The organism is Pseudomonas sp. zfem004, assembly GCF_032621715.1.
GTDB classification, from domain to species: domain Bacteria; phylum Pseudomonadota; class Gammaproteobacteria; order Pseudomonadales; family Pseudomonadaceae; genus Aquipseudomonas; species Aquipseudomonas sichuanensis.
In genome coordinates this window covers 1-54,975 of sequence record NZ_JAVYJF010000014.1, presented here as the reverse complement: position 1 = coordinate 54,975, position 54,975 = coordinate 1, and the positions used below count along the sequence as shown (strand labels likewise).

General features: G+C 63.4%; 55 protein-coding genes and 1 pseudogene. 1 reads left to right on the top strand and 55 read right to left on the bottom strand.

Annotation, left to right across the window (positions count from 1 at the left end):
* Window positions 1-156: 156 nt before the first annotated feature.
* From RTH46_RS16280 to RTH46_RS16165, 24 genes are all read right to left on the bottom strand, one after another.
* Window positions 157-564, bottom strand: a complete 408-nt coding sequence (locus tag RTH46_RS16280) for a hypothetical protein (RefSeq protein ID WP_316906102.1) — start codon at window positions 562-564, stop codon at window positions 157-159.
* A gap of 9 nt (window positions 565-573) precedes the next feature.
* Window positions 574-5,250: an RHS repeat-associated core domain-containing protein gene (locus RTH46_RS16275; RefSeq protein WP_316906101.1), complete on the bottom strand. Its 4,677-nt coding sequence runs from the start codon at window positions 5,248-5,250 to the stop codon at window positions 574-576.
* Window positions 5,247-8,258 carry a type VI secretion system tip protein VgrG gene (locus tag RTH46_RS16270; protein WP_316906100.1) on the bottom strand — a complete coding sequence of 1,004 codons (3,012 nt, stop codon included), beginning with the start codon at window positions 8,256-8,258 and terminating at the stop codon, window positions 5,247-5,249. The genes RTH46_RS16275 and RTH46_RS16270 overlap by 4 nt, the downstream gene beginning before the upstream one ends.
* A 51-nt stretch (window positions 8,259-8,309) precedes the next feature.
* Entirely contained in the window at window positions 8,310-9,356 is a 1,047-nt protein-coding gene (locus RTH46_RS16265; RefSeq protein WP_316906099.1) for a serine/threonine-protein kinase, read from the bottom strand.
* Window positions 9,353-10,081 (bottom strand): PP2C family protein-serine/threonine phosphatase, encoded by a 729-nt coding sequence (locus tag RTH46_RS16260; RefSeq protein ID WP_279847115.1) that lies wholly within the window; start codon window positions 10,079-10,081, stop codon window positions 9,353-9,355. The genes RTH46_RS16265 and RTH46_RS16260 overlap by 4 nt, the downstream gene beginning before the upstream one ends.
* Window positions 10,081-13,608 carry a type VI secretion system membrane subunit TssM gene (tssM, locus tag RTH46_RS16255; protein ID WP_316906098.1) on the bottom strand — a complete coding sequence of 1,176 codons (3,528 nt, stop codon included), beginning with the start codon at window positions 13,606-13,608 and terminating at the stop codon, window positions 10,081-10,083. Before tssM ends, RTH46_RS16260 begins: the two co-directional genes overlap by 1 nt.
* Before the next feature lie 14 nt (window positions 13,609-13,622).
* On the bottom strand, window positions 13,623-14,492 hold the full coding sequence (gene icmH, locus RTH46_RS16250) for a type IVB secretion system protein IcmH/DotU (protein WP_110996302.1): 870 nt from the start codon (window positions 14,490-14,492) through the stop codon (window positions 13,623-13,625).
* 2 nt (window positions 14,493-14,494) lie between these two features.
* On the bottom strand, window positions 14,495-15,826 hold the full coding sequence (gene tssK / locus RTH46_RS16245; protein WP_110996301.1) for a type VI secretion system baseplate subunit TssK: 1,332 nt from the start codon (window positions 15,824-15,826) through the stop codon (window positions 14,495-14,497).
* Complete coding sequence (gene tssJ, locus RTH46_RS16240; protein ID WP_153788714.1) at window positions 15,823-16,329, bottom strand: type VI secretion system lipoprotein TssJ; 507 nt, start codon at window positions 16,327-16,329, stop codon at window positions 15,823-15,825. Before tssJ ends, tssK begins: the two co-directional genes overlap by 4 nt.
* A 5-nt stretch (window positions 16,330-16,334) precedes the next feature.
* Entirely contained in the window at window positions 16,335-17,516 is a 1,182-nt protein-coding gene (tagH, locus tag RTH46_RS16235; RefSeq protein WP_316906097.1) for a type VI secretion system-associated FHA domain protein TagH, read from the bottom strand.
* A gap of 18 nt (window positions 17,517-17,534) precedes the next feature.
* Complete coding sequence (locus tag RTH46_RS16230; protein WP_153788712.1) at window positions 17,535-17,675, bottom strand: type VI secretion protein; 141 nt, start codon at window positions 17,673-17,675, stop codon at window positions 17,535-17,537.
* Window positions 17,676-17,758: 83 nt separating this feature from the next.
* A complete protein-coding gene (locus tag RTH46_RS16225; protein WP_153788711.1) occupies window positions 17,759-19,279 on the bottom strand; it encodes a sigma 54-interacting transcriptional regulator in 1,521 nt (506 codons plus the stop codon).
* A gap of 10 nt (window positions 19,280-19,289) precedes the next feature.
* Window positions 19,290-21,914, bottom strand: a complete 2,625-nt coding sequence (tssH, locus tag RTH46_RS16220; RefSeq protein WP_316906096.1) for a type VI secretion system ATPase TssH — start codon at window positions 21,912-21,914, stop codon at window positions 19,290-19,292.
* 6 nt (window positions 21,915-21,920) lie between these two features.
* Window positions 21,921-22,928 carry a type VI secretion system baseplate subunit TssG gene (gene tssG / locus RTH46_RS16215; RefSeq protein ID WP_153788709.1) on the bottom strand — a complete coding sequence of 336 codons (1,008 nt, stop codon included), beginning with the start codon at window positions 22,926-22,928 and terminating at the stop codon, window positions 21,921-21,923.
* On the bottom strand, window positions 22,892-24,679 hold the full coding sequence (gene tssF, locus RTH46_RS16210) for a type VI secretion system baseplate subunit TssF (protein WP_110996294.1): 1,788 nt from the start codon (window positions 24,677-24,679) through the stop codon (window positions 22,892-22,894). Before tssF ends, tssG begins: the two co-directional genes overlap by 37 nt.
* Window positions 24,680-24,811: 132 nt before the next feature.
* Window positions 24,812-25,234 carry a type VI secretion system baseplate subunit TssE gene (tssE, locus tag RTH46_RS16205; protein WP_110996293.1) on the bottom strand — a complete coding sequence of 141 codons (423 nt, stop codon included), beginning with the start codon at window positions 25,232-25,234 and terminating at the stop codon, window positions 24,812-24,814.
* Between the two features lie 6 nt (window positions 25,235-25,240).
* Window positions 25,241-26,713, bottom strand: a complete 1,473-nt coding sequence (gene tssC, locus RTH46_RS16200) for a type VI secretion system contractile sheath large subunit (RefSeq protein ID WP_153788708.1) — start codon at window positions 26,711-26,713, stop codon at window positions 25,241-25,243.
* Window positions 26,714-26,741: 28 nt separating this feature from the next.
* Complete coding sequence (gene tssB / locus RTH46_RS16195) at window positions 26,742-27,242, bottom strand: type VI secretion system contractile sheath small subunit (protein ID WP_110996291.1); 501 nt, start codon at window positions 27,240-27,242, stop codon at window positions 26,742-26,744.
* Between the two features lie 33 nt (window positions 27,243-27,275).
* The gene (gene tssA / locus RTH46_RS16190) at window positions 27,276-28,832 is read right to left on the bottom strand and encodes a type VI secretion system protein TssA (protein WP_153788707.1); all 1,557 of its coding nucleotides are present in this window, start codon (window positions 28,830-28,832) and stop codon (window positions 27,276-27,278) included.
* Between the two features lie 443 nt (window positions 28,833-29,275).
* Complete coding sequence (locus RTH46_RS16185) at window positions 29,276-29,932, bottom strand: DUF1266 domain-containing protein (RefSeq protein WP_153788706.1); 657 nt, start codon at window positions 29,930-29,932, stop codon at window positions 29,276-29,278.
* Between the two features lie 10 nt (window positions 29,933-29,942).
* Window positions 29,943-31,145 (bottom strand): hypothetical protein, encoded by a 1,203-nt coding sequence (locus RTH46_RS16180; protein WP_316906095.1) that lies wholly within the window; start codon window positions 31,143-31,145, stop codon window positions 29,943-29,945.
* The gene (locus RTH46_RS16175; protein WP_316906094.1) at window positions 31,142-33,475 is read right to left on the bottom strand and encodes a hypothetical protein; all 2,334 of its coding nucleotides are present in this window, start codon (window positions 33,473-33,475) and stop codon (window positions 31,142-31,144) included. The genes RTH46_RS16180 and RTH46_RS16175 overlap by 4 nt, the downstream gene beginning before the upstream one ends.
* 196 nt (window positions 33,476-33,671) lie before the next feature.
* The gene (locus RTH46_RS16170) at window positions 33,672-34,244 is read right to left on the bottom strand and encodes a single-stranded DNA-binding protein (protein WP_153788703.1); all 573 of its coding nucleotides are present in this window, start codon (window positions 34,242-34,244) and stop codon (window positions 33,672-33,674) included.
* A gap of 9 nt (window positions 34,245-34,253) precedes the next feature.
* Entirely contained in the window at window positions 34,254-35,648 is a 1,395-nt protein-coding gene (locus tag RTH46_RS16165) for an MFS transporter (protein WP_125462386.1), read from the bottom strand.
* Between the two features lie 129 nt (window positions 35,649-35,777).
* Here RTH46_RS16165 and uvrA point away from each other — a divergent pair, with 129 nt between their 5' ends.
* A complete protein-coding gene (gene uvrA, locus RTH46_RS16160; protein ID WP_178125880.1) occupies window positions 35,778-38,612 on the top strand; it encodes an excinuclease ABC subunit UvrA in 2,835 nt (944 codons plus the stop codon).
* Window positions 38,613-38,678: 66 nt separating this feature from the next.
* Here uvrA and bfr read toward each other — a convergent pair whose 3' ends face one another.
* The 31 genes and pseudogenes from bfr to RTH46_RS16005 form a co-directional block, all read right to left on the bottom strand.
* The gene (bfr, locus tag RTH46_RS16155; RefSeq protein WP_110996353.1) at window positions 38,679-39,143 is read right to left on the bottom strand and encodes a bacterioferritin; all 465 of its coding nucleotides are present in this window, start codon (window positions 39,141-39,143) and stop codon (window positions 38,679-38,681) included.
* Between the two features lie 163 nt (window positions 39,144-39,306).
* Window positions 39,307-40,746, bottom strand: a complete 1,440-nt coding sequence (locus tag RTH46_RS16150) for a catalase (protein ID WP_153788702.1) — start codon at window positions 40,744-40,746, stop codon at window positions 39,307-39,309.
* 171 nt (window positions 40,747-40,917) lie between these two features.
* Window positions 40,918-41,304 carry a 50S ribosomal protein L17 gene (gene rplQ, locus RTH46_RS16145; RefSeq protein WP_003255451.1) on the bottom strand — a complete coding sequence of 129 codons (387 nt, stop codon included), beginning with the start codon at window positions 41,302-41,304 and terminating at the stop codon, window positions 40,918-40,920.
* 42 nt (window positions 41,305-41,346) lie between these two features.
* Complete coding sequence (locus RTH46_RS16140) at window positions 41,347-42,348, bottom strand: DNA-directed RNA polymerase subunit alpha (RefSeq protein WP_003255452.1); 1,002 nt, start codon at window positions 42,346-42,348, stop codon at window positions 41,347-41,349.
* Between the two features lie 22 nt (window positions 42,349-42,370).
* Window positions 42,371-42,991, bottom strand: a complete 621-nt coding sequence (gene rpsD, locus RTH46_RS16135; RefSeq protein ID WP_110996351.1) for a 30S ribosomal protein S4 — start codon at window positions 42,989-42,991, stop codon at window positions 42,371-42,373.
* A gap of 15 nt (window positions 42,992-43,006) precedes the next feature.
* Entirely contained in the window at window positions 43,007-43,396 is a 390-nt protein-coding gene (gene rpsK / locus RTH46_RS16130; RefSeq protein WP_003255454.1) for a 30S ribosomal protein S11, read from the bottom strand.
* Window positions 43,397-43,414: 18 nt separating this feature from the next.
* Window positions 43,415-43,771, bottom strand: a complete 357-nt coding sequence (gene rpsM, locus RTH46_RS16125) for a 30S ribosomal protein S13 (protein WP_003255457.1) — start codon at window positions 43,769-43,771, stop codon at window positions 43,415-43,417.
* Window positions 43,772-43,900: 129 nt separating this feature from the next.
* Window positions 43,901-44,017 (bottom strand): 50S ribosomal protein L36, encoded by a 117-nt coding sequence (rpmJ, locus tag RTH46_RS16120; RefSeq protein WP_032116397.1) that lies wholly within the window; start codon window positions 44,015-44,017, stop codon window positions 43,901-43,903.
* Window positions 44,018-44,047: 30 nt separating this feature from the next.
* Window positions 44,048-45,379 (bottom strand): preprotein translocase subunit SecY, encoded by a 1,332-nt coding sequence (gene secY / locus RTH46_RS16115; protein ID WP_003257108.1) that lies wholly within the window; start codon window positions 45,377-45,379, stop codon window positions 44,048-44,050.
* Window positions 45,380-45,814 carry a 50S ribosomal protein L15 gene (rplO, locus tag RTH46_RS16110; protein WP_110996350.1) on the bottom strand — a complete coding sequence of 145 codons (435 nt, stop codon included), beginning with the start codon at window positions 45,812-45,814 and terminating at the stop codon, window positions 45,380-45,382.
* Window positions 45,815-45,817: 3 nt separating this feature from the next.
* Window positions 45,818-45,994 (bottom strand): 50S ribosomal protein L30, encoded by a 177-nt coding sequence (rpmD, locus tag RTH46_RS16105; RefSeq protein WP_011531895.1) that lies wholly within the window; start codon window positions 45,992-45,994, stop codon window positions 45,818-45,820.
* A gap of 2 nt (window positions 45,995-45,996) precedes the next feature.
* Window positions 45,997-46,497, bottom strand: coding sequence for a 30S ribosomal protein S5 (gene rpsE, locus RTH46_RS16100; RefSeq protein WP_046857343.1), 501 nt, complete (start codon window positions 46,495-46,497; stop codon window positions 45,997-45,999).
* A 3-nt stretch (window positions 46,498-46,500) separates the two neighbouring features.
* Complete coding sequence (rplR, locus tag RTH46_RS16095; RefSeq protein WP_011531893.1) at window positions 46,501-46,851, bottom strand: 50S ribosomal protein L18; 351 nt, start codon at window positions 46,849-46,851, stop codon at window positions 46,501-46,503.
* Between the two features lie 10 nt (window positions 46,852-46,861).
* The gene (gene rplF, locus RTH46_RS16090) at window positions 46,862-47,395 is read right to left on the bottom strand and encodes a 50S ribosomal protein L6 (RefSeq protein WP_110996349.1); all 534 of its coding nucleotides are present in this window, start codon (window positions 47,393-47,395) and stop codon (window positions 46,862-46,864) included.
* A gap of 12 nt (window positions 47,396-47,407) precedes the next feature.
* The gene (gene rpsH / locus RTH46_RS16085) at window positions 47,408-47,800 is read right to left on the bottom strand and encodes a 30S ribosomal protein S8 (protein WP_110996348.1); all 393 of its coding nucleotides are present in this window, start codon (window positions 47,798-47,800) and stop codon (window positions 47,408-47,410) included.
* Between the two features lie 210 nt (window positions 47,801-48,010).
* Window positions 48,011-48,316 (bottom strand): 30S ribosomal protein S14, encoded by a 306-nt coding sequence (gene rpsN, locus RTH46_RS16080; RefSeq protein WP_023629181.1) that lies wholly within the window; start codon window positions 48,314-48,316, stop codon window positions 48,011-48,013.
* 13 nt (window positions 48,317-48,329) lie between these two features.
* On the bottom strand, window positions 48,330-48,869 hold the full coding sequence (rplE, locus tag RTH46_RS16075) for a 50S ribosomal protein L5 (protein WP_003255474.1): 540 nt from the start codon (window positions 48,867-48,869) through the stop codon (window positions 48,330-48,332).
* Between the two features lie 20 nt (window positions 48,870-48,889).
* Window positions 48,890-49,204 (bottom strand): 50S ribosomal protein L24, encoded by a 315-nt coding sequence (gene rplX, locus RTH46_RS16070; RefSeq protein ID WP_023629180.1) that lies wholly within the window; start codon window positions 49,202-49,204, stop codon window positions 48,890-48,892.
* Window positions 49,205-49,215: 11 nt separating this feature from the next.
* Complete coding sequence (gene rplN, locus RTH46_RS16065) at window positions 49,216-49,584, bottom strand: 50S ribosomal protein L14 (protein WP_008089810.1); 369 nt, start codon at window positions 49,582-49,584, stop codon at window positions 49,216-49,218.
* A gap of 23 nt (window positions 49,585-49,607) precedes the next feature.
* The gene (gene rpsQ, locus RTH46_RS16060) at window positions 49,608-49,874 is read right to left on the bottom strand and encodes a 30S ribosomal protein S17 (protein WP_003255478.1); all 267 of its coding nucleotides are present in this window, start codon (window positions 49,872-49,874) and stop codon (window positions 49,608-49,610) included.
* A gap of 2 nt (window positions 49,875-49,876) precedes the next feature.
* A complete protein-coding gene (gene rpmC / locus RTH46_RS16055; RefSeq protein ID WP_002555481.1) occupies window positions 49,877-50,068 on the bottom strand; it encodes a 50S ribosomal protein L29 in 192 nt (63 codons plus the stop codon).
* Entirely contained in the window at window positions 50,068-50,481 is a 414-nt protein-coding gene (gene rplP / locus RTH46_RS16050) for a 50S ribosomal protein L16 (protein WP_009397508.1), read from the bottom strand. Before rplP ends, rpmC begins: the two co-directional genes overlap by 1 nt.
* A gap of 12 nt (window positions 50,482-50,493) precedes the next feature.
* Complete coding sequence (gene rpsC / locus RTH46_RS16045) at window positions 50,494-51,180, bottom strand: 30S ribosomal protein S3 (RefSeq protein WP_011531889.1); 687 nt, start codon at window positions 51,178-51,180, stop codon at window positions 50,494-50,496.
* Between the two features lie 13 nt (window positions 51,181-51,193).
* Complete coding sequence (gene rplV, locus RTH46_RS16040; protein WP_003103908.1) at window positions 51,194-51,526, bottom strand: 50S ribosomal protein L22; 333 nt, start codon at window positions 51,524-51,526, stop codon at window positions 51,194-51,196.
* 11 nt (window positions 51,527-51,537) lie between these two features.
* A complete protein-coding gene (rpsS, locus tag RTH46_RS16035; RefSeq protein WP_003255482.1) occupies window positions 51,538-51,813 on the bottom strand; it encodes a 30S ribosomal protein S19 in 276 nt (91 codons plus the stop codon).
* Window positions 51,814-51,829: 16 nt separating this feature from the next.
* Window positions 51,830-52,654: a 50S ribosomal protein L2 gene (gene rplB, locus RTH46_RS16030; RefSeq protein ID WP_003255483.1), complete on the bottom strand. Its 825-nt coding sequence runs from the start codon at window positions 52,652-52,654 to the stop codon at window positions 51,830-51,832.
* Window positions 52,655-52,668: 14 nt separating this feature from the next.
* Window positions 52,669-52,968 (bottom strand): 50S ribosomal protein L23, encoded by a 300-nt coding sequence (gene rplW / locus RTH46_RS16025; protein WP_003255484.1) that lies wholly within the window; start codon window positions 52,966-52,968, stop codon window positions 52,669-52,671.
* Window positions 52,965-53,567 (bottom strand): 50S ribosomal protein L4, encoded by a 603-nt coding sequence (rplD, locus tag RTH46_RS16020; RefSeq protein ID WP_003255485.1) that lies wholly within the window; start codon window positions 53,565-53,567, stop codon window positions 52,965-52,967. Before rplD ends, rplW begins: the two co-directional genes overlap by 4 nt.
* A gap of 12 nt (window positions 53,568-53,579) precedes the next feature.
* Window positions 53,580-54,215, bottom strand: coding sequence for a 50S ribosomal protein L3 (rplC, locus tag RTH46_RS16015; RefSeq protein ID WP_011531887.1), 636 nt, complete (start codon window positions 54,213-54,215; stop codon window positions 53,580-53,582).
* Window positions 54,216-54,295: 80 nt separating this feature from the next.
* Window positions 54,296-54,607 (bottom strand): 30S ribosomal protein S10, encoded by a 312-nt coding sequence (gene rpsJ, locus RTH46_RS16010; protein WP_003186070.1) that lies wholly within the window; start codon window positions 54,605-54,607, stop codon window positions 54,296-54,298.
* Between the two features lie 141 nt (window positions 54,608-54,748).
* Window positions 54,749-54,975: pseudogene (locus tag RTH46_RS16005) on the bottom strand (elongation factor Tu); the annotation flags it as partial.

Genomic DNA, 54,975 nt, shown 5'->3' with positions numbered 1-54,975 from the left:
GATTGCGGTTCTAGTGTAGCCCAGCCTCAGAGTCGTGATACGGCCCTGAAAGCGGATTGGATTGTTTAGGTCAATCTGCTCAACTTGCCTGCCAATAAGTGCCGCCTCTGGGAGCAATTAATCACGCTCCCCCTCGGCGACTTATATAATTCTGCCCTAGACTTTGAGCTCCAACCTGGCCTTCTCAACGATTTTTTTAAGTATGGAATATTCCTCCCCTGTTATCTTCAAGCTCTTTATCTCCTTCATCATGTCCACCGAGCGCGTTAATGCATCAAGCACCAAGCCAATCTGCTCAGCGCTACCTGCCTCTTTAAACTCATAAAAAGGCAGTTGCACACGAAGCTCAATAACTTGCCTCGCCTTGTGGTAACGCTTAACTTCCGGATAATCACCAACCCGCTCGTCGGGCATAACTATAGTTATGACACTCCATTTTTTTGCACCACATGAGAGCTCGACACCTTCGAGCAACTCAGAGATAACAGGCTCAACTGCATTACGCGCAACTCTCTCTGAATCACCTACTAGAATGTGCTTTTCGCTCGACATCCAAAAATCCATCAGTGACTCCTAGTAATCACTTTTATTTAATGGAGGCCTCTTGCCACCATTTGCGGCCTTATACTCAAGGATTTTTTTATGCTGCCAAGAGTGCATCTCCTTCTTGCTCCCAGATGCTTCCTCTTGCATTTCCACACCATTATCGTCGAGGTATTTTTGCGTGTACCGCTTTTTACCCATTGTAGTTTCGCCATACTTCATAACCTCACCCGACTTTCGATCTCTCAGTGTGTAGCCAATCGCAGGTTTGGTCGAATTGTGGCTATTCCCATGGGTACCATCCGATTCACACGGGCATGGCTTGGATGGATCTTTCCCCGCCGCAAACTTACCACCCGCCTGACGCGGTTGCCCTTTCCACAACCCTAACGGGTCAACCCACTCAACAGGGTTCGGCGCATACGCAAACAGGTTCAAGCCACCGGTGTAACTGATCGGGTCCTGGTTGATGAACCGTCCAGCCCTCGGATCATAGTACCGATAGCGGTTGTAGTGCAGCCCCGTCTCATGGTCGTGGTACTGCCCCTGGAAGCGGATCGGGTTGCTCAACCCAATCTGCTTGGCCCACTCCGAACGGGTTTCCTTGATCTCACCCCAGGCCTTGTACTGCGCCGTCCACGCCACTTCTCCAGTGTGGTCGGTCAGCTCCATCGGCGTGCCCAGGTGGTCGCATTGGTACCAGAGGATCGCATCGATCGGTTGCGGTTTGATCTCTTGTTGCCACAACGGATCCTGATCGAAGTCGTACTCGCGATCGCTCCAGTTGGGCTCGCGCAGCAAACGGATCGGGCTGTTGCGTAGTGCCTGGGCGACCGGCACGAAACTCCCCGGCTCATACAGGTAATGCACCGTGCGCCCGGTCTCGCCTTCGTCCTGCGGGGGCGAGCTTTCCCACGCCAAGTTGTCGCCATCCCAACCGTACAGGGTGTAGCCACAGCCCAGTTCACGCTGGCGCTTGGCGCGCTGCATCTGGTTCCAGCCACTGCCGGCACGCGGATCATCCTGATGATGCGCGGTGGAGTGCTTGTGCAGACGGCGACCCAGGGCGTCGTAGCTGTACACCACACTGAGCTTGCTGTCTTCGAAGCGGCTCAGGCGGTCGAACAGGTCCCAACCGAGTCGGGCGTGTTCGCCGTTGTGCAGCCGATGGACCAGGTTGCCGCGTTCGTCGTACTGGTAATGGGTCCCAGCGTATTCACGCAGCAGGTTGTCCATCAGCTTGTTACGGCGCGGATCGCTTTCCAGCGGACGATGGAGCTCCTGGGTCTTGTCGTCCAGCACGTTGCCGGCCGGGTCGAAGGCGAAGGTCTCGACACCGAGGCGGCTGGTGGCTTGCAGCAGGCGCCCGACCGGGTCGTACCGATAGGCCAGGTGACCACGACGGGTATCGTGGATATCGGTCAGTTGACCCACGGCATCGTACTGATACTGACGCTTGAGCAAGGTGGCCTTGCCGTCATGGCTGCCCAGCAACTGCTCCTGCAGACGCCCCACTGGATCCCACGCCTGGGTTTGCATCAGTTGGTTACCCTGATGGCGGACCACTTCACGGTGCAGGTCATCACGCTCGTAGGCCAGCAGTTCATGCTGGTCGAGGGTCATGCCCAGCACGTGACCGCTGCCATAGGTGAGCACGCTGACCTTGTGCCCGTCCGGGCGGATGGTCGCGACGCGGTTGTTGAGCACGTCGTACTCGTGCTGCCACACCGCGACCATCGGTACCTCTGTACCGAGGTAATACTGATGCTCGCGGGTCAGGTTGCCCGCCTCGTCGTGGAACCACTGCAGTTTGCTGGCCGCGTTGATCGCCTGGATCAGGTTGCCATTGCGGTCGTAGGCGAAGGTCTCTTCCTGACGCTGGTCGCCCTGGCTGGCGACTCGAGACGTGATACGGCCCACGGCATCGTAGGTGATCTCGATCCGACGCTGGCCGACCTGGGTGCTGGTCAGGCGACCACTGTCCGGATCGTACTGGTAGCGAGTAGTCAGGCCATCGAAGCCCTTCTCTTCCAGCAAGCGGTCCAAGGGGTCATAGAGGAAACTGATCTTGCTGTCGTTCTGGTTTTCCAGCCCGATCAAGCGCCCGAGCTTGTCCCAGCGATAGCGCAAGGTGCGCTCATCAGCATCCACCCGCTCAGCCAGCATGCCAGCGGCGTTGTAGGCCCAGGTGGTGCAGCGGTCCAACGCATCGACATGGGCCAGCAGACGGCCTTCGGCATCGCGCTCGAAACGCTCTTCGGTGTTGTCCGGATGGGTGACCTTCACCAGCTGGCCGGCCTTGTGCTCGAAAGCCGTCTTGTTGCCGGCAGCATCGATGAACGACACCAAGTGACCCAGGTCGTCGTATACCCACTCACTGGTCTTGCCCGAACAGTCGGTGTACTCGGTCAGTTGATCCGCCGCGTTGTACGCCAGTTTTTTCTCATTGCCGTTGGCGTCCTTGATCGCCTTCACCAGCCCGGAAGGCGTGTAGGCGAACTCGGTCTTGTTGCCCAGCGGGTCGGTGGTCTCGACCAGGTTACCCTTCTGGTCGTAGTCCCGCAGCCACAGGCCGCCCTCGGCGTCGCAGATCTTGATCAGGTTGCGGCGGCCATCGTAGGCAAAGTGCGTCTGGCTATGGTCAGGGCGAATATGGCGAATGACGCTGCCTTGCTCGTCGTAGTCATAGCGGTCTTCGCTGCCATCCGGGTGGACGTGGCGCAGCAGCTTCTTGCGCTCATCGCGGAACAGCCATTCCGAACGCTCATCCGGATAACGGATGCGATATAGATAGCCAAGGATGTCGTAGTAGTACCAAGTCTCCTGGCCGTGGGCGTCGGTGACGTAAGTGAGGCGGATGTTCTCATCCCACTCCAGCTTCGTGTCGAAGCTGCCATCGTCGGCCCATTCGCGAATGGCCTTGGCGTCGAAGGCACTGCCATCCCATTGCAGGTTCATACCGCGACCGGTGCGGTCGGTGTACCGGGTCACCAGGTGATTCTGGTACTGGTAGTGCCAGGCCGCGCCGTTCTCGTCCTGGGCGGCAGTCAGATCGCCCTGGTCATCGTAGTGGTAGGCGCACAGCTGACGCAGTGGCTGGCCGTCGCGCATTTCCCACAGGCCGGTGATATGGCCGTGGTCGTCGATCAGCGTACCGAGGTGGCACAGTACATCCTTCACGTCACCCTGGAAGGTGATGATGTCCGACAGCACCGGGCGCCCTTCGTGGCGGTGCTCGTAGTGCAACATGCAACCGGCACCGTTGTTGAGCGTGATCTTCTGCAGGTAATACCGATCACCGACGCGCAAGTAGTATTCCTTACGGTCGAAGCCACGGCAGATCACCAGCTCGTTTTCACGGCTGCGGATCAGCAGCAGGTCTTCGATGGCGTTGAACTGTGACTGCTCCACTTTGGGCAGCTCGAAGGCATGGCTGCGACCATCGAAGTCGTGGAACAGGATGCCCTTGTCGACTACATCGATGCGCGTGGTGAACTCGGTGATCCAACGCGCGCCAAGGTTGCCCTGGTCGTACTCGGCCAGGCGCGAGTGATAGATGCGCTGCCATTCGATCGGGAATGGGCCTGGCAGGCTGAAGTCGGTATGAACGATGAATTCGGAACCGAGCGCGAAACTGATGCTGCGCGGCGTGAATGCCATCGTTTCTTCCGGACAGCCTCTTTTCACCGGGCTGGAGGCCCCTTGGGCCTTCGCTTGCGACCCACTGACCGCCAACTCGCCCTTGCCCTTCTCCCGCTCCACCTGCGTGGTGGTCCCCGGCTTGCTAACCCCCGGCTGGCCGTTCTTGTTGCGCTTGCGGAACCCCTTCACCGCCCCGCCCAGCACGTTGAGCATCCAGCCGATGCTCATCTGCGTACCTGGGTCAGCCAGCTTGTTCAGCTGCCGGGCCATCTCCGGGCCCAGGGCGCGCAGCTGGCCGGTGTTGGCCAGCACCTTGGTCTTGATTTCGTCCGGCAGCAGCTTGCTCGTCGCGCTGTTGGCCAGGCCCTTGCCGGCGGCCTTGTAGGCGCTGTGCACCGCGCCGAAGAAGTTGCTGAACGCCGCCTTCGGGTCGTTGAGCAGCTTGTCGGCGGCAGCCGACGCCTGCTTGCTCGCCTTCGACATGTCGCCCTTGGCGTCCAGCTGGCCCAGGGTGACCTTTTCCAGCCCCGTGGCGATCTCGCCGGTCATCTTGGTGCCGAACGCACCGGCGTCGGCGAGGATCTCGGCAATTTTCGGCTGGGCCTGTTTGACGAAGTCGTCGATGGTCCCGGCGATGGTGGCGTTGAGGTGACCGATCAACACCGTGATCAGCGAATCGCCCAGCAGCATCTTGGCGCTGTTGCGCAGCTCCTGCCGCACCAGGAACAGGGTCGGGCGCAGGCTCATGCGCGCCGCGGCCATGGTCGGTGGCGCTGGCAGCACGCCGATCAGGTTGATGCCCAGGCTCACCCAGTCGAGCACCTGGCGGTTCTTGCTCTTGACCAGGGTCACCACGTCGCCCAGGGCATCGACCAGGGCCATGATATTGCCCACCACCGGCAATGCGCCGGCCACGGTCTTGATCCGTTCGAGGGTGACGTAGCCGCCGCTGACCGATTGCAGCCAGGCGTCGAAGGCGGCGGCGCCGCGGCCGACGTCCTTGGCATCGATGGTGTTGAGCGGGGCGACGGCGACCTGCGGTTCGCGCTGCTTGGCGTCGGTCATGCCAGCACCTCACTGCTCAGGCTTTTCGCCGGGTTGAGCGGTGGGGTGAGCGTGGGCAGGCTCGGCAACTGACGGGCCGCGTTGGCGGCCTTGAGCGCCGGCGCCGCGCCGGGCACCACATTGCTGGCCAGCTGGGCCATGGCGCCGGTGTCGCCGCCGACGGCGGCCTTGACCTGCTGCACCTTCTGCAGCGCGGCCTGGCCGCTTTTCGCCAGTTGCATGCCAGTGCCGGCCAGGGCCTTGCCCTGCTCCAGCATCCCTGAGCCACCGGGGCCGATCATCGCTTTACCTTGTGCCATCGCGTTCTGTACCAATCCCTTGCCTTTGTCCATGCCTTGCTGGGCCAGCGCTAGGCCCTTGCCCAGCAGGCCGTCGGCGCCCTTGCCGGCGCTCAGCACCTCGCCGACCACGGCCTGCTGACCGGGGGCGATGTCGTTGAAGTCGGTCTTCGCCGGCCAGACGCCAGCACCAAAGTGGCTGCCGTCGGCCCAGGTGTCGGCCGGGTCCAGGCCGAAGTCGACCCACAGCGGGCCGGCGGCGGCGCCGCTGGCCATGTTGAAACCCTGGCCGTCGAGCTTGCCCTTGATCGATTTGCCCAGGGCATCGATCACGTCGTAGTCGCCGGTCTTCACGCCCTTGCTGTTGGCGTACTGGTACAACAGCTCGAGGTTGCCCTTGCCCGGTTTGGGCGGCTCGGGGAAGGTGCCGGCCTTGCTCGCCGCGCCGATATGGGCGAACTGCGCGGCCTTGGCGGTGTAGTTGGCGCTGGTGACGTGGGTGATGCCGCCGGCGTTGTAGGTCGTGCCGCTGCCGCCGCCCTGCAGCACCAGTTCGGTCTTGGCGGTGAGCACGATGCGGTCGGCGTTGGCGGTGACGTCGAGCTTGGCCAGCAGGTTGATGTTGTCCTTCAGGGCGCGGATGTCGATGTCGCCGGAGGCCGACACCAGCTTCCAACCCAGGCTCTGCACGAACAGGCGCATGCCTTGGCTGGCGCTGGCCAACAGGCGCTTGCCGGCGGTCAGGCTGGTGTGCCCGGTGCTGCTCAGGGCCAGGTGCTCGCCGGTGGTGATGTGGTTGGGGCCCGGGGTGGTCAGGGCGATACCGGCGGGGCTGGAGAGCACCAGGTGCGGCTGGGCGAACTCGGGGAATTCGTTGGCGCTCTGGTTGACCGGGCCGCTGCCGAGGATGCCCTGGTGCTGCTCGTGCAAGCGCTTGGCGACGTCGTCCTGGTCGCCCGGCTCCTGGGCCTGCATCTGCTTGGCCAGTTCCGCCAGGCTGTCCTGCTGRTCGCTGGCGGTGGCCAGGCGTTCGGCGGTYTCGGGCAGGTCYTTGTGGTGCTTGGCTTCGTTRGCGCGGGGCTCGGTGGTGAGCARCARRCCGCCGGCWGCGCGGATGGCGCCGTGGCGGTCGGTGCGCAGTTCGAAACCTTCACCACGTGGCGCGCCGCCGGTGGGGCGCGGGTGGGTGAGGTAACCGAGGTTCAGCGCACTGGCGCCATGGTCGCTGCGCAGGGCGATGCTGATTTCGCTGGTGGTGTCGTCGATGCGCAGTTCGTTGCCGCGGCTGCCCTTGTATTCCTTGCTCTTGATGGTGGCCAGGGTCTTGAGGTCGGGCAGCTTGTAGTGCGGCATGTTCACGCCGTGGTACAGGCAGCCGGTCACCAGCGGCTGGTCGGGGTCGCCTTCGAGGAAGCTGACCAGCACCTCCATGCCGATGCGCGGCAATTGCAGCCCGGCGATGCCCTGCCCGGCCCAGCTCGACGCCACGCGCATCCATACGCTGGACTTGTCGTCGGCCTGGCCTTCGCGGTCCCAGAAGAACTGCACCTTGATGCGGCCGAATTCGTCGCAGTAGATCTCTTCGCCAGCCGGGCCGCTGACCACGGCGCGCTGGGTGCCGAGCACCTTGGGCTTGGGGTGYTTCAGYGGCGGGCGGTAMGGCTGCTGCCACGGGGTAACCACGAAGAAGTTGCGATAGCCCTGCTGGAAACCGTCGTACTTGGCGTCGACGTCGCTGGTGATGGCCTCTTCCAGTACCTGCGGCTGGCGGCCCTGGTGGCGCACGTCGGTGAGCAGCCACAGGTCGTTCCACTCGGCGTTGGGGTGGCTGCCCAGGGTCAGGAAGTGCCCGCTGGCGAGCAGGGGCTGGTCGCTGTCSCCGCTGGCCTGCTGGTAGTCGCTGCGGTGGCGTTCCAGGGCGCGGGTGGCCAGGTGCTTGCCGCGTGGGCGGTCAAGGAAGCGGCCGGGGTAGTCGTAGTCTTCCAGAGCCGGTTCGTCGAGGCTGTCGGCGGCGCCTTCGAGCTGGATCAGCGGTTTCTTGAAGTCGTAGTCGCGGCGGGTGACGCTGCTGGTGCGGGTTTCCACGCGCAGGCCGAAGCGCTTGATCATCGGCGTGTCGGCGACAAGCCCCGCATCCTGCTGGTAGGCCACCGGGGCCAGTTTGGGGAACACGGTCTGGTCGTCGCCGAACACCAGTTGGTGGCCCTCGGCGCTGTGGCGGAAGTGGTAGTGGATGCCTTCTTCTTCACACAACCGCTGGATGAACTGCAGGTTGGACTCGTCGTACTGCACGCAGTATTCGCGCTGCGGATACGTCGCGCCCAACTGGAATTGGTAGGCGTTGGCGAGGATGCCATGCTCCTCGAGCACCTGGGCGATGATTTCCTGCACGGTCTTGTGCTGGAACATGCGCTGGTTGATGCGGTGGGCCAGGTACGCCAGCTGCGGGCGCAGGGTSACCTGGTAGCGGGTCAGGCGCTTGCCYGCCTCGCCTTGCGCGGCGCGGTAGATCAGGCCGTGCAGGCCMCGGCCATCGTCGCCGAGCTGAAGGAACGCGGGCTTGTGCAGCAGGTTTTCCAGGTCCAGCGAAGGGCGCTCGCTGACCAGCTCCAGGTCGATGGCGTAGGGCTGGCTGATGGCTTCCGCGCCATCGAAGGCAAGCACTTGGAAGTCATGCTCCAACCCGTCGATGTGCAGGCTGAAATGGGTCTGGTTCGCGGCGGCAAACATCCTTGTCCCTCTCTGTGCGTAAATTCGTGGTAATGCGTCCGTGGTCTGGCGTCAGCGCCGGAGCCTGGCCCAGAAACCTTGTGCGGCAAAGGCGTCGCGCAGTTGCCCGGCATCGACGCGGCGCTGCTCGGGGTCGAAGGCCAGCGCCCGGCGCAGCGCGGCCCAGGCCTTGCCTGGCATGCCGGGCGGGGCCTTGGCCGCCAGCTGCATGCCCTGGTCACGGGCCTTGAGCGACGGCACGCGCTCGAAGGGGTGGCGGCCGGTAATCAGCTCGTACAGCACGCACGCCACCGCATACAGGTCGCTGGCGGTACTCGGCGTGCCGCCCTCGAACAATTCGGGGGCGGCGTAGGCCGGGGTCCAGGCTTCGAAGCGGCCATGGCTCAGGTGCGGCAGGCCGGCCAGCGGGCCGTCCAGGGCCAGGCCCAGGCCGAAGTCGAACAGGCGCAGGCCATCGTCGCCGAGCATCACGTTGCTGGGCTTGAGGTCGCCGTGCACCACGCCCTGCGCATGCACGCAGGCCAGGGCGTCGAGCAGCGGCACGGCGATCTCGCGCACTTGCGCCCAGGCCAGGCCCAGCGGCTGGTCACACAGCAGGCGGTCCAGCGAGGTGCCGCGCATCAGCTCCATGGTGATGAAGCCGCGTTCGCTCTGCGGGTCGATGGCGAAGCCTTGCAGGCGCACCAGGTTGGGGTGGCGCAGGCGGCTGGTGAGGGCGTACTCGTTGAACAGCAGGGCGTTGGCGTCGGGCGCCGTGGCCAGCTGGTCGCTCATCAGCTTCACCGCCAGCAATGGCTGTGGGTCACCGAAGCCCTCCTGCAACAGGTCGCGGGCGCGGTACACCAGGCCCATGCCGCCGGCGCCGAGCAGGCGCTCCAGGCGGTAGCGCCCGGCGAGCACGTCGGGGATCGGCGCCAGCGCCCGTGCGGCCGGGGCCGGCGCGGGTTGCGCGCGGCCCTTGCCACGCCGCTTGCGCCGCGCCTTGCCGGTGCGGGCGGGCTCGGGCTCGCTGGCCTGGGTGAATGCGAAGTATGTCGACTCGCTGCCCTGCTCGAGGGCGTCGAGCACGTCGAGCGCGTCGCCGCTGCCAAGGTTCATCGGTGGATCACCACTGCGGTCAGGTTGTCTTTCGCCGCGCCGCCCAGGGCGGTGTCGAACAGGCGTTGCAGGGCCTCGCCGGGCGAGGCCAGGTCCAGGGCGTGGCCCAGGCCGCCGCTCTCCAGGCCGTCGTAGAGGCCGTCGCTGCACAGCAGGAACACATCGCCCGGCTGCGCATCGAACTCCAGCACTTCCAGGGTGAGGCTGGCGCTGGCACCGACGGCGCGGGTCAGGGCCCGGGCCGAGGGATGCTCGCGGGCCTGCTCGGCGCTCATGCGTTCCTGGTCCATCAGCTGCTGTTGCAGCGAGTGGTCGCGGGTCAGCTGGTACAGGCGCTGGCCGCGCCACAGGTAGCAGCGGCTGTCGCCGGCCCACACGCAGGCACCGCGGCGGCCGTCGAGCAGCAGCGTCACCACGGTGCTGCCGATCACCCGCGCCTGGCCGGCGACGCTCACCGTCAGCTCCTGGCCCAGGCGCCGGTTGATCCAGTGCAGGCACTGGCGCACGGCGAGCACGCGCTCGTCGAAGCTGCTGGCGGCCGGCAGGTCGGCCAGGCTCTCGACGATCATCTGGCTGGCGACATCGCCGGCCTCGTGGCCGCCCATGCCGTCGGCGACCGCCCACAACCCGTGCTGCGGGCAGTCGAGAAAGGCGTCCTCGTTGCGCGCACGGACCTTGCCGGGGTCGGTGCGCGCCGCGCTGCGCCAAGGGCTGGCTGCGCGCATCACAGCTCCCCTGGCAGGCGGAAGCCGCGCAGCACGCTGAGGTCGAACGGGTTCGGCGTGCGCTGGCTGGTCAGCAGGTAGTTGGCGCGCATGCCGCCGACATTGGCCTTGAGCACCATGGTGTCGCGGCCCTTGAGGTACTCGGTCTGCATCAGGTCGAGCAGGCGGAACAGCGACCACGGGCCACCGTTCTTCTCCAGCGCCATGGGGCGGCCGTTGAGCTGCTCCAGGGTCAGGCTGGTGTTGCCGTCCTGGGCTTCGGTCGGCCACTTCAGGCTGGTGGAGACGATCGGGCCGTGGCGGTAGTCGATCACCGTGTCGCCGAAGCGGAACTCGGCGCGGCTCACCGCCGGGTCGAGGGTGTACGGCTCGAGCTTGAACTGCACCTGCGGCTCTTCGGGGTTCTGCGCGAAGAAGCTCTGGCGGATGGTCTGGGCGGCGCTCATCTGTTCGAGGTAGGCCTTGGTCATCGGCAGGCTCTGGCCGTCGAGGCTGCGCAGGCGGTAGGCGCCTGGCTCACCGCTGACGAACGGGCGCATGTAGGTGTCGAAGAAGCGGTCCGCCACGCCCTGGGCCTTGAAGAAGTCGCGGAAGTCGCTGATCGCCACGTCGCTGGTGCCATGGGCGTTGAACGGGTAGCGCGACTCGATGGTGCGGCCGTAGTGGCTGTACAGCTCGCTCTGGTAGCGCTGGTTGAGGTAGGTGTAGGTGTCGTTGAGCACCATGCGCCAGATGTCGTCGGACAGCAGGTTGAACCAGCCGGCCACCGGACGCGGCAGGCGCACGGTGCCGTTGCGCAGGCTGCTCAGGGCGTCACGCTGCCCCGACATGCGTGCCTTGGCCATCTGGTACGAGGCTTCTTCGGCCTGGTTGGAGCGGGCCAGGCCGGCCAGCTGCTGCTGCAGGTCGTTGAGCGCTTGCATGGTCGGTGCCAGGTCGGGGCCCGGGCCGTTGTTGTCGTCGAGCAGCCGGTGCAGCGGCTCGAAGCGCCGTTGCAGGGCCATGCGCGCGGTGTCCGGCAGCGGCTTCTTGGCCAGCGCGTCGCGGGCCTTGTCGGCCACGGCACCGGCCACGGCCGCGCCGCCCTTGCCGAGCTTCTTGGCAACGGCCTTGTTGGCGGCGGCTTCGGCGGCGGGGTTGCCTTCGTCGGTGGATTCGGCCAGCACCGGGAAGCGGGTGTTCTCGCGCACCTCGGTGAGCAACAGCAGCAGCGGCGAGTTGGCGGCGGTCAGCGCCGACAGCTGATCGGCGCCTTCGCCGGCGTCGCTGAACGGGATCAGGCCGACCTGGTTGACCGCCTCGCCCCAGTAGTTGGCGTAGTCGCGGAAGTACAGCTGCTCCAGCTCCACCATCAGGCGGCGCATGTCCATGTCGCTGATGCCGCTGCCCTCGCCCAGCACCCAGTTGTCGCGCAGGATGTCGTTGACCAGGTTGGCGCCCTGCACCGAGAAGTACTGCTGGTAACCCTGGGAGGTGTAGAAGCCGGGGATCGGGTAGTCGATGCCGACGAACTGCGCGGCCTGCGGCCCGAGCTGCTGGCTGAGGCGGTATTCGGGCAGGCTGCGGGCCTGCTCGCGCAGCACGCGGTACACCACGCTGGCCAGGGATTCGGCGCGCAGCACCTGACGGGCCTGGGCCACCAGGGCGTCGTTGAGCGGATAGGCGAAGGATTGCTCGAGCAGGCGCCCGAAGTGGGTGTTCAGGCTGTCCTGGGCGGCGGTGTTGCCGTTGTAGCGCTGCGACCAGCCAGCCGCCACCCAGTCCTTGAGCCAGGCCTGGTCACGGCGCTCGGGCAGGCCGAGCATCAGGTAGGCGCGCAGGCTGTTGAGCAGGCGCTCGCGGTTCTTCAGGTTGCTGCGGATCTGCCCTTCGACCATCTGCGCCACGCGGGGCAGCAGCACGGTTTCCAGCTCGCGCTGGTAGGCCGGTTGCAGCACCTCGTTGGCCGGCACGCCCTGGTACAGGCCGCCGCGTTGCAGCAGCGAGACATCGCCGGGCACGGGGAACACGCGGGAGGCCTGCCAGGCGGTGTCCAGTGGCTTTAGCGCGGCCAGGGCATCATCGCGGGCATCCAGGGCGAGGTGCTGGCGCTGCCACTGGCGGCCCAGCTCACGCACCTGCTCCAGGCGCTCGTGGTTGCCGGAGAAACTGCCGGCCCACAGCGCGCCGAACACTGCCAACGCGCCCAGTGCACCGAGGTACACGGCGCGCTGGCCCCAGTGGATGCGTCGGCGTTCGCGCTGGTCGAGGCCGGCCAGGTCGTACTCGGGGAAGATCACCCGGCTGAACAGTTGCAGGGTGAAACGCGAGCGGCCCTGCACCGCGCCACGGCCGGGCTGGCCGGGGTGGAAGCCGTTGTCGCTGTCGACCCGCGGCGCCTGGTGCGGCGCGCTGGTCAGGTAGAAGCCGCGCAGCTGGCTGGCGCGCTGGTAGCGGTTGCCGGTAAAGGCGGCGTCGACGAACAGGCACAGCTGGTCGCCGATGCGCCCAAGCTGGTGCGGGAAGTCGAGGATGCGCGCGCGGCGCTGGGTATTGCGCTCGTGGTGCATGCGCTGGGTGACCTGGTCGCCCAGGCGTTGCAGCAGGCCCTGGAATTCCTTGGCCAGCAGCTCGGTGTCGGCGCCGTTCTGGCCCTTGCCGAAGGTGATGCCGAACACTTGCTCGTTCTCTTCGCGCGACTGCTGGTCGAAGAAGGCGTCGAAGCCTTGCAGGCGGTCGGTCTTGCTCAGCACCAGGTACACCGGCACTTCGACGTGCAGGCGCTGGCGCAGCTCCTGCAAGCGCGAGCGGACTTTCTGCGCCAGGTCGTTGACCGCCGCCTCGCCGCCCAGCAGGGTGTCCAGCGGCACGGTGACCACCACGCCGTTGAGCGGACGGTTGCGGCGGCGCAGGCGCAGCTGGTCGAGCAGCACGCGCCAGGCGCTGCCGTCGATCTCGCTGTCGGACTGGTTGAGGAAGCGCCCGGCGGTGTCCACCAGCACGGCCTGTTCGGCGAAGTAGAAATCGCAGAAGTCGCCGCTGGACGGGTCACGGGCGAGCTTGCGCTCCAGCGCGTTGATCGGGAATTCCAGGCCCGAATGGTCGATCAGGCTGGTCTTGCCCGCACCCTGGGGCCCGAGCACCAGGTACCAGGGCAGGTCGCGGCGCCAGCGTTCGCTGCGCCCGCCATACAGGCTCGAATTCTTGAGGGTGGCCAAGGCATGCTTGAAGCGGGCCTTGATCTCCTTGGCCTCCTCGTCCTTGCGCTCTTCGCGTTCCAGGCGCTCGCGGCCGTCCTCGCTCTCAAGCTCTTCCTGCTTGCGGTTGTTGGCGCGCCAGCTGGCGAACACCATCCACAGGCCCCACACCAGAAACAGCACGCTGATGGTCAGCAAGCGCGCGGCGGCGTCTTCCCAGAACTTGTTGTCGGCCACGGCCAGCAAGGGGCCGGCGAACCACACCAGCAGCGCCAGGGCCAGCACCAGCAGCAGGCTCCAGACCCAGGTCTTGGCGAGGAAGGCGCCTACTTTCTTGAAAAAATTCTTCATCACAGGTCCTTGTGTCACTGCCGCGGTTGGGCCGCTGGCTGCTCGAGCGTCTGGAAGGGTTGCAGGACGGTCGCGCGCTGTTCGCCCAGTACCCAGGCGAAACCGGAATACATCACCACCAGGCACACCAGGGTGAACAACGCCACGCTCCACCACGGCACGATGCGCACCGGGCTGTTGCGCTGCTGGTCGAGCCCTTCCCAACGCGGCGACAGCTCACGCGGCACGTCGCCGCGCAGCTGGCGGATCTGCCGGAACAGGGCGTCGCGGATGCCTTCGAGCTCGGACATGCCGCGGTCGATGACCCGGTACTTGCCCTCGAAGCCGAGCGACAGGCACAGGTACATCAGTTCGAGCATCGCCAGGTGCTTGACCGGGTTCTTTGACATGCGGTCGAGCAGCGAGAAGAACTTCTCGCCGCCGAAGGTCTCGTTGTGGAAGGCACTGAGCAGGCTCATCTGCGACCACTGGCTCTCGTTGCCCCAGGGGGTGGTGACCACCGCCTCGTCGACCACGGTGCACAGCAGGTAGCGGGCCACGGTGACCTGGCCGTTCTCCACGCCCTCGTAATGGATGCGTGCCTCGAAGGCGCGCACGCAGGCGCTCAGGCGCTCCTTGAGGTTGTTCAGGTCTTCGGCGGTGTCGCTGTGCTTGAGCCGCACCACTTCCGAGAGCAGCTCGCCGGCGGCGGCCACCAACGGGTTGAGGCCGACGCTGAAGCTGCCGCTGGAGGGCAGGCGCGCCGAGTAGACCATGCGCTGCTCCAGCGGCTCGGCCCGCGCCGAGCTGCCCAGGGCGGTCAGGGCCTGCCCTTGCGGTGCCGAGCCATCCTGGTTGAACAGGACGGTCTTGTCGTCCTGAGGGGTATCCATGTCCTTGCTCATGCTCAGTTCCTGATGGCCCAGAATTTCAGTTCGAGATCGGAGAACTCACTGGTGACGTGGAAGGCGAAGCCACCGGAACCGTCCATCTTCTTGCGATCTTCGGCGTCGAGTTCGACGATGAAATAGGTCTTGTTGGCGTGGAACGGGATCTGCCGCGGCGCCACCGGCAGCGGTTTGACCTTGAGCCCGGGCAGGTGCAGGTTGACCAGCTGGCGGATGCGCTCCACCGGGCCGACCTTGAGGTGCGACGGCAGGCGCTGGCGCAGCTCCTCGGACTCGCAGTTGGCGCTGGCGGCCAGCACGAACGAGGCGGTGGTGAGCAGGCCCGGGTCGTGCAGCGGCGACACCAGGATGCCGTACTGGCGCTGTTGCAGTTCCAGCTCGATGGCGTGCTGTTCGAGCACCATCGACAGCACCTGGCGGATCGACTCCATCAGCTTGCGGAAGCTCGCGCCCTGGTCGCTGTGCTGGTAGCGGGCGTCCAGGCGCGGGCGCTTGGTGTCGCTGGAGAAGGTCGACAGGTCGCCGAGCATGATCAGGAAGGTGCGGTACAGCTCTTCGGGGTGCACCTGCTCCAGGCTCAGGTAGTGACGCAGGAGCATTTCGGTGCGGTTGATCAGCTGCAGCATCATGAAGTCGCCGACCTCGGCGCCACCGACCTTGCCGTTGGAGCGGATGCGCTCGGCCAGGGTGTCGCCACGCAGCGCCAGCATGCTGATCACCTCTTTGAGGCACGACAGCAGGTACACCGAGGCGTGGGTGCGGATGTAGGTGGGCACGAAGTTCGGGTCGAGGCTGATGACACCGTCGGGCGAGGTGTCGAGGATCTCGCAGACCTTGAGCTTGACGTAGGCCTGGTCGGTTTGCTGCTCGCCGAGCAGCAGGCGGAAGTCCGGGCGCGCGCAGTTGATCTGGCTGCTGTTGTCGTCGCCGGCGTTGGAGTCGGACACCTCCACCTCGTAGGTGGTGTAGCGGGTCAGCACGTCGGACTGCTCGGGACGGCGCGCCTCGATGTGGTTGCCGGTGACCAGCGGCAGGGCCATGAAGATCGGCGTGGCACCGGTGTTCGGCGGCACGTCGAGGGCCAGCGGCTCGCTGCTGCCGTCGAGCTCGAACAGGCTGCCGTCGGGCAGGATGCCGGCGGCGCGGCTGATCACCAGCTTGCCCATGTTGAGGAACTGCAGGTCGATTTCCAGGTTGATGAAGCCGTAGGTGTAGGTGCCCAGCAACTGGGTGCGGGTCTTCATCTGGCTGTCGTAGTAACGGTCGTTGTGCTGGAAATGCTGGGGACGCAGCAGCATCCCCTCCTGCCAGACTACCTTGTGCACGTTCATCGCTGATCACCCGCTTGGGCCACGGCCGGCACTCCGTTGTGGATGCCGGCCTGGTCGAGGTAGAGGTTGGCGGTGACCCGCTCGCCGGCACGAATGGCCTGCACCCGGCGCCACTGCGCCTGGTCGAGGTCGCGGTAGGCGGCCATGACGCCGACGAAGCGGCTGTCGGGGTTGATGCTGAGCTTCAGGCTCAGGGTTTCGCCGGGACGCAGTTCGTGCTCCTCGGTGGCCACCATGTCCTGGGACAGGGCTTCTTTCGGGCTCTGGTAGAGGGTGAAGAAATCGGTGCTCTCGAAGGCCACCGGGTGCTTGAGCTCGTACAGGCGCACCACCACCGGCGACGGCCGGCCGTTGATGTCCAGGTTGAGCTGGTCGGTGGCGGTCAGGGTGAGGTCGAGCTTGGTCATGTGCGAGTACGGCGACAGGGCGCTGCAGCCGGCCAGCCAGGACAGGGTGGCCAGGGCCCACGTCGCCCTGAGCATCGTGCGGGTGATGCGAGTCATGGGGGTTATCCTTGCGGGTCGTGATTGAGCGAAGCGATCAGGCGGACCTGCTCTTCGTAAGTGCGGGCGAAGTCCTTGGTCAGCAGGCGCTCGCTCCAGTCTTCGTTGCCCACCAGGGCCTGGTGGTAGCGCACGTAGGCCTTCCAGCGGCTACCGAACAGCCCGCGGCGGCCCTGACGCTCGAATTGCAGCGCCAGCTGCTCCGGGGCGAAGTGCTCCAGGGTGCTGCGCAGGGCCTGGCGGCTGGCGCCGAGCATGGCCACCTGGTGCGCCTGGAGGTCGCGGAAGGCCTGGGCCACCGCCTGCTCGGCAGACAGCTGGCCGCCACGGCGCGGCTTGAGCAGGTCGCCGAGCACCTGGTCGGCTTCCAGCGGCGCCTTGATCGGGTTGCGGCTGGCGCTTTGCGGGGTGGTCAGCGACAGGCGCAGTTCGTTTTTCAGCTCGCTGCGGGTGCGCAGGCTCTGTTGCAGCCCGGCGACGCTATGGCGCAGCAGCCCGGCGGCCTGCACCGCGAGGTCTTCGCGGGCCTGCTCGTCGAGGTTGTCCAGGTCGACGCCCAGGGCCGCGCCGAAGCGCTTCCAGAAGGCGTCGTCGCGGCGTTCGCGCGGGGCCGGCACAGGTGCAGGCTCTGGCACCACCGCCGGTACCAGGGTCGGCACGATCAAGCTTTCCTGGTCGATCTGCGCGTAGTCGGCACGCTGGCGCGCCGGCGGCTCGGGCATGGCCAGGGCGGCCAGCTCGTCCATCGGTTGCAGGCGCGTTTCTTCATGGTCCATGGCGCTGATGGGGTCGAGTTCGAGGAAGGCGTCGTCGGGGATGATATTGCCGCCCGGCATGCCCAGGCCGACGTCGTAGCCGGCCTCGCTGTCGATCAGGCGCGCGCGCACTTCGATGTCACCCATGCGGTAAATCGCGCCTTGCTCGATGCGGTACAGCTCGCCCTTGCGCAGCTGGGCACCGCTGCTGGCCAGGCGGATGCCATTGCTGCTGGTGTCGGTGAGGAAGAACGCGCCGTTCTGGTAGGTGACCTGGGCGTGATGGCTGGACAGGTGACGTTTGTCGTCCTCGATGCACCAGTGGCAATCCTTGGCCCGGCCGATCTCGCCACCGGCGCGGCCGAAGGTCTTGTTCGGCGAGTCGGTGCGGCCGTGCTGGCGTTTGTCGAGCAGTTCGAAAACCAGTTCCATGGTCAGGGCTCCTTGCGCTCAGTTGTCACGGTTGAGGGCCTGGGGGTCTCCCAGGGGGCGGTAGCTGTCGTCGTCGAACTTGTAGTTGCCGGCGCAACCGGCCAGGGCGAACGCGGTGAGCAGGGCCAGCAAGGTGGCCCGGCAGTAACGGTGAAGCATGGGGGCGGCTCCATGTGCGGATGAGGCAGGCACCGTTACGGGTGCGCCTGGGGTAAAGGGAGTGAGTGTCGGGGTCATGCCGGTCAGCCCTCGCAATCGCCGATCTGGATGTTCAGGCGCCCCAGCCGGTACAGCAGGGTGCGCCGCGGCAGCCCGAGTTCGCGGGCGGCCAGGGTCTGGTTGCCGTCGTGCTTGCGCAGGCAGTCGAGCAGCAGGCTGCGCTCGACCTTCTCGAGGCGCTCGCGCAGGTTCAGCTCGTTGTCTTCGGGTGGCGGTTCGGCCAGGTTCAGCGAGAAGTGGCCGACCTCCAGCGCGTCGCCTTCGCACAAGAGCACCGCGCGCTCCACCAGGCCCTTGAGCTCGCGTACGTTGCCGGGGAAGGCGTAGCTTTCGAGGTGATCGAGGGCGGCCTGGGTCCAGCCCACCGGGCTGCGCTGCAGGAAAGTGCAGGCCTTGTCGCAGAAGTGCCGGGCCAGGGTGATGACATCGCCGACGCGCTGGCGCAGCGGCGGCAGCTCGATGGGGAACTGCGCCAGGCGGTAGTAGAGGTCTTCGCGGAACAGGCCGTCGGCGACCATCTGCGCCAGGTCGCGGTGGGTGGCGGCGATGATGCGCACGTCGATCTTGTGGGTGGCGTTGGCGCCCAGCGGGCGGATCTCGCCCTCTTGCAGCACGCGCAGCAGCTTGGCCTGCAGGGCCAGGGGCATGTCGCCGATCTCGTCGAGCAGCAGGGTGCCGCCGTTGGCGGCATCGAACAGCCCCGGGCGGTCGCGGTCGGCGCCGGTGAAGGCGCCTTTGCGGTAGCCGAACAGTTCGCTCTCCAGCAGGCTCTCGGGGAAGGCAGCGCAGTTCTGTACCACCAGCGCGCCGGAGCGGCGCGGGCCGTAGTCGTGGATGGCGCGGGCCACCAGTTCCTTGCCGGTGCCGGTCTCGCCGCGCAGCAGCACGGTGTAGGGGCTGTGCAGGACCTTGCTGATCATCTGGCAGGTCTGGCGCATGGCCGGGCTCTGCCCGATCAGGCCGTAGCTGCTGGCAGCCACCGGGGCGCGGCCGCTCGCCTGGGGCTGTGGCCCGGGCTGGTGCAGACGACGCAGCAGTTGCAGCTGGCCCATGGTGAAGCTGCCGAGCTGGCCGAGGGAGTCGGCGAAGGCTTCAAGCCCGCCACGCACGCGGTTCACGCACAACAGCACCCCGGCCACCCGCTGTTGCGCGGTCAGCAGGGGCACCGCCAGCAGTGCCTGCCAGGGCGTGGCCTGGCTGGGCAGGAAGCTGGTGTCGAAGAGGCTCGCGGAAAGGTCGCTGATGTTCACCACGCGGTTCTGGCACAGGGCGAACTGCAACAGCTGCTCGCCGTTGTAGTCGGCCGGCAGGCTGGAGCAGTCGCGCGCCAGCAGCCGCCCGTCGAGCCAGGCGGCTGCGAGCCCGAGCCGGGTGTGGGTCGGGTCGAGCAGGTAGACCTGCACCAGCGGGCAGCCGCTGAGCTCGGCCACCGCCGGCACCAGCGCCTGCAGCAGGCCTTGTTCGTCCGTTGCCCGCGCCAGCTCGGTGAAGGTGCCCAGCAGCGCCTCGGCGTAGGCCAGCGGTTGTGGCACGTGCGTGAACATCACCCCCACCTCAGGCGAACTCGCAGGTCACGCCGGCATCCCCGTCGAGGGTGGCGTGCACGCGGCTGATCGCCTCGCCGCTGGCCATGGCGTCGAGCAGGCGGTCGGCGACCTTGGGCAGCACATGGGTGTCGATCAGGTGGTCGATCAGGCGCGCGCCGGCTTCGCTCTGGCTGCAGCGCTCGGCCAGGTGGTCGACCAGCGCCTGGCAATGGCTGAACCCCAGTTGCCGACGCTGCAAACGCTCGCCCAGACGGCCCAGCTTGATCTCGATCAGCTCGCGCAGCACCGGGCCGCCCACCGGGTAGTAGGGCACCACGCGCATGCGCGCCAGCAGCGCCGGCTTGAAGTGGCGGCTGAGCGCCGGGCGGATGTGCTGTTCGAGCAGCTCGGCGTCGGGGCGCTCGCCGTTTTCGCACAGGGCGCTGATCTGGTCGCTGGCCAGGTTGGAGGTCATCAGGATCAGCGTGTTGCGGAAGTCGATCTGGCGGCCTTCACCGTCGTTGGCCACGCCCTTGTCGAAGATCTGGTAGAACAGGTTGAGCACGTCCGGGTCGGCCTTCTCCACCTCGTCCAGCAGCACCACCGAATACGGCTTCTGGCGCACCGCCTCGGTGAGCATGCCGCCCTCGCCGTAACCGACGTAGCCGGGCGGCGCGCCGATCAGGCGCGAGACGGTGTGCTTCTCCTGGAACTCGGACATGTTGATGGTGGTGATGAAGCGGTCGCCGCCGTACAGCAGGTCGGCCAGCGCCAGCGCGGTCTCGGTCTTGCCGACGCCGCTGGGGCCGACCAGCAGGAACACGCCCACCGGTGCGTCGGGCTTGTTCAGGCCGGCGGCGGTGGCGCGCATGGAGCGGTTGAGCGCATGCACGGCCTGCTCCTGGCCACGGATGCGGGCGCGCAGGTCGTCGGCGAAGGTGATCACCTTGGCGTTGTGCTCGCGGGCCAGCTGGCTCAGCGGCACGCCGGTCCAGGCGCTGATCACTTCGGCCACCAGGCGCGGGCACACTTCGGCGCTGACCAGGCGCTCTTCGGCCTGGGCGTCGAGCAGGGCCTGATGGGTCTCGGCCAGGCGTTGTTGCAGTTGTTCGCGGCTTTCACCTTCGACGACGGGCTCGCCCTCCTCGCCTTCGGCTGGCGCGGCCGGTGCGACGGCGGCGTTGGCCACCTGCTGGCGCAGCTCCAGGACCTGCTCGGCCAGCTCGCGCTGACGGGCCCAGCGGGCGGCCAGTTCGATCTCTTGGTCGTGGGCCTCGTCCAGGCGCTGCTCGAGGGCGGCGAAGGCCTCGTGGTCGATGGCCAGGCCCGCCTCGGCGTCGCGGCGCAGGGCGTTGCGCTGGCGCTCGCCCTCGGCCAGTTCGGCGCGCAGGCGCTCGAGGCTGTCGGGGGCGGCAGCCAGGCTGATGCGCACCCGGGCGCAGGCGGTGTCGAGCACATCGACGGCCTTGTCCGGCAACTGCCGGCCGGTCAGGTAGCGCGCCGACAGTTCGGCGGCGGCGACCACGGCGTCGTCGCGCAGGTAGATGCCGTGGCTCTTCTCGTACAGCTGGGCCAGGCCACGCAGGATGGTCACCGCTTCGCCCACGGTGGGCTCGAGCAGTTGCACCGGCTGGAAGCGACGGGCCAGGGCCGGGTCTTTCTCGAAGTACTTCTTGTACTCGGCCCAGGTGGTGGCGGCGATGGTGCGCAGCTCACCACGCGCCAGCGCCGGCTTGAGCAGGTTGGCGGCGTCGGAGCCACCGGCGTTACCGCCGGCGCCGATCAGGGTGTGGGCTTCGTCGATGAACAGGATCACTGGGCGCGGCGCGGCCTTGACCTCGTCGATCACGCCCTTGAGGCGGCGCTCGAACTCGCCCTTGACGCTGGCGCCAGCCTGCAACAGGCCCATGTCCAGCGCCAGCAGGTCGACCCCTTGCAGGGCCGGCGGCACTTCGCCGGCGACGATGCGCGCGGCCAGGCCTTCGACCACGGCGGTCTTGCCCACGCCGGCTTCGCCGACCACGATCGGGTTGTTCTTACGCCGGCGAGCGAGGATATCGATCATCTGGCGGATCGACGCGTCGCGGCACAGTACCGGGTCGAGCTTGCCGTCACGGGCCTGCTGGGTGAGGTTGTGGGTGAAACGCTGCAGCATCGATTCGCCCTGGGGCGCGCCGGGGGCCTTGGGAGCGGCCGGTTGCTGGGCCAGGGCGTAGCCCTTGAGGCGTTCGATATCCAGGCCGCCGAGCAGCTTGTGGTAGCGGCTGCCGGCGTAACGCAGCGGGTTGCGCAGCAGGCCGAGGATCAGCGCGGCCTGGTCGACCTGGCTCTGGCCCAGCTCGAGGTTGGAGACCAACAATGCGTCCTGCAACCACTGCACCAGCTCCGGGGCGAACACCGGGTTGCGGGTGGCGCTGTGCTCGACATTGGGTTGCAGCGCGGCGCTGAACGCGCCGGTATCGATCGCGGCGTCCTGCAGCGCACGCTGCAACAGGCTGTCGGGGCGCTCGAGCAGGCCCAGCAGCAGGTCCTCGATGAGGATCTTGCTGCCGCCACGGGCGACGCAGCGCTCGGCGGAACGCTCAAGGTCGCGGCGGCTGTCGGCGTCCAGGGCCTGGACGAGTTGTTGCAGGTCTACGTTGATCATGGCCATTGGTCCTTAATGAATTTTGCTTCCCAGGGTCACCACGCCATCGGCGCGTTCGCGACCCAGCCAGCTGGTCCAGCCCAGGTGGCAGACGTTCTGTTCGCCGATGCGCAGCTCGCGGATCTCTTCACGGCGCAACTCCAGGCGGATGTCGTAGTCCAGCGGGTCGCGCAGGGTGAAGCGAGTCAGCGCGCACAGCGGCTGGTAGCCGAAACCGATCGGCAGGAATTCGTGAAAGCGCTGCCAGTCCAGCTGGGTGATGTGGATGCGGAACTTGCCGCTGCGATCCCGCACGCGCTCGCCCAGCACGGCGTCCTCGCCCAGCAGGCTGTTGGCCAGCCCCAGGCGGTTGCACTGCTCTTCGAGGATGTCGACGCGCCGTTCCAGGCATTGCTCGATCACCAGGTCGGCGTGCTTGAAGTAGTAACGCAGCACGGCCTCGATCAGCGCCGCCGAGTGGGCGCGCAGGCTGAGCACGCCCAGGTACGGCAGCAGGCGTTTCCAGTTCAGCTCCTTGGCCTGGCGGATCTGGTCGCCGCCCAGGCCGATCAGGGCGAACAGGTGCGACGAGAAGCCGTCCAGCGCGCCGCTCTCGAAGCTGGCGCGGTAGCGGTACTTGCGCCAGATCGGCAGCATCAGGCGGTGCAGGCGGTGGTGGAACAGGTCGAGGAACATCCGCGTGGGGTTTCCGTCCTCGTTGTCGCCCAGCGCCTGTTCGCCATAGAACGCCGGCAGCGGCGAGCTGGAGCCGACCAGGCCGATCAGGTTGAAGCGCATGCGCGCGCGCAGCTGGCCGTGCTCGCGGAAGAACTCGATGCGGTCGACGTCGCTGCCGGGGAAACCGAGGCTGGGGTTGGCCTGGAACTCGACCAGGTCGTAGAGCTCTTCGTCTTCCAGGTACGGGTACGCCTCGCGCAGCTGTTCCATCACCAGCAGCACGGCCTGGAACAGCGAGTACTCGCGGATGCTCCGGCTCAGCCGGCTTACAGCAGCGGTTGCAGGCCCATGCGTGGTGTCCATTGGTACACCTCCCCCTGTGTGCTTTTCACCCGCAGCTCGTGGTACGAGTTGAGGCTGGCGTAGAGTGCGAAGAATTCATTGAGCACCGAGGCGAAGACGAACAGATCGCCCTCGCCGATGTAGCCCTCCGGGTCGATTGTCAGTTCGGTGCGCAGGCCGCGCAGCGGCAGGCCCCGGTGCAGGCGGTCGACGTGCTGGTGGCGGATCGCCTTGAGCCCGCCGAGCAGGCGGCGGCTGACCTTTTCCGCGTGCTGGTCGTAGTAGCGCGGCAGGTCGTAGGTTTCGAGGATCACCTTGAGTGCATCCACGTCGGCCAGCGACAGGTAGTTCAGCGACATGTTGCTGATCAGCTTCCACAGGAAGTCGCGGTTCAGCGGCGGCGCGTAGCTGGCGGTGACCGGGGTGATGTTGCGGAAGGTGAGGAACTCGGGGGTCTCTTCGCTGAGCATGCAGATGTCGCCGAGCTTCAGACGCCGCGGCAGGTTCTGGTTGGTGCAGGTGAGCTCGATCGACAGCGTTTCGTGGGATTCGGCCTGGTGCACGCCGAAGCTCAGGTAGGTGTCGAGGCCGTCATGCAGCAGTGAGGAGCGCTGGCGGATGCTGTAGTGCGAGCGGTTCTCCGGCACGTCGAAGCTGGCGTCGTGCTCGAACGATTCGAAGGGCACGTAGCTCTGGTAGCCGAGGCCGCCGGGGCTCCAGCCGGTCACGCCGTCGACCGAGAACACCCCGCAGTGCTCGGGGTCGAGCTCGGCCGGCAGCAGCAGGTATTCATCCTGCTTGCCATCCAGACGGATAGGCAGGGCATCGTGCTTGAACAGGTTGGCGATCGGCGTGCAGTACAGCTTGACGTTGTCCAGGGTCGGGCGCAGGCGCTGGGCCTCGCCCTGGCGGATGTCGAAGCGCAGCTCGATGCCATGCACCTGCTTGAGGGTTTCCTCGGGCAGGCTCTGCAGTACGTCCAGGCCAGTCACGTCGACGAACAGGAACTTGTCCTGGAAGGCGAAGTACTCCTGCAGGAAGCGGTAGCCGCGGAAGGTGTTCAGCGGGTAGGGAATCAGCGCCTCTTCCTCGGCGAAGCCCACCGGGTGCACCTTGGCCGCCGGTGCGCGCAGTAGCAGCGGCTCGCCCTTGGCGTTGACCATCGGTTTGCCGTGGCTGTCCAGCGGCATCAGCTCGATGCCGGCCAGGCCGCGCAGCAGGCTCAGGTAGAGCATCTGGCTGATGTAGCGCTCGCCGGCCAGGTGCAGGCGCAGCTTGCTGAGCTTGACGTCGCCCAGGTTGCCGTCGCAGTTCATGTCCAGGCGCAGGCTGAGCAGCGCGCCCTGGCCGTTGAGCGAGTAGTTCAGCGCGCTCAGGCGCAGGGGCAGGACTTCGGTGGGGTAGCAGGTACGAAAGCGGCAACTGACGCCCTCGATCGGCCGGCCTTCCACCGGGGTGTCACGCTCGACCCGCAGCGCCGGGCCGGCCTGGCGCAGGGGGTCGAACTGCAGGATGCTGAAGGCCGGCAGCGGGCGCATGTAGTTCGGCCACAGCAGGTGCATCAGCGAGTGGGTCAGCTCGGGCAGTTCGTCGTCGAGCTTCTGCCGCAGGCGGCCGGTGAGGAAGGCAAAACCTTCAAGCAGGCGCTCGACGTCCGGGTCGCGCCCGGCCTGGCCGAGGTACGGCGCCAGCGCCGGGCTGCGTTCGGCAAAACGCCGCCCCAGCTGGCGCAGTGCCGTCAGCTCGCTTTGGTAGTAGTAATTGAAGGACATCCGTCGTTCCGCCTGAATTCAGCTCTCGGGTACCGCCAGTGGCCGGTACTGCGCAGGCGCGGGGCCGGGCCACAGGGCCGACCGTTTGCCGCGCAAGGGTTGGGGAAAACTCAGGCTATGGGAGGCGCAACATCACTCGTCTCCTTGACTGACTCTGACTTGCCCGCTGCCATCCAGGCGCGCGGCAAAACTGACCTGGCGCTTGATTCCGTCCACCTCAAGCTGGCCTTCGATGCTGAAAGCCAGCTTGAGCTGATCGTGATCACGCGGGCGGGACACCACCCGGACATCGGACATGCGTGGTTCGTAGGCTTCGATGAAGTACTCGATGGCCCGGCGTGCCTGGCTGAGCGCGTCGTGCAGGCTCAGGCGCATGTCGTTGAGGTCGGGCAGCCCGTAGTCGGCGAGCGTCTGCACGCTGCCGGCCCGGGTGCTGAGCATCTTCGCCAGATGAGCGGCCACGGAAGCCATGGCGGCGTCTTCACGCCGCCAGCTGGCGCGCTGGTCGGCTTCGCCGCTCAGGCGCTCGAACAGGCTTCCGTAACCATTGCCCATCGACGCTTACTCCTTGTCCAGCTTGCCGACCAGCGACAGGGTGAAGTCGGCGCCCATGTACTTGAAGTGCGGACGCACGTTCAGGCTGACGCGGTACCAGCCCGGCTCACCTTCCACGTCGCTGACGATCACCTGGGCGGCGCGCAGCGGACGACGGCCACGCACTTCGGCGCTCGGGTTTTCCTGGTCGGCCACGTACTGGCGGATCCACTTGTTCAGTTCCAGCTCCAGGTCGGTGCGTTCCTTCCAGGAGCCCAGCTGCTCGCGCTGCAGGACCTTGATGTAGTGGGCCAGGCGGTTGACGATCATCATGTACGGCAGCTGGGTGCCCAGCTTGTAGTTCAGCTCGGCAGTCTTGCCTTCGGCGCTGATGCCGAAGAACTTCGGTTTCTGTGCCGAGTTGGCCGAGAAGAACGCCGCGTTGTCGCTGCCCTTGCGCATGGTCAGGGCGATGAAGCCCTCTTCGGCCAGCTCGTATTCACGACGGTCGGAGACCAGCACTTCGGTCGGGATCTTGGTCTCGATCTCGCCCATGCTCTCGAAGTGGTGCAGCGGCAGGTCTTCCACCGCGCCACCGCTCTGCGGGCCGATGATGTTCGGGCACCAGCGGAACTTGGCGAAGCTGTCGGTCAGCTTGGTGCCGAAGGCGTAGGCGGTGTTGCCCCACAGGTAGTGCTCGTGGCTGTTGGCCACGGTTTCCTTGTAGACGAACGACTTGACCGGGTTCTCTTCCGGGTCGTACGGGTTGCGCAGCAGGAAACGCGGCACGGTCAGGCCGATGTAGCGCGCGTCCTCGGACTCGCGGAAGCTCTGCCACTTGGTGAACTGCGGGCCTTCGAAGTGATCTTTCAGGTCCTTCAGGTCCGGCAGGCCGGTGAAGCTTTCGAGGCCGAAGAATTTCGGGCCGGCCGCGGCGATGAACGGCGCGTGGGACATGCAGGCGACGCTGGAGACGTACTGCATCAGCTTGACGTCGGGCGAGCTCGGCGACAGGTAGTAGTTGGCGATGACCGCGCCGACCGGCTGGCCACCGAACTGGCCGTATTCAGCGGTGTAGATGTGCTTGTACAGGCCAGCCTGCATGACTTCCGGCGAATCTTCGAAGTCGTCCAGCAGGTCCTGCTTGGAGACGTTGAGGATCTCGATCTTGATGTTTTCGCGGAAGTTGGTGCGGTCGACCAGCAACTGCAGGCCGCGCCAGGCGGACTCCATGGACTGGAAGTCCGGGTGGTGCAGGATCTCGTCCATCTGGCGGCTGAGTTTGGCATCGATCTCGGCGATCATGCGGTCGACCAGCGCTTTCTTGACCGGCTCGCCGTCGTTCTGCGGCTTGAGCAGTTCTTCGATGAAGGCCGACACGCCGCGCTTGGCGATGTCGTAGGCTTCGTCATCCGGGGTCAGGCGGGTTTCGGCGATGATGCTGTCGAGAATGCTGAATTCGCTGTTCTCGGCGCTCTGTTGCTCTGCTGCGGTGCTCATGGCAATTAGGCTTCCTTGACTAGGGGGATCAGGCGTCCGGCTGAGCGTTCAGGCCCAGCTCGCCGAGCACGCGCTCGCGGGACTCGTTGTCGGCCAGCACGCCCTCGATGGCCTTGCGGAAGGCCGGGGCGTTGCCCAGCGGGCCTTTCAGGGCAACCAGGGCTTCACGCAGTTCCATCAGCTTCTTCAGCTCAGGGACTTGCTCGACCAGGCTGGCCGGGTTGAAGTCCTTCATGGTGTTGACCCGCAGGCTCACCGCCAGCTCGTCGCCTTCGGCGCCTTCCTGCAGGCGGTTCGGCACAGCCAGGGTCATGCTCAGTTCCTGCTTGGCCAGCACTTCGTCGAAGTTCATCTTGTCGATGCTGATCGGCTTGCGGTCTTCGATCTTGCGATCGTCGGCACGCAGGGTGTAGTCACCGATCGCCAGCAGTTTCAACGGCAGTTCGATCTCTTCCTGAGCACCGCCGGTGGCGGGTTTGAAGGTAACGTTGATGCGTTCCTTGGGGGCTACCGAGCCTTCTTTGGCCATTGGTTTTCTCCTTGAGGGTTATGGCCCTTGGGCCTATTCGAGTACGACTTCGAGATCGAGGTGGCACAGCCTGCGGTAGATCTCGTCCTTGCGTTCGCGCACCACATGGTTCTGCGGCAGCAGCTCGCAGCAGGTGTGCAACAGATGCAGTACCTGCAACGACAGGTCTGGCTCCCAGGCATCCAGGCCGGATTGGCGCAGTTGCTCGTCGAGGGCTTCCAGTTGGGTCTTGGCCAGTTCGTATTTCTTGGCCGTGTAGCAGAGGCGCGCCTGGCTCAGTTGCCAGAAAAAGCGCTCGCGCCCGCCGTGGGCGCCCTGCATCTGCTGCTTGAGGTGTTGCACCGCGCTCTTGAGGCCGTCCTTGCGCAGGATCGGCAGGCTCGCCTCCAGGGCCTCGTCCCAGGGGGCCTGGCGCACGCCGGGCTCGACCACTGGCTGGGCCGCGGCGGTTTGCAGGTGGGGGGTGACCTGGGCGGCGACCCAGGCGCGGGTCTCGGGGTCGGCGAACGGGGTGCCGTCGTGGAACTTGAGCTCGATGACGCTGGGCAGGCGCTGCAGCAGCGAGGCGAAGTTCATCTCAACTTCGCGCATGCCGGCTTCGACGTTGAGGGCCTGGCAGCACTCCCACACCAGGCGCTGGCCATCGAACCAGAACGGGGCCTTGGCCACGCTGTTTTCCAGCTCTACCAAGAGGTCGGCGTAGTTGCCCTGCTCGAAGCGGTCCTTGTAACTCTTGAGCTTGTCGGCGGGCAGGCCGCGCAGGGCGGTGACGTTCTCGGCGTTGCGCTCGGGCATCGCTTCGATGGGCAACCACAGCAGCGTGCGGTTCAGGCGCAGGGCGCGCAGGTCGGTGGCTTTCTGGCGCTGCCACCAGACGCACAGCTGCCGGCCCTGCTCTTGCTGGGCGCGCAGGGCCTTGTTGGCGTCCTTTTCGTTTTCCACCGGCTCGCCGGGGGTGAACAGCTGGGTGGCGGCCTGCTTGACCTGGGCGACGATGGCGCCGACTGCGCCGGGTTGCGGTTCGTTGTCGGCGGAGCGCTGGACCTGGCCCTTGAGTGCGCGGCAGATCGGCAGCAGCAGCGGCGCGTCGTCCCCCAGCCGGGCGGACAGCGCCGCTTCCAGGCCGCTTAGCTGCTCGACCATCTGCTGGAACAGCGGCAACTGCTCCTTGATGGCGATGTCGGCACCCAGCGCCTGTTCGAGGCGCGGCACCAGCCAGCCGATGGCGGCGGAACGGGTACGGGGTTTGGCGGGGTGGACGTCGTCCCAATGCTGCTCGCACAGCTCGCGCAGCACGCTGATGCCGGCCAGCAAGCCGGCGTAGGACTCGCGCTGGAACAGGGCCCAGGTGAACCAGGAAGCCACGCGCAGATCCTTGGACTGGTCGCGCAATAGCGCTTCGCTGTTCTCGAGGATTTTCAGCCAGTCCACCTGGCCGCTGGCGTGGATCGACTGGGCGCGCGTCAGCTCGTTTTCGAGGGCTTCGAACTCGCTGGAAAAACGCACGTCTTCACCGCCGAAAGAGCCGGGGGAGACAGCATTCTTGCCAAGTTCAAGATAGCGCGCGGCCAGCTTCGAAGAGTAGGACATCCATTTCTCACAGTTAGAACCTCGCCCTCGATCCTGGAACTGACGTTCAGGATTTGTCGATCTGGAAGTTCTATTCATTCAGCCCACAATCCGGCGGGCAGTCGATCAAACGGTTGAATAGCCTAATGCTATCAATAGCACTTTGCAACCACTCAAATGGATAGCAAAGGCAGGAACATCGGGCCTCTAGGGGTTTCCCTGATGGCGATCATATATACCCTGACCCACACGGGAAAGTTGTAAGCTGATTATTCGAAACAACACTCAATTGTTTAACTTATTTTTCACACATATAAGCAACAACACATGTTAGAGCCAAAACCAGACATCATTGAAGGGCCGTCACAGTAATCAGTGACGCACTCGAAATTCAATTACTTGTATGGGGTTACAGAGCTTTCCCACATCGAAAATTCCAATATCTTGCAACAAAATGTATACGCTCACGCCGGCTGAAGTTCCGGACTCAACGCTGGCACTTCGCGCCACGGCAGCCCGGCCCAACGCCCCTCGGGCGCCAGCAATGCCTGTAGCCGCTGCTCGTCAAAAAGACCCAGCGAATCGGCGCGAAAGGCCCCGACCCATTGCCGACGTCCGGCAAGGTAGGCCGCGCCGAAATCCGCCCAGCCATCGAAACAGTCCTGGGCGCGCTGGGCGTTGAGCAGCAGCACACGCCAGCCAATGTCGGGCGCCAGCCATCCCAGCAACAGGGCGCAGCGCACGAGAAAGGCGCAGCGCAGGCAGGCGAAGGCCAGCGAGGCACGCGGGTCGTCGGTCGGTTGCAGGTTGAGCAGGTCGAGGCGGAACCACTGGCGCTCGAAGTCCGTGGCGAAGTAGCGCTGGATCTCTTCGTCGCTGGCGCTGCCTTGCAGGCCGGCGATATGCAGCAAGGGTATGCGCAGGAAGTCCTGGGCACTTTGGGTGAAGCTCGTGCAGTGCTTGTCGTAGAAGCCGTCCACCTGCATGGCCTCTGCCATGGGGCTCGCCAGCGCCAGCGCAAGGTGCCTGCGGGGGCTGAACAGTTCGAAATCCGGCGCGCGCGGGCGCAGCCAGCGTGCAAGGAGCCAGGTGGCGACCAGCATGCCCAGGAAGATCAACATCGCAATAGCCTCAGCGGTGGGTGGATAGCCAATCGGCGATGCCGGCGGCCATGGCCGCGGTCATGCCGGGCCAGGTCACGGCCTCGGTGGCGTAGACCGGGCCGTCGTGTGCAGGCTGGCCAAGCAGGTGGCGCAGGGCGTAGCGCAACGTGGCGGTACGCGGTGGCGTTGCCCGCAACTGTTCGGGCTGACGCGCCGCCACCAGCCATTCCACCAGCGCCGAGGGTGCGGCGAAACGGTCGAACAACTGTGGGTGCTGGGCGATCAGCCGCGCCTGGGTGGCGGGGTCGGTCACCGCTTCCAGCCGGCACCAGCCCGCGTCACAGCGCACCACACCGATGGCCAGGCAATCCGCCGGCGTTTGCCGGTCGGTGCCCAGGGCATCCAGGCACCTGAGCACGTCGTCCAGGTAGCGGGCGACCGGCGGGCGGTTCTGTTTGCCCTTGAGCTGGTCGAGGCGCAGGCTGCCGTCGGCCATCACCAGCAGGCTGATGGTGATGTGCGGCTGGCCCTGGCCATCGCGCAGGCTGAAGATGCGCATGCGCCCGGCTTCCACGGCCTCGGCGTAGCTTTCGCCGTAGCCACCGTGCAGGGCGCGACGGTCGGCGAACTGGCCGAGGCAGTGGCGCATCACGTAGCTTTCGAAGGCCATTTCTTCACGCAGGTGCGGGCCGTCCGGCAGCAGCTCGACCAGCGTGTGCTCGGCGCATTCGACCACCTGGCGCACGGCCTCCGGCCGGCTCTGGCGCCAGCCTTGGGCCTGGCGCGCGGCCATGCGGGCGTGCTCCTGGTGCCACAGCGCCAGGGCCTGCGGGCAGTTGATGCGTTCGAGCTTGCCGTCCAGCGCCGTGCCTTTGCGCGCGGCGAGGAACTCCACCAGCATCGCTTCCTGCTCCAGCACCGCAGGGTGTTCCGGGTCGAGCCAGGCGAGTGTCACGGCGTCGTCCGCCTTGGCCGCCTGTTCCAGGTGGCGGCCGACCCAGGCCGGTACCGCCTGGCCTTGCAGCAGGGTCGCAGCCTGCTCGAGGCTGAGCACCCTTTGCACCGGTTCGAAGTTGCCGACCAGATGGCGGTAGAAATGGTTGAGCAGCCAGCTGCGCACCGGCGCTTCGTCGCCCCTGGCCTGGCTGCGTTGCTCGATGCGGCGCTTGAGCGCTTCGGCGTTGAGCAGGTTGCGTGGCGCATAGGCGCCGGCGCGTGGGGTGGCGATCATTTCCACACTTGCCACCAGCGCTTGGCCGCAGGCGCCTGCACCGGCACCTGCTGCATCTCGTCGATGATCTCGCGCAGGGTGGCGGCGTTGGCCACGTCGTGGGGCGCCTCGCTGCCGGCACACAGGGCCAGCGCCGCGGTGTAGCGGGCGATGGCTTCATCCTTGCGGCCGAGGTTCTTGAACAGGTCACCGGCATCCCAGGTCAGCAGCGTGTCGTTGTGGCCAAGGATGATCGCCTCATAGCGCTGCCACAGCGCCAGCGCGGCGTCCGGCTGAGTGGGGGCCAGGTGCAGGGCTACTTTCATTCGGCAGCGCAGGCCGTCGTAATCCACTTGCTGATCGGTGATTTCCTGCTCGGCCTGCCAGTCGAGCAGGCGTTGCAGCCAGATCGTGATCTCGTGGTCGCGGTCGAGGAAATACAGCGCCCTGGCGACCTTGCCGATGTAGCCATCGGGGTCGTGACGGCCGTAGCCATGGGCCAGGACGAAGTGCCACAGGGCTTCCGCCGCCTGGCACACCGCGGCGTGGTCGTCGAGGGCGAGCTGGGCGTTGAGCAGGCCGTGGTAGTGCTCGGCGAAGGGGCTGGCGTCGATGCCGCGCTGGTGCAGTTCGATGGACGCCTCGACGCGCTCCTGGCCCTTGAGGTAGCGGTAGTTGATCGCCAGGTTGTTGCACAGCATCGAGTACAGGTGCGCGCAGCCGTCGCCGCGATGCCCCTGGCCGCTGGCGAAGTAGCGCTCCAGGCATGCCTGGCCGCGCTCGTAGCCCTCGCGCTGGATCATCTCGCACAAGTGCCGGGCTTCTGTCTGCTGCTCGGGCGCCAGGGTTTCGATGAAGTGTTCGACCAGCCCCGACAGCTTGCCGCTGTGGTTGTAGTAGTCGTAGCCACTGGCCAGGGTGAACGCTGGCAGGTGCAAGGCCGCGAGCAGGCCCTGCGCTTCGGCCGTGGCGTGAATCAGGGCATAGCTGCTGCGGTGGTCATCCAGCTGGCCGCTGGCGAAGGCTTCCTGCAGCAGGGCCAGCTCGGTGGCGGCGTCGATGCGCCCGGCCTGCCGGTCGCGCACGGCCTGCAAGCGCAGGATCCAGGGGTGGCGCGGGGCGATGCGCTGGGCGTCGGCCAAGGCCAGGGCATACAGGCGCGCGAGCCGTTCGGGCTGCTCGCCATCGTCGTACAGCGCCTCGAGCAGCGCGCCCTTCCCCACTGGCGACTCGTCGAGGGCCGGCAGGCACGCGAGGAAGTGCTCCAGCACCTCCTCACTGTCACAGGCGCGCATGACGCACAGCGGCCACCAGACGCTCGGGTCCTGGGCGAGCAGGCGCTCGACCACCACCTGGGCCGCGACGGGCGCGGCGGCTGCGCGCAGGTCGTAGATCTCGTGGAAGGCGCGCCGCCCTGCCCGTTCGATTTCGCCTGCCTCGACCAACCAGGGCAGCTCGTAGGCAATGAAGCTGTTGTCGCCATCGCTATCCAGGGCGATGGCCGCTGCCGGCAGGATGCGCAAGGCGCCCGGCAGGTCGCCCTGGGCATGCATGGCCCGGGCGGCGAGGCGCGCCAGGCGCACTTCCCACTCGCGGCGCTGCGCCAGTGACAGGTCGGCGATCAGCGCCATCACCGGTTGCTCGAACATGGCCAGGCGCAGCGGGATCAGCTCGATCAGGCTATTGCCCAGCCAGGTCCAGTCGCCCTGGTCGATGTCTTGGTCCGGGCCCGCCTGGCGCAAGGCGGCCACGGCTTCGAGGGCAGCCTCGCGAGCTTCGGCCTGCTGCTGGTGATTGTGCAGCGCCCAGGCGCGGCGGCAGGCGCGGTCGGCCTGGTCCCAGGCGCGCAGGCTGGCACGCCCGGGGTTGAGCAGGGTCAGGGCATGGCGGGCATCGATGGCCTTGAGCGCCAGCGCCAGGGAACGCTGCTCGAGCTGCTCGAAGATACGTGCACGGCGGTAGTGTTCGACGTCGTAGTCCGGCGTGACCTGGGCCATGGCCAGGGCTTGGTCGAGCAGTTGATCCAGCAGCGGTTCGTCGTCGCAGTAGTTGGCCAGGCGCAGGCGCTTGAGCAGCAGGCACATGCTCAGTTCGGCGCGGGCGGCGGGGTCGCAGTGTTCAAGCAGGCGTTGGCCGTCTTGCTCGAGTACGCGGGTGGCGGCGTGGAGGTCACCGGCGTTGACCCACAGCACATGCAGGCGCTCGATCGAGCCGATCGAGTCGGCTTGCAACGACTCGGCCTGAAGCTGCTCCAGCAGCGCGGCCGCGCCGTGGTCCTGGAGGACGCCGTCGAGGCGGTCCAGTAATTGCTCGAGTTCAATGCCGGTGATGACGGTACTGGCGACTGTCATGTGCTGCTCCCTGTAATGACCTGCGCACACCCTGTGCGTCGTGGCGCGCACGCTACCAGTTGCGCCAGCCAAAGCCAAGATTTTTGGCGCCAATATGCCATCACCCGGTGCCTGCGTTACTGCGCAAGGCCCCATAAAAAAACCCAGGGCACGGGCCCTGGGTTTTTCGAGTTGGCGTGTCGCCGACCGCTTGCGATCAGAACGGAATATCGTCGTCGAAGCTGTCGAAGTCAGCGGCTGGCTGCGGGGCCGGCTGCTGCGGCGCCGGGCGCTGTGGCGCCTGCTGAGGGCGCTGGGCTTGCTGGCGCGGGGCCTGGTTGTACTGCTGCTGACCGCCACCCTGGTTGTAGTTGTTACCACCACCTTGGTTGTAGTTGTTGCCACCACCCTGGTTGTACTGGTCGCCGCCACCCTGCTGGTTCTGCGGACGGCCGCCGAGCAGCTGCATGGTGCCGTTGATGTCGACGATGATCTCGGTGGTGTAGCGCTTGATGCCGTCTTTTTCCCACTCGCGGGTCTGCAGCTTGCCTTCGATGTATACCTGCGAACCTTTGCGCAGGTACTCGCCGGCGATTTCGGCAACCTTGCCGAACAGCGAAACGCGGTGCCACTCGGTGCGCTCGACCTTCTGGCCGGACTGCTTGTCGGTCCACTGCTCGCTGGTGGCCAGGCTCAGGTTGGTCACGGCGTTACCGTTGGGCAGGTAGCGGACTTCGGGATCCTGACCGCAGGTACCGACCAGAATGACTTTGTTAACCCCACGGGCCATAACGTTCTCCTAGGCTTCGCACGCCGAAGAGGCTGGGTTTACCAGACGCTCGAGGGTCGCACGGTCCAAAATTTTCGTATCCAGTTTGATATAGATGGCGGCTTCTTCTGCCACCACCACGGCGTCGGTCACACCCGGCACGGCCATCAGGCGCTCGGTAAGCCCGGCTTCCCGGACGGCCTCTGGCGTCAGTGGCATGCGCAGGCTGGTCACGTAAGGCGGCTCGTTCATGCGCAACGCAGTGACCAGCCACAGGGCACACAGCCCCGCGCAACCGAGAAACACCATGCTCAGGCCACCGTGCTGGAACAACCAGCCACCGATGATTCCTCCCAGCGCGGCACCCAGGAACTGACTGGTGGAGTACACACCCATTGCAGTCCCTTTGCCACCGGCGGGCGACACCTTGCTGACCAGCGAAGGCAAGGATGCCTCCAACAGGTTGAAGGCGGTAAAGAATACCACGGTGCCGATCACCAGTCCGCGCAAGTTGTCAGCCCACTGCCAGAAGAACAGCTCCACCAGCAGCAACACACTGACCGCGCCAAGCAGCACGCGTTTCATCTTGCGCTTCTTCTCGCCGTAGATGATGAAGGGGATCATTGCAAAAAATGAAACCAGCAGCGCGGTCAGGTACACCCACCAGTGCTCTTCCTTCGGCAGCCCGCCGCGTTCGACGAAGGCCAGCGGCAGCGCGACGAAGCTGGCCATGAGGATGGCGTGCAGGACGAAAATGCCCACGTCCAGGCGCAGAAGGTCCGGATGGCGCAGGGTCGGGCCCAGGGCCTGGCGGGCCACGCCGGACTCGCGGTGCTGCAGGGTCTTGTGGGTGTTGGGCACGACGAAGGCGATCAGGGCGATACCGACCAGGGCAAGTCCTGCAGTGGCGAGGAACAATCCTGACAGGCCGAAGGCGCGAGTCAGCAGCGGCCCGACGACCATGGCCACGGCAAACGACAGGCCGATGCTCATGCCGATCATGGCCATGGCCTTGGTGCGGTGCTGCTCGCGGGTGAGGTCGGACAGCAGCGCCATGACGGCTGCGGAAATGGCCCCGGCACCTTGCAGGATGCGCCCGGCGATCACGCCCCAGATCGAGTCGGCCTGGGCCGCCAGCACGCTGCCGAGGGCGAAGATCACCAAGCCCAGGTAAATCACCGGGCGGCGGCCGATGCGGTCGGAGATCATGCCGAACGGAATCTGCAGCACGGCCTGGGTGAGGCCATAGGCGCCGATGGCCAGGCCGATCAGCGCAGGCGTGGCACCGGCCAGGTCCATGCCGTAGGTGGCCAGCACCGGCAATACCATGAACATGCCCAGCATACGAAAGGCAAAGACCAGGGCCAGGCCGCTAGCGGCGCGGGTTTCGCTGCCACTCATGCGCTCGTTGTGGGTGTCGTGCATGGATTAACCTCGTGTGAACCGGCGGCGATTCTATCAGTCCGACGGCTTGACGGCATCTGCGCGACGCTTTGCCGCGTACTGGCAGCGCGCCGTATACTCCCTTGTTTATGCCCGCCGAGCGAGGCCGCAGTGGACAAGATCCTGATTCGTGGGGCACGTACCCACAACCTGAAGAACATCGACCTCACGCTACCGCGGGACAAGCTGATCGTGATCACCGGCCTGTCCGGCTCCGGCAAGTCGTCGCTGGCGTTCGACACGCTGTATGCCGAGGGCCAGCGCCGCTACGTGGAATCGCTGTCGGCCTACGCCCGGCAGTTCCTGTCGATGATGGAAAAGCCCGACGTCGACACCATCGAAGGCCTGTCGCCGGCGATCTCCATCGAGCAGAAGTCCACCTCGCACAACCCGCGCTCCACCGTGGGCACCATCACCGAGATCTACGACTACCTGCGCCTGCTCTATGCGCGGGTAGGCACGCCGCGCTGCCCGGACCACGACATCCCGCTGGAAGCGCAAACGATCAGCCAGATGGTCGACCTGGTGCTGGAAAACCCCGAAGGCAGCAAGCTGATGCTGCTGGCACCGGTGGTGCGCGAGCGCAAAGGTGAGCACCTGGCGGTGTTCGACGAGCTGCGCGCCCAGGGCTTCGTGCGGGCGCGGGTCAACGGCAAGCTCTACGAGCTGGACGAACTGCCCAAGCTGGACAAACAGAAGAAGCACAGCATCGATGTGGTGGTGGACCGTTTCAAGGTACGTGCCGACCTGCAACAGCGCCTGGCCGAGTCGTTCGAGACCGCGCTCAAGCTGGCGGACGGCATCGCCCTGGTCGCGCCGATGGATGACGAGGACGGCGAAGAGACGATCTTCTCGGCGCGCTTCGCCTGCCCGATCTGCGGCCATGCGATCAGCGAGCTGGAACCGAAGCTGTTCTCCTTCAACAACCCGGCCGGCGCCTGCCCGACCTGCGATGGCCTGGGGGTGAAGCAGTTTTTCGATACCAAGCGCCTGGTCAATAGCGAGCTCACCCTGGCCGAGGGGGCGATACGCGGCTGGGACCGGCGCAACGTCTACTACTTCCAGATGCTCGGTTCGCTGGCGGCGCACTATGGCTTCAGCCTTGAACAGCCGTTCGGCGAGCTGTCGGCCGAGGACCAGAAGGTCATCCTGCACGGCAGCGGCAAGCAAAGCGTCGACTTCAAGTACCTCAACGACCGGGGCGATATCGTCAAGCGCTCGCACCCGTTCGAAGGCATCGTGCCCAACCTCGAGCGCCGCTACCGCGAGACCGAGTCGGCCACCGTGCGCGAAGAGCTGGCCAAGTTCCTCGGCACCCAGCCCTGCCCCGACTGCCGCGGCACCCGCCTGCGCCGTGAGGCGCGGCATGTGTGGGTGGGCGAGAAGACCCTGCCGGCGGTGACCAACCTGCCGATCGGTGAAGCCAGCAACTATTTCAGCGACCTGACCCTGACCGGCCGACGTGGCGAGATCGCGGCGAAGATCCTCAAGGAGATCTGCGAGCGTCTGCAGTTCCTGGTCAACGTGGGCCTCGACTACCTGACCCTCGACCGTAGCGCCGATACCCTGTCCGGCGGCGAGGCCCAGCGGATTCGCCTGGCCAGCCAGATCGGCGCCGGCCTGGTGGGTGTCATGTACATCCTCGATGAACCGTCCATCGGCCTTCATCAACGGGACAACGACCGCCTGCTGGCCACCCTCAACCACCTGCGCGACCTGGGCAACACGGTGATCGTGGTGGAGCACGACGAGGACGCCATCCGCCTGGCCGACTATGTGGTGGACATCGGCCCGGGCGCCGGCGTGCATGGCGGGCAGATCGTCGCCGAGGGCACACCGGACGAGGTGATGGCACACCCCGACTCGCTGACCGGCAAGTACCTGTCCGGGCGCAAGAAGATCGTCGTGCCGGCCAAGCGCACCCCGCGCAACAAGAAGCTGTCGCTCAAGCTCAAGGGCGCGCGCGGCAACAACCTGCAGAACGTCGACCTGGAACTGCCGATTGGACTTTTGACCTGCGTGACCGGCGTGTCCGGCTCGGGTAAATCGACGCTGATCAACAACACCCTGTTCCCCCTGGCGGCTACCGCGCTCAACGGTGCCAGCACCCTGGAGCCTGCGCCGCACAGCAGCATCGATGGCCTGCAACACCTGGACAAGGTGGTCGATATCGACCAGAGCCCGATCGGTCGCACCCCGCGTTCGAACCCGGCGACCTACACGGGCATCTTCACGCCGATCCGTGAGCTGTTCGCCGGTGTGCCGGAGGCGCGCTCCCGTGGCTACGGGCCGGGGCGGTTCTCGTTCAACGTCAAGGGCGGACGCTGCGAGGCGTGTCAGGGCGATGGCCTGATCAAGGTGGAAATGCACTTCCTGCCGGATATCTACGTGCCGTGCGACGTGTGCAAGAGCAAGCGCTACAACCGCGAAACCCTGGAGATCAAGTACAAGGGCAAGAACATCCACGAGGTGCTGGAAATGACCATCGAGGATGCCCGTGGGTTCTTCGACGCGGTGCCGGCACTGGCGCGCAAGCTGCAGACGCTGATGGACGTGGGGCTTTCCTACATCAAGCTGGGACAGTCGGCCACCACGCTGTCGGGCGGCGAGGCACAGCGGGTCAAACTGTCGCGCGAACTGTCCAAGCGCGATACCGGCAAGACCCTGTACATCCTCGACGAGCCGACCACAGGCTTGCACTTCGCCGATATCCAGCAATTGCTGGACGTGTTGCATCGCCTGCGTGACCACGGCAACACCGTGGTGGTGATCGAGCACAACCTGGATGTGATCAAGACGGCGGACTGGCTGGTGGACCTGGGGCCGGAGGGCGGCTCCAAGGGTGGACAGATCATTGCCGTCGGTACGCCTGAAGAGCTGGCCGAGAAGCAGCAGTCCTATACCGGGCACTATCTTAAACCACTACTGGAGCGGGATCGGGCCTGATCTCGCGCCCATGAAAAAGCCCCTGCCACGTGAGTGACAGGGGCTTTTTTTGCAGCTGTGGATAACTTACATCTGCGACTGCAGGTAGTTCTCCAGGCCGATAGCCTTGATCAGGCCCTGCTGCTTCTCCAGCCAGTAGGTGTGATCTTCTTCGGTATCTGCCAACTGCGCGCGCAGGATGTCGCGGCTGATGTAGTCTTTGTGCAGCTCGCACAGCTCGATGCCCTTGCACAGCGCGGCGCGGACTTTGTACTCGAGCTTGAGGTCGGCCGCGATCATCTCGGGCACGGTCTTGCCCACTTCCAGATCGTCAGCGCGCATGTCCGGGGTGCCTTCAAGCATGAGGATACGGCGCATCAGCGCATCGGCGTGCTGCGTCTCCTCTTCCATCTCGTGGTTGATGCGCTCGAAGAGCTTGCCCAGGCCCCAATCTTCATACATCCGCGAATGGATGAAGTATTGATCGCGTGCTGCCAGTTCGCCCTTCAGCAACATGACGAGGTAGTTGATTACGTCCGGGTGACCTTGCATCGCCCTGCTTCTCCCTGTGAATACTTCGATAGCTCATAGTGTGAACCAGCTTTTGCGCGTGGTCACGGGAAAATGCGCAATTAACGGCAAATAATCGGCTAAACCGTAGTGATTTTCATTGAAAAACCGCCCAAATGAGGGCGGTTCTTTTTATCACTTCGAGTTAGGCAAGGGTTATGCCCAGGGCTTTGGCAATGCCTTCTGCATAGGCCGGATCGGCCTTGTAGAAGTGCTGCAGTTGACGCTGGATGACGTCCTCGCTGACGTTGGCCATGGTGCCGGCGATGTTGTTGATCAGCAGCGCTCGCTGTTCGTCGCTCATCAGACGGAACAGTGCGCCGGCATGGCTGTAGTAATCGCTGTCCTCGCGGTGATCGTAGCGATCAGCCGCGCCATTGAGAGCCAACGACGGCTCGGCATGACGCGCCGACTGCTTGGGTGCATCGCTGAAGCTGTTGGGCTCGTAGTTCGGCGCGCTGCCGTAGCTGCCGCTGGCCATGGCGCCATCGCGCTGGTAGCTGTGCACAGGGCTGCGCGGCGCGTTCACCGGCAGATGCTGGTGATTGGTACCCACGCGGTAGCGGTGGGCGTCGGCGTAGGCAAATACCCGGCCCTGCAGCATACGGTCCGGCGACAGCCCCACACCCGGGACCATGTTGCTCGGGCCGAAGGTGGCCTGCTCAACTTCGGCGAAGTAGTTGAGCGGGTTGCGGTTGAGCTCGAGCACGCCGACCTCGATCAGCGGGTAGTCCTTTTGCGACCAGGTCTTGGTCACGTCGAACGGGTTTTCCTGACGGCTTGCAGCTTCGGCTTCGCTCATCACCTGGATGCACACGGTCCAGCGCGGGTAATCGCCACGCTCGATGGCTTCGAACAGGTCGCGCTGGGCGTAATCAGGGTCGCTGCCGGCCAGGCGGGCTGCTTCGGCAGGGGCCAGGTTCTTGATGCCCTGTTGCGTCTTGTAGTGCCACTTGACCCAGGTGCGCTCACCTTTGTCGTTGATCAGGCTGTAGGTATGGCTGCCGAAACCGTGCATGTGGCGGTAGCCGTCAGGAATGCCGCGATCGGAGAACAGGATGGTGACCTGGTGCAGCGCTTCGGGCGAATGCGACCAGAAGTCCCACATCATCTGGGCATTCTTAAGGTTGCTCTGCGGGTGGCGCTTCTGGGTGTGGATGAAATCCGGGAATTTCAGCGGGTCTCGAATGAAGAAGACCGGCGTGTTGTTGCCGACGATGTCCCAGTTGCCTTCCTCGGTGTAGAACTTGAGCGCAAAGCCGCGCGGGTCGCGCTCGGTATCGGCAGAGCCGCGCTCGCCACCCACGGTGGAGAAGCGCAGGAAGGTCTCGGTCTGCTTGCCGACGGCGCTGAACAGCTTGGCACTGGTGTAGCCGGTGATATCGCGGGTTACGGTGAACGTGCCGTAGGCGCCCGAGCCTTTGGCATGTACACGGCGCTCAGGAATGTTCTCGCGGTTGAAGTGGGCGAGCTTCTCGAGCAGGTGGAAATCGTCGAGCAGCAGCGGGCCGCGCGGGCCGGCGGAACGGGAGTTCTGGTTATCGGCTACAGGTGCACCGCTGGCGGTGGTGAGAATCTTGCTCATGGGCTCTCCTTATCGGTCTTGAACGGCCGGCTAATCGGCTTGGAGAGAGTATTGACGAGTGGTGTTACACGAACAAATTCATTGCCTGACTTGCATCAATAGAAAATGACAATTCATCGGACAACAAAAAACCGGGCACTAGGCCCGGTTCTTTGTAGCAGACAGAACGTCTTACTCGGCAGCTTCTACAGCACCACCGACCGGACGATCAACCAGCTCGACGTACGCCATAGGCGCGTTGTCGCCAGCGCGGAAACCGCACTTCAGGATACGCAGGTAGCCGCCCTGACGGGTGGCGTAGCGCTTGCCCAGGTCGTTGAACAGTTTGCCAACAGCGGACTTCGAACGAGTACGGTCGAAGGCCAGACGGCGGTTGGCAACGCTGTCTTCCTTGGCCAGGGTGATCAGCGGCTCGGCAACGCGGCGCAGTTCCTTGGCTTTCGGCAGGGTGGTTTTGATCAGCTCGTGCTCGATCAGCGACACAGCCATGTTCTGGAACATAGCTTTGCGGTGAGAGCTGGTACGGCTCAGGTGACGTCCACTTTTACGATGACGCATGATTCATTCCTTACCAAACACAACGTTCGGTGATTACGACGATCAGGCTGTCGCCTTGTCGTCTTTCTTAAGGCTTGCAGGCGGCCAGTTGTCGAGGCGCATGCCGAGAGACAGACCACGGGAGGCCAGGACGTCCTTGATTTCAGTCAGGGACTTCTTGCCCAGGTTAGGAGTCTTCAACAGCTCTACTTCGGTACGCTGAATCAGGTCGCCGATGTAGTAGATGTTCTCCGCCTTGAGGCAGTTGGCCGAACGTACGGTCAGTTCCAGGTCGTCAACCGGGCGCAGCAGGATCGGATCGATCTCGTCTTCCTGCTCGACCACAACCGGCTCGCTGTCACCTTTGAGGTCGACGAACGCGGCCAGCTGCTGTTGCAGGATGGTCGCGGCACGACGGATGGCCTCTTCAGGATCCAGGGTACCGTTGGTTTCCAGATCGATGACCAGCTTGTCCAGGTTGGTACGCTGTTCAACACGGGCGTTCTCGACCACATAGGCGATACGACGCACCGGGCTGAACGAAGCGTCCAGCTGCAGACGGCCAATGCTACGGCTTTCGTCTTCGTCGGTCTGACGGGAGTCGGCCGGCTCGTAACCGCGACCACGAGCTACAGTGAGCTTCATGTTCAGGGCGCCGTTGGACGCCAGGTTCGCGATTACGTGATCGGGGTTGACGATCTCGACATCGTGATCCAGCTGAATATCGGCAGCGGTAACCACCCCCGAACCCTTTTTCGACAAGGTCAGCGTAACTTCGTCACGACCGTGCAGCTTGATAGCCAGGCCTTTCAGGTTCAACAGGATTTCAATGACGTCTTCCTGTACACCTTCGATCGCGGAGTACTCATGGAGTACGCCATCGATCTCGGCCTCGACTACTGCACAGCCAGGCATGGAGGACAACAGGATGCGGCGCAGCGCGTTGCCCAGGGTATGGCCGAAGCCACGCTCGAGAGGCTCGAGCGTGATCTTGGCGCGGGTTGGACTGACAACCTGCACATCAATGTGGCGGGGTGTCAGAAACTCATTTACCGAAATCTGCATGGATGCACCTATTTTCTAGCCCTTACTTGGAGTAGAGCTCGACAATCAGGTTTTCGTTGATGTCGGCGGACAGGTCGCTGCGAGCAGGAACGTTCTTGAAAACGCCCGACTTTTTAGCAGCATCCACGTCTACCCACTCAACGCGGCCACGCTGAGAGCACAGTTCAAGGGCTTGAACAATGCGCAGCTGGTTCAGCGACTTCTCGCGAACTGCGACCACGTCACCCGGACGAACTTGGTAGGATGGAATGTTCACGGTCTTGCCGTTGACGCTGATTGCTTTGTGCGAAACCAGCTGACGGGACTCGGAACGGGTGGAACCGAAGCCCATACGGTAGACGACGTTGTCCAGACGGGACTCGAGCATCTGCAGCAGGTTCTCACCGGTGGCGCCTTTCTTCGAGGCAGCCGCTTGGTAGTAACCGCGGAATTGACGCTCCAGAACACCGTAGATACGACGAACTTTTTGTTTCTCGCGCAGCTGGGTACCGTAGTCGGACTGACGGCCACGGCGCTGGCCGTGGATACCTGGGGCTGCTTCGATGTTGCACTTCGATTCCAGAGCGCGAACGCCGCTCTTCAGGAACAGGTCAGTGCCTTCACGGCGAGACAGTTTGCATTTTGGACCAATGTAACGTGCCATTTATCTGTCTCCTGATTACACGCGACGCTTCTTCGGCGGACGGCACCCGTTATGCGGGATTGGCGTCACGTCGGTGATGCTGGCGATCTTGTAGCCGCAGCTGTTCAGTGCACGAACGGCGGATTCACGACCCGGACCTGGACCCTTGACGTTGACGTCGAGGTTTTTCAGGCCGTATTCCAGCGCAGCTTGACCAGCACGCTCAGCAGCGATCTGGGCTGCGAACGGGGTGGATTTGCGCGAACCACGGAAACCCGAACCACCGGAGGTCGCCCAGGACAGTGCGTTGCCCTGACGGTCGGTGATGGTCACGATGGTGTTGTTGAAAGACGCATGGATGTGGGCGATGCCATCAACCACTGTCTTTTTGACTTTTTTACGAGGACGAGCAGCAGGTTTTGCCATGTCTATATTCCTGGGCGATTACTTGCGGATCGGCTTACGCGGGCCCTTACGGGTGCGTGCGTTGGTCTTGGTGCGCTGACCGCGAACCGGCAGACCTTTACGATGACGCAGGCCGCGGTAGCAACCCAGGTCCATCAAGCGTTTGATCTTCATGTTGATGTCACGACGCAGGTCACCTTCGGTGGTGAACTTCGCAACTTCGCCACGCAGGGTTTCGATTTGCTCGTCGCTCAGATCCTTGATCTTTGCGGCTGGGTTGACACCAGCGTCTGCACAGATTTTCTGTGCAGTAGTGCGACCGACACCATAGATGTAGGTCAGCGAGATAACAGTATGCTTGTTATCTGGAATGTTGACGCCTGCAATACGGGCCATTCAGTGGGACTCCAATTGACAGCTACCTACGCCCCGGAAGCCAAGAAATAGGGCGCGAGATAATATCGCTGTAGAAACGAATAATCAACCCAGCAGCACACTAGCTGCTGGGTTTGACGCAGATCACACTCAGCCTTGGCGCTGCTTGTGACGCGGTTCCACGCTGCAGATCACGCGCACGATACCTTCGCGACGAATGATCTTGCAGTTGCGGCACAGCTTTTTCACCGATGCACGAACTTTCATTACCGACTCCTCGAACCTTAAGGGGCTAGATCAGCGCAGCAGACCGCTGCCGCCGTAGCCTTTCAGGTTGGCTTTCTTCATCAGGGATTCGTACTGGTGCGAAACGAGGTGCGATTGTACTTGGGACATGAAGTCCATCACAACCACTACCACAATCAGCAACGAGGTCCCGCCAAGGTAGAACGGCACGTTTGCAGCCACCACCAGGAACTGGGGCAGCAGGCACACGGCCATCATGTAAAGAGCACCGAACATGGTCAAACGGGTCAGAACGCCATCAATGTAGCGTGCCGACTGCTCACCAGGACGGATACCCGGAATAAAGGCACCGGACTTCTTCAGGTTTTCCGCTACGTCTTTCGGATTGAACATCAACGCTGTGTAGAAGAAGCAGAAGAAAATGATCCCTGCACTAAACAGCAGAATGTTCAACGGCTGACCAGGAGCGATCGACTGCGAGATGTCCTGCAGCCAGCCCATACCTTCGGACTGACCGAACCAGGCACCCAGCGAAGCCGGGAACAGCAAGATGCTGCTCGCGAAAATGGCCGGGATTACGCCCGCCATGTTCACTTTCAGCGGCAGGTGGCTGGTCTGCGCAGCGAAGACCTTGCGGCCCTGCTGACGCTTGGCGTAGTGAACGGCGATACGACGCTGACCACGCTCAATGAACACCACGAAACCGATAATCGCTACTGCCAGCAAACCGATAGCGACCAGGGCGAAGATGTTGATATCGCCTGTGCGTGCAGACTCGAAAGACTGCCCGATTGCTCTCGGAAGACCGGCAACGATACCTGCGAAGATCAACATCGAGATACCGTTGCCCACACCGCGCTCGGTGATCTGCTCACCCAGCCACATCATGAACATCGCGCCTGCCACGAAGGTGGAGACGGCGACGACATGGAAGCCGAGGCCAACAGAAAACGCCACGCCCTGGTTGGCCAGGCCAATGGACATGCCAATGGCTTGAACCAGCGCCAGGATAACGGTGCCGTAGCGGGTGTACTGGCTGATCTTGCGACGGCCAGCTTCACCTTCCTTCTTCAACTGCTCCAGCTGCGGGCTGACAGCGGTCATGAGCTGCATGATGATCGATGCCGAGATGTACGGCATGATCCCCAGTGCAAAGATGCTCATGCGCTCCAGCGCGCCGCCGGAAAACATGTTGAACAAGCTAAGAATGGTCCCCTCATTCTGCCGGAACAGATCCGCGAGACGGTCCGGGTTAATGCCTGGTACCGGGATGTGCGCGCCAATCCGATAGACGATGATCGCCATGAACAGAAAACGCAGACGAGCCCAGAGTTCCGACATCCCGCCCTTACCGAGCGAAGAGAGAGCACCTTGCTTAGCCATTTATTCCTCGAACTTGCCGCCAGCTGCTTCGATAGCCGCACGTGCACCTTTGGTGACGGCGATACCCTTGAGGGTGACTGCGCGAGTGACTTCGCCCGACAGCATGATTTTCACGCGCTGTACGTGCTGGCCGATCACGTTGGCGTCCTTGAGGGACTGAACGGTGATCAGATCGCCTTCCACCTTGGCCAGCTCGGACAGACGCACTTCTGCGCGGTCCATGGCTTTCAGGGATACGAAGCCGAACTTCGGCAGGCGACGGTGCAGCGGCTGTTGACCGCCTTCGAAGCCTGGAGCAATGGTGCCACCGGAGCGCGAGGTCTGACCTTTGTGACCACGGCCACCGGTCTTGCCCAGACCGCTACCGATACCACGGCCCGGACGGTGCTTCTCGCGACGGGAACCCGGCGCTGGACTCAGATCATTGAGTTTCATCGATTAACCCTCGACCTTCAGCATGTAGTAAGCCTTGTTGATCATCCCGCGGTTCTCGGGAGTATCCTGGACTTCTACAGTGTGACCGATACGACGCAGACCCAGACCCTTGACGCACAGTTTGTGGTTAGGGATACGGCCCGAGACGCTCTTGATCAGCGTAACTTTAACGGTTGCCATGATCAGCGGATCTCCTCAACAGTCTTGCCGCGCTTGGCAGCAATGGACTCAGGGGATTGCATGGCTTTCAGACCCTTGAAGGTGGCGTGTACCACGTTCACTGGGTTGGTCGAGCCGTAGCACTTGGCCAGGACGTTCTGAACGCCAGCAACTTCCAGGACGGCACGCATTGCGCCGCCGGCGATGATACCGGTACCTTCCGAGGCAGGCTGCATGTAGACCTTCGAGGCGCCGTGGGCGGCCTTGGTGGCGTACTGCAGGGTGGTGCCTTTCAGGTCAACCTGAATCATGTTGCGACGAGCAGCTTCCATGGCTTTCTGGATCGCAGCTGGTACTTCGCGCGATTTGCCACGGCCGAAGCCGACGCGGCCCTTGCCATCACCTACCACGGTCAGCGCGGTGAAGGTGAAGATACGGCCGCCCTTGACGGTCTTGGCAACGCGGTTAACTTGAACCAGCTTCTCGATGTAGCCTTCGTCGCGCTTTTGATCGTTATTTGCCATAACTTAGAACTCCAGCCCGCCTTCACGAGCAGCATCAGCCAGCGCTTTGACGCGGCCATGGTACTTGAAGCCGGAACGGTCAAAGGCAACTTGAGATACACCGGCGGCTTTCGCACGCTCAGCTACCAGCTTGCCAACCTTAGTGGCCGCGTCGATGTTGCCGGTGGCACCATCACGCAGTTCTTTGTCCAAGGTCGAGGCACTTGCCAGAACCTTGCTGCCGTCGGCCGAGATGACCTGGGCGTAGATGTGCTGCGAGGAGCGGAACACGCACAGACGCACGGCTTCGAGCTCGTGCATTTTCAGGCGTGCTTTGCGAGCGCGACGCAGTCGAGTAACTTTTTTGTCGGTCATTTGCTAGGCCCTACTTCTTCTTGGCTTCTTTACGACGGACTACTTCGTCCGCGTAACGCACACCCTTGCCCTTGTAAGGCTCTGGCGGACGGAAACCGCGGACTTCAGCGGCCACCTGACCTACCAGCTGCTTGTCGATACCCTTGATCAGGATGTCGGTCTGGCTTGGGGTTTCAGCGGTGATACCGGCTGGCAGTTCGTAATCCACTGGGTGCGAGAAGCCCAGAGCCAGGTTCAGGATGGTGCCCTTGGCCTGTGCCTTGTAACCAACACCGACCAGCTGGAGCTTGCGCTCGAAGCCTTGGCTTACGCCCTGGACCATGTTGTTCACCAGGGCGCGGGTGGTACCGGCCATGGCGCGAGCTTGCTGATCACCGTTGCGAGCGACGAAACGCAGCTCGCCAGCTTCTTCGGTAACTTCAACAGACGAGTGAACGTTCAGTTCGAGAGTGCCCTTGGCACCCTTCACCGAAAGCTGCTGACCGGCGAATTTGACTTCGACGCCTGCTGGCAGCTTAACGGGGTTCTTAGCGACGCGAGACATGCCTATCTCCCCTTAGAACACTGTGCACAGAACTTCGCCGCCGACACCGGCAGCGCGCGCAGCGCGGTCAGTCATCACACCTTTGTTGGTGGAGACGATAGACACGCCCAGACCGCCACGTACTTTCGGCAGGTCAGTGACGGCCTTGTACTGGCGCAGGCCTGGACGGCTGGTGCGCTTCAGTTCCTCGATGACCGGACGGCCTTCGAAGTACTTCAGTTCGATCGACAGGGAAGGTTTGGCTTCGCCGCTGACTTCGTAGCCGGCGATGTAACCTTCGTCTTTCAGTACTTTGGCAACCGCGACCTTCAGCGTGGAGGAAGGCATGCTTACGACAGACTTTTCAGCCATCTGGGCATTACGGATGCGAGTTAGCATGTCCGCTAACGGGTCCTGCATACTCATGGGCTAGATGCTCCTGATACAAGAATTATTAGCCTTGCGGCTATCACAACCACCCGGGCAGGCAGGGTAAAAAACCCAGGCTCAGGTGAGCCGGTCATTCTAGACACAAGGCAGAAACGAAACAAGCCCCATATAGGGGCTTGTTTCTTTGCGAGGTCACCGGCGGTCGGAAGATCTCTCCCCTTCCGCCGGTGGTCACGCCAACCGGGATTACCAGCTGGCCTTGACCAGACCTGGCACATCACCACGCATGGCGGCTTCGCGCAGCTTGTTACGGCCGAGGCCGAACTTGCGGTACACGCCGTGCGGACGACCGGTGATGCGGCAGCGGTTACGCATGCGCGAGGCGCTGGCGTCACGTGGCTGCTTCTGCAGGGCGACAACGGCAGCGAAACGCTCTTCTGGAGAGGCGTTCAGGTTGACGATGGTCGCTTTCAGCTCGGCACGCTTCTTGGCGTACTTGGCTACCGTGAGCTGACGCTTCAGCTCGCGGTTTTTCATGCTCTTCTTGGCCATTTTCCTACTCCAATCAGTTGCGGAACGGGAACTTGAAAGCACGCAGCAGAGCGCGGCCTTCGTCGTCCGAACGAGCAGTGGTGGTCAGGGTGATGTCCAAACCGCGCAGAGCATCGATCTTGTCGTAGTCGATTTCCGGGAAGATGATCTGCTCTTTCACGCCCATGCTGTAGTTGCCACGACCGTCGAAGGACTTGGCATTGAGGCCGCGGAAGTCGCGAACTCGAGGCAGGGAGATCGCCAGCAGGCGGTCCAGGAATTCGTACATCTTGTCGCTACGCAGGGTCACCTTGACGCCGATCGGCCAGCCTTCGCGGACTTTGAAGCCAGCGATGGATTTGCGAGCGAAAGTCACGACCGGCTTTTGACCGGTGATCTTTTCCAGGTCAGCAACAGCGTGCTCGATGACTTTCTTGTCGCCGATCGCTTCGCCCAGACCCATGTTCAGGGTGATTTTGGTAACGCGAGGAACTTCCATCACGTTCGACAGCTTAAGTTCTTCCTTAAGCTTAGGAGCGATTTCGTTCCGGTAAATCTCTTTCAGTCGTGCCATGGTCTTCTACCTAGCAGTGTTCAAGCATCAACCGCTTTTTGGGTCGACTTGAAGACACGAATTTTCTTACCTTCTTCTACTTTGAAACCAACGCGGTCAGCTTTGTTGGTTTCGCTGTTGAAGATGGCAACGTTGGAAGCGTGCAGTGGCGCTTCTTTCTCGACGATACCGCCCTGGACGCCCGCCATCGGGTTAGGCTTGGTATGACGCTTGACCAGGTTGACACCACCGATGACCAGACGGTCATCAGCGAGAACCTTCAGCACCTTACCGCGCTTACCTTTGTCTTTGCCGGCGATCACGATGATCTCGTCGTCACGACGAATCTTTTGCATGTCGGATCTCCTTAGAGCACTTCAGGGGCGAGCGAGACGATCTTCATGAACTTCTCGGTACGAAGTTCACGGGTCACTGGCCCGAAGATGCGAGTGCCGATCGGCTCTTGCTTGGTGTTCAGCAGAACAGCAGCGTTGCCGTCGAAACGAATGATGGAACCGTCAGCGCGACGTACACCGTGACGGGTACGGACGACAACAGCAGTCATCACTTGGCCTTTTTTGACCTTACCGCGCGGAATTGCTTCCTTGACGGTTACCTTGATGATGTCACCGATGCCGGCGTAACGGCGGTGCGAACCGCCGAGCACCTTGATGCACATGACGCGACGAGCGCCGCTGTTATCGGCCACATCGAGCATGGATTGAGTCTGAATCATAAAATTTCTCCGACCCCTAGCCCTTAGACTTCAACAGCGCGTTCGAGGACTTCAACCAGTGCCCAGGACTTGGTCTTGGCCAGCGGACGGGTTTCGCGAATGGAAACCTTGTCGCCGATCTTGCACTGGTTGGCTTCGTCGTGCGCGTGCAGCTTAGTCGAACGCTTAACGTATTTACCGTAGATCGGGTGCTTTACGCGACGCTCGATCAGAACGGTGATGGTCTTGTCCATTTTGTCGCTGACGACACGGCCAGTCAGCGTACGGACGGTTTTTTCAGCTTCAGCCATGATCACTTACCTGCCTGCTGGTTGAGCACAGTTTTCACGCGAGCGATGTCACGCTTAACTTGCGAGAGCAGGTGCGACTGCCCCAACTGGCCAGTTGCTTTCTGCATGCGCAGATTGAACTGGTCGCGCAGCAAGCCGAGCAGTTGCTCATTCAGTTGCTGTGCGGATTTTTCACGAAGTTCATTCGCTTTCATCACATCACCGTCCGCTTAACAAAGGAGGTGGCGAGAGGCAGCTTTGCAGCGGCCAGGGCGAAAGCTTCGCGCGCCAGCTCTTCAGAAACACCCTCGATCTCGTACAGGACTTTGCCTGGCTGAATCTGGGCAACCCAGTATTCCACGGAACCTTTACCTTTACCCATCCGCACTTCGAGAGGCTTCTTGGTAACCGGCTTGTCCGGGAACACACGGATCCAGATCTTGCCGCCACGCTTAACGTGACGGGTCAGGGCACGACGTGCCGACTCGATCTGGCGAGCGGTGAGACGACCGCGGGCGACAGCTTTCAGAGCGAACTCGCCGAAGCTGACCTTGCTACCGCGCAGTGCCAGACCACGGTTGTGGCCAGTCATCTGCTTGCGGAATTTTGTACGCTTTGGTTGCAACATTTGGCGTACCCCTTACTTAGCAGCTTTTTTACGAGGCGCTGGTGCTTGAGGCTTCAGCTCTTCCTGGCGACCACCAATCACTTCGCCTTTGAAGATCCAAACCTTGACACCGATCACACCGTAGGTGGTGTGAGCTTCGTAGGTGTTGTAGTCGATATCGGCACGCAGGGTGTGCAGGGGCACACGACCTTCGCGATACCACTCGGTACGTGCGATCTCGGCACCGCCGAGACGACCGCTCACCTGGATCTTGATGCCCTTGGCACCAATACGCATGGCGTTCTGTACGGCGCGCTTCATGGCGCGACGGAACATTACGCGGCGTTCCAGCTGCTGGGCTACGCTCTGAGCAACCAGCATAGCGTCGAGTTCCGGCTTGCGGATCTCTTCGATGTTGATGTGCACAGGCACACCCATCTGCTTGGTCAGGTCCTGACGCAGCTTCTCAACATCTTCACCTTTCTTGCCGATAACGATACCGGGACGAGCGGTGTGGATGGTGATGCGTGCAGTTTGAGCCGGACGATGAATATCGATACGGCTTACGGACGCGCTTTTTAGTTTGTCCTGGAGGTACTCGCGAGTTTGCAGATCCTTCAGCAGGTAATCTGCGTAAGTCGCGCCGTCTGCGTACCAGACGGAGGTGTGCTCCTTGACGATTCCCAGGCGAATGCCAGTGGGATGTACTTTCTGACCCATCTGATCGACTCCGTTACTTGTCCGCAACCTTGACAGTGATATGGCAAGACCGCTTGACGATGCGATCAGCGCGGCCTTTGGCACGCGGCATGATGCGCTTCAGCGAACGCCCTTCGTTGACGAAGACGGTGGAGACCTTCAGGTCATCAACGTCTGCGCCTTCGTTGTGTTCGGCGTTGGCAACGGCCGACTCGAGGACTTTCTTCATGATTTCAGCGGCTTTTTTGCTGCTGAAGGCCAACAGGTTGAGCGCTTCGCCCACCTTCTTCCCGCGGATCTGGTCGGCGACCAAGCGGGCTTTCTGGGCGGAGATGCGAGCGCCCGACAACTTAGCGGCTACTTCCATTTCCTTACCCCTTAACGCTTGGCTTTCTTGTCAGCCACGTGCCCGCGGTAGGTGCGGGTACCGGCGAACTCGCCCAGTTTGTGGCCGACCATGTCTTCGTTCACGAGAACTGGGACGTGTTGGCGACCGTTGTGTACCGCGATGGTCAGACCGACCATTTGTGGCAGGATCATCGAACGGCGCGACCAGGTTTTAACTGGCTTGCGATCGTTCTTCTCCACCGCCACTTCGACCTTCTTCAACAGGTGAAGATCGATAAAAGGACCTTTTTTCAGAGAACGTGGCACTGTCGTATCCCTCTAGTTACTTGCGACGACGGACGATCATGTTGTCGGTACGCTTATTACCACGGGTTTTAGCACCCTTGGTTGGGAAGCCCCATGGCGATACCGGATGACGACCACCGGAGGTACGACCTTCACCACCACCATGCGGGTGGTCAACCGGGTTCATGGCAACGCCACGAACGGTTGGGCGAACGCCGCGCCAGCGTTTGGCACCAGCTTTACCCAGCGAACGCAGGCTGTGCTCGGAGTTCGAGACTTCGCCCAGGGTCGCACGGCACTCAGCCAGGACTTTACGCATTTCACCAGAGCGCAGACGCAGGGTCACGTAGACACCTTCGCGAGCGATCAGCTGAGCCGAAGCACCAGCGGAACGAGCGATCTGAGCACCTTTACCCGGCTTCAGTTCGATGCCGTGAATGGTGCTACCTACTGGAATGTTGCGCAGCTGCAGGGAGTTACCGGCCTTGATTGGGGCCAGGGCACCTGCGATCAGCTGGTCGCCAGCGCTCACGCCTTTAGGGGCGATGATGTAGCGACGCTCACCGTCTGCGTAGCACAGCAGGGCGATGTGAGCAGTACGGTTCGGGTCGTATTCGATACGCTCGACGGTGGCTGGAATGCCATCCTTGTCGTTGCGACGGAAGTCGACCAGACGGTAGTGCTGCTTATGACCACCACCCACGTGACGCGTGGTGATGCGGCCATTGTTGTTACGACCACCAGACTTCGATTTTTTCTCGATCAGCGGTGCGTGAGGAGCGCCTTTGTGCAGCTCCTTGTTGACCACCTTGACCACAAAACGGCGGCCAGGGGAAGTCGGTTTGCATTTAACGATTGCCATGATGCACCCCTTCCTTACTCAGCACTGCTGCTGAAATCGAGATCTTGGCCTGGCTGAAGGGAGACGATCGCCTTCTTCCAGTCATTACGCTTGCCCAGACCACGTGCGGTACGCTTGGTTTTACCCAGAACGTTAACAGTCGACACGTTTTCAACTTTTACGTTGAACAGGCCTTCGACAGCTTTCTTGATTTCCAGCTTGGTTGCATCGGTAGCAACCTTGAATACGAACTGGCCTTTCTTCTCAGCCAGAACGGTAGCCTTCTCGGAAACGTGCGGGCCAAGGAGGACTTTGAATACGCGTTCCTGGTTCATCCCAGCAGCTCCTCGAATTTCTTCACGGCCGAGACGGTGATCAACACCTTCTCGTATGCGATCAGACTGACCGGGTCGGAACCTTGAACGTCACGTACATCGACGTGCGGCAGGTTGCGAGCAGCCAGGTACAGGTTCTGATCAACAGCGTCGGAAACGATGAGAACATCGCTCAGACCCATGCCGTTCAGCTTGTTCAGCAGGTCTTTGGTTTTCGGGGCTTCAACAGCGAAGTCCTGAACCACGACCAGACGGTCGCTACGCACCAGCTCAGCGAGGATGGAGCGCAGAGCTGCGCGATACATCTTCTTGTTGAGCTTCTGCGAGTGATCCTGAGGACGAGCTGCGAAGGTTACACCACCGCCACGCCAGATCGGACCACGGGTAGTACCGGCACGAGCACGGCCAGTACCTTTCTGACGCCATGGGCGCTTACCGCCACCGGCTACGTCAGAACGGGTCTTCTGCTGCTTGGTGCCCTGACGGCCGCCGGCCATGTAGGCCACGACTGCTTGGTGTACCAGCGTCTCGTTGAATTCGCCACCGAAAGTCAGTTCGGAAACTTCGATCGCCTGAGCGTCATTTACATTAAGTTGCATGTCAGTTTCCCCTTACCCGCGAGCCTTGACAGCTGGACGCACAACCACGTCGCCGCCAGTAGCGCCTGGAACGGCACCCTTGATCAGCAGCAGGTTGCGTTCAGCGTCTACGCGTACTACTTCCAGGGACTGCACAGTCACGCGCTCAGCGCCCATGTGACCGGACATTTTCTTGCCCTTGAATACACGACCAGGAGTCTGGCACTGGCCGATGGAGCCAGGGACACGGTGCGATACGGAGTTACCGTGGGTGTTATCTTGACCACGGAAGTTCCAACGCTTGATGGTACCGGCGAAGCCTTTACCTTTGGACTGACCGGTTACGTCTACCAGCTGGCCTGCAGTGAAGAGTTCAGCTTTGATCAGATCGCCAGCCTGGAAATCGCCTTCTTCAAGACGGAACTCCCAGACACCGCGACCAGCGGCAACGTTGGCCTTGGCAAAGTGGCCAGCCTGAGCGGCGGTCACACGCGAAGCACGACGCTCGCCGACAGTGACTTGCACTGCACGGTAGCCATCAGTTTCTTCGGTTTTGAACTGGGTGACGCGATTCGGCTCGATCTCAATGACCGTGACCGGAATGGAGACACCTTCTTCGGTGAAAATACGGGTCATACCCGCTTTTCGACCGACTACACCAATAGTCATGTTGTAAACCTCATGAGTGTACGGGGCTTTCACCCGCTATGGCCGCCCATTTCAGAGCGTTACACGACCAGACCGAAGTCTTAGCCGAGGCTGATCTGTACTTCCACGCCGGCCGCCAGATCAAGCTTCATCAGCGCGTCAACGGTTTTATCCGTTGGCTGGACGATGTCCAGAACACGCTTATGAGTGCGAATCTCGTACTGGTCACGCGCGTCTTTGTTGACGTGCGGGGAGACCAGAACGGTGAAACGCTCTTTGCGGGTAGGCAGTGGAATTGGACCACGCACTTGTGCACCAGTACGTTTCGCGGTTTCCACGATTTCCTGGGTGGATTGGTCGATCAGGCGATGGTCGAAAGCCTTCAACCTGATACGGATTTGCTGATTTTGCATTGGATTTCAGACTCCAGGCTGTTCCCAACGGACGCACTACGCCCGCTAAAAGGAGGCGTGATTCTATAGACGCCCCAATTTAGTGTCAACCCAATAAAAAAAGCCCCCGCTGAGCGGGGGCTTTTTCAATCGGTCGAGTGATTACTCGATGATTTTGGCTACGACGCCGGCGCCGACGGTACGACCGCCTTCACGGATGGCGAAGCGCAGACCGTCTTCCATTGCGATGGTCTTGATCAGGGTGACTTCCATCTGGATGTTGTCACCTGGCATTACCATCTCAACGCCTTCTGGCAGCTGGCAGTTACCGGTTACGTCCTTCGACAGAACGTAGACTTCTGCGGTGAACTTGGTGTGCGGCTTGACCG

What these genes read in the sequence shown, in the direction of transcription:
- rpmD (WP_011531895.1), bottom strand. Translation starts at nt 45,994, where the DNA reads ATGGCAACCGTTAAAGTTACGCTGATCAAGAGCGTCTCGGGCCGTATC.
- icmH (WP_110996302.1), bottom strand. Translation starts at nt 14,492, where the DNA reads ATGAGCAAGGACATGGATACCCCTCAGGACGACAAGACCGTCCTGTTC.
- tssG (WP_153788709.1), bottom strand. Translation starts at nt 22,928, where the DNA reads ATGGACACCACGCATGGGCCTGCAACCGCTGCTGTAAGCCGGCTGAGC.
- RTH46_RS16185 (WP_153788706.1), bottom strand. Translation starts at nt 29,932, where the DNA reads ATGTTGATCTTCCTGGGCATGCTGGTCGCCACCTGGCTCCTTGCACGC.
- tssE (WP_110996293.1), bottom strand. Translation starts at nt 25,234, where the DNA reads ATGGGCAATGGTTACGGAAGCCTGTTCGAGCGCCTGAGCGGCGAAGCC.
- tssK (WP_110996301.1), bottom strand. Translation starts at nt 15,826, where the DNA reads ATGAACGTGCACAAGGTAGTCTGGCAGGAGGGGATGCTGCTGCGTCCC.
- rpsJ (WP_003186070.1), bottom strand. Translation starts at nt 54,607, where the DNA reads ATGCAAAATCAGCAAATCCGTATCAGGTTGAAGGCTTTCGACCATCGC.
- rplO (WP_110996350.1), bottom strand. Translation starts at nt 45,814, where the DNA reads ATGAAACTCAATGATCTGAGTCCAGCGCCGGGTTCCCGTCGCGAGAAG.
- secY (WP_003257108.1), bottom strand. Translation starts at nt 45,379, where the DNA reads ATGGCTAAGCAAGGTGCTCTCTCTTCGCTCGGTAAGGGCGGGATGTCG.
- rplC (WP_011531887.1), bottom strand. Translation starts at nt 54,215, where the DNA reads ATGACTATTGGTGTAGTCGGTCGAAAAGCGGGTATGACCCGTATTTTC.
- RTH46_RS16265 (WP_316906099.1), bottom strand. Translation starts at nt 9,356, where the DNA reads ATGAACCTTGGCAGCGGCGACGCGCTCGACGTGCTCGACGCCCTCGAG.
- RTH46_RS16165 (WP_125462386.1), bottom strand. Translation starts at nt 35,648, where the DNA reads ATGCACGACACCCACAACGAGCGCATGAGTGGCAGCGAAACCCGCGCC.
- rplQ (WP_003255451.1), bottom strand. Translation starts at nt 41,304, where the DNA reads ATGCGTCATCGTAAAAGTGGACGTCACCTGAGCCGTACCAGCTCTCAC.
- RTH46_RS16175 (WP_316906094.1), bottom strand. Translation starts at nt 33,475, where the DNA reads ATGACAGTCGCCAGTACCGTCATCACCGGCATTGAACTCGAGCAATTA.
- rplV (WP_003103908.1), bottom strand. Translation starts at nt 51,526, where the DNA reads ATGGAAGTAGCCGCTAAGTTGTCGGGCGCTCGCATCTCCGCCCAGAAA.
- RTH46_RS16150 (WP_153788702.1), bottom strand. Translation starts at nt 40,746, where the DNA reads ATGAGCAAGATTCTCACCACCGCCAGCGGTGCACCTGTAGCCGATAAC.
- tssC (WP_153788708.1), bottom strand. Translation starts at nt 26,713, where the DNA reads ATGAGCACCGCAGCAGAGCAACAGAGCGCCGAGAACAGCGAATTCAGC.
- RTH46_RS16230 (WP_153788712.1), bottom strand. Translation starts at nt 17,675, where the DNA reads ATGCTTCACCGTTACTGCCGGGCCACCTTGCTGGCCCTGCTCACCGCG.
- rpsD (WP_110996351.1), bottom strand. Translation starts at nt 42,991, where the DNA reads ATGGCACGTTACATTGGTCCAAAATGCAAACTGTCTCGCCGTGAAGGC.
- tssJ (WP_153788714.1), bottom strand. Translation starts at nt 16,329, where the DNA reads ATGACTCGCATCACCCGCACGATGCTCAGGGCGACGTGGGCCCTGGCC.
- bfr (WP_110996353.1), bottom strand. Translation starts at nt 39,143, where the DNA reads ATGCAAGGTCACCCGGACGTAATCAACTACCTCGTCATGTTGCTGAAG.
- rplB (WP_003255483.1), bottom strand. Translation starts at nt 52,654, where the DNA reads ATGGCAATCGTTAAATGCAAACCGACTTCCCCTGGCCGCCGTTTTGTG.
- rpsC (WP_011531889.1), bottom strand. Translation starts at nt 51,180, where the DNA reads ATGGGTCAGAAAGTACATCCCACTGGCATTCGCCTGGGAATCGTCAAG.
- rpsK (WP_003255454.1), bottom strand. Translation starts at nt 43,396, where the DNA reads ATGGCAAAACCTGCTGCTCGTCCTCGTAAAAAAGTCAAAAAGACAGTG.
- rplD (WP_003255485.1), bottom strand. Translation starts at nt 53,567, where the DNA reads ATGCAACTTAATGTAAATGACGCTCAGGCGATCGAAGTTTCCGAACTG.
- tssM (WP_316906098.1), bottom strand. Translation starts at nt 13,608, where the DNA reads ATGAAGAATTTTTTCAAGAAAGTAGGCGCCTTCCTCGCCAAGACCTGG.
- RTH46_RS16140 (WP_003255452.1), bottom strand. Translation starts at nt 42,348, where the DNA reads ATGCAGATTTCGGTAAATGAGTTTCTGACACCCCGCCACATTGATGTG.
- rpsN (WP_023629181.1), bottom strand. Translation starts at nt 48,316, where the DNA reads ATGGCCAAGAAGAGCATGAAAAACCGCGAGCTGAAGCGTCAGCTCACG.
- rplP (WP_009397508.1), bottom strand. Translation starts at nt 50,481, where the DNA reads ATGTTGCAACCAAAGCGTACAAAATTCCGCAAGCAGATGACTGGCCAC.
- RTH46_RS16280 (WP_316906102.1), bottom strand. Translation starts at nt 564, where the DNA reads ATGGATTTTTGGATGTCGAGCGAAAAGCACATTCTAGTAGGTGATTCA.
- tssB (WP_110996291.1), bottom strand. Translation starts at nt 27,242, where the DNA reads ATGGCCAAAGAAGGCTCGGTAGCCCCCAAGGAACGCATCAACGTTACC.
- tagH (WP_316906097.1), bottom strand. Translation starts at nt 17,516, where the DNA reads ATGGAACTGGTTTTCGAACTGCTCGACAAACGCCAGCACGGCCGCACC.
- RTH46_RS16180 (WP_316906095.1), bottom strand. Translation starts at nt 31,145, where the DNA reads ATGATCGCCACCCCACGCGCCGGCGCCTATGCGCCACGCAACCTGCTC.
- tssA (WP_153788707.1), bottom strand. Translation starts at nt 28,832, where the DNA reads ATGTCCTACTCTTCGAAGCTGGCCGCGCGCTATCTTGAACTTGGCAAG.
- rpsM (WP_003255457.1), bottom strand. Translation starts at nt 43,771, where the DNA reads ATGGCCCGTATTGCAGGCGTCAACATTCCAGATAACAAGCATACTGTT.
- tssF (WP_110996294.1), bottom strand. Translation starts at nt 24,679, where the DNA reads ATGTCCTTCAATTACTACTACCAAAGCGAGCTGACGGCACTGCGCCAG.
- rplE (WP_003255474.1), bottom strand. Translation starts at nt 48,869, where the DNA reads ATGGCACGACTGAAAGAGATTTACCGGAACGAAATCGCTCCTAAGCTT.
- rplX (WP_023629180.1), bottom strand. Translation starts at nt 49,204, where the DNA reads ATGCAAAAGATTCGTCGTGACGACGAGATCATCGTGATCGCCGGCAAA.
- rpmC (WP_002555481.1), bottom strand. Translation starts at nt 50,068, where the DNA reads ATGAAAGCGAATGAACTTCGTGAAAAATCCGCACAGCAACTGAATGAG.
- RTH46_RS16170 (WP_153788703.1), bottom strand. Translation starts at nt 34,244, where the DNA reads ATGGCCCGTGGGGTTAACAAAGTCATTCTGGTCGGTACCTGCGGTCAG.
- rpmJ (WP_032116397.1), bottom strand. Translation starts at nt 44,017, where the DNA reads ATGAAAGTTCGTGCATCGGTGAAAAAGCTGTGCCGCAACTGCAAGATC.
- RTH46_RS16275 (WP_316906101.1), bottom strand. Translation starts at nt 5,250, where the DNA reads ATGACCGACGCCAAGCAGCGCGAACCGCAGGTCGCCGTCGCCCCGCTC.
- tssH (WP_316906096.1), bottom strand. Translation starts at nt 21,914, where the DNA reads ATGGCCATGATCAACGTAGACCTGCAACAACTCGTCCAGGCCCTGGAC.
- rplN (WP_008089810.1), bottom strand. Translation starts at nt 49,584, where the DNA reads ATGATTCAGACTCAATCCATGCTCGATGTGGCCGATAACAGCGGCGCT.
- rplW (WP_003255484.1), bottom strand. Translation starts at nt 52,968, where the DNA reads ATGAACCAGGAACGCGTATTCAAAGTCCTCCTTGGCCCGCACGTTTCC.
- rpsH (WP_110996348.1), bottom strand. Translation starts at nt 47,800, where the DNA reads ATGAGTATGCAGGACCCGTTAGCGGACATGCTAACTCGCATCCGTAAT.
- rpsE (WP_046857343.1), bottom strand. Translation starts at nt 46,497, where the DNA reads ATGGCAAATAACGATCAAAAGCGCGACGAAGGCTACATCGAGAAGCTG.
- rplF (WP_110996349.1), bottom strand. Translation starts at nt 47,395, where the DNA reads ATGTCTCGCGTCGCTAAGAACCCCGTTAAGCTGCCAGCAGGCGTCGAA.
- rplR (WP_011531893.1), bottom strand. Translation starts at nt 46,851, where the DNA reads ATGACCGACAAAAAAGTTACTCGACTGCGTCGCGCTCGCAAAGCACGC.
- RTH46_RS16225 (WP_153788711.1), bottom strand. Translation starts at nt 19,279, where the DNA reads ATGTTCACGCACGTGCCACAACCGCTGGCCTACGCCGAGGCGCTGCTG.
- RTH46_RS16260 (WP_279847115.1), bottom strand. Translation starts at nt 10,081, where the DNA reads ATGCGCGCAGCCAGCCCTTGGCGCAGCGCGGCGCGCACCGACCCCGGC.
- rpsQ (WP_003255478.1), bottom strand. Translation starts at nt 49,874, where the DNA reads ATGGCTGAAGCTGAAAAAACCGTCCGTACGCTGACTGGCCGTGTCGTC.